General features: G+C 72.3%; 44 protein-coding genes and 1 pseudogene. 20 read left to right on the forward strand and 25 right to left on the reverse strand.

Features of this window, described 5'->3' with window-relative positions; translation table 11 throughout:
* Positions 1-137: 137 nt before the first annotated feature.
* The 7 genes from KHC27_RS19080 to KHC27_RS19110 form a co-directional block, all read right to left on the reverse strand.
* Positions 138-1808: an FAD-dependent oxidoreductase gene (locus KHC27_RS19080; protein ID WP_213341189.1), complete on the reverse strand. Its 1671-nt coding sequence runs from the start codon at positions 1806-1808 to the stop codon at positions 138-140.
* A 121-nt stretch (positions 1809-1929) separates the two neighbouring features.
* On the reverse strand, positions 1930-2622 hold the full coding sequence (locus KHC27_RS19085) for an ABC transporter permease (RefSeq protein ID WP_343210944.1): 693 nt from the start codon (positions 2620-2622) through the stop codon (positions 1930-1932).
* Between the two features lie 35 nt (positions 2623-2657).
* A complete protein-coding gene (locus KHC27_RS19090; protein WP_213341191.1) occupies positions 2658-3578 on the reverse strand; it encodes an ABC transporter ATP-binding protein in 921 nt (306 codons plus the stop codon).
* On the reverse strand, positions 3575-4873 hold the full coding sequence (locus KHC27_RS19095; protein ID WP_213341193.1) for an ABC transporter permease subunit: 1299 nt from the start codon (positions 4871-4873) through the stop codon (positions 3575-3577). The genes KHC27_RS19090 and KHC27_RS19095 overlap by 4 nt, the downstream gene beginning before the upstream one ends.
* A 20-nt stretch (positions 4874-4893) precedes the next feature.
* The gene (gene osmF / locus KHC27_RS19100; protein ID WP_246520097.1) at positions 4894-5742 is read right to left on the reverse strand and encodes a glycine betaine ABC transporter substrate-binding protein OsmF; all 849 of its coding nucleotides are present in this window, start codon (positions 5740-5742) and stop codon (positions 4894-4896) included.
* Between the two features lie 161 nt (positions 5743-5903).
* Positions 5904-7223 (reverse strand): flavodoxin-dependent (E)-4-hydroxy-3-methylbut-2-enyl-diphosphate synthase, encoded by a 1320-nt coding sequence (gene ispG, locus KHC27_RS19105; protein WP_213341197.1) that lies wholly within the window; start codon positions 7221-7223, stop codon positions 5904-5906.
* A 58-nt stretch (positions 7224-7281) separates the two neighbouring features.
* Positions 7282-7911 carry a Fur family transcriptional regulator gene (locus KHC27_RS19110; RefSeq protein ID WP_213341199.1) on the reverse strand — a complete coding sequence of 210 codons (630 nt, stop codon included), beginning with the start codon at positions 7909-7911 and terminating at the stop codon, positions 7282-7284.
* A 202-nt stretch (positions 7912-8113) separates the two neighbouring features.
* Between KHC27_RS19110 and KHC27_RS19115 the strand changes: the two genes are divergently transcribed.
* On the forward strand, positions 8114-8896 hold the full coding sequence (locus KHC27_RS19115; protein WP_213341201.1) for a 3-hydroxybutyrate dehydrogenase: 783 nt from the start codon (positions 8114-8116) through the stop codon (positions 8894-8896).
* Between the two features lie 24 nt (positions 8897-8920).
* Positions 8921-10291: a patatin-like phospholipase family protein gene (locus tag KHC27_RS19120; RefSeq protein ID WP_246520091.1), complete on the forward strand. Its 1371-nt coding sequence runs from the start codon at positions 8921-8923 to the stop codon at positions 10289-10291.
* A gap of 126 nt (positions 10292-10417) precedes the next feature.
* Here KHC27_RS19120 and KHC27_RS19125 read toward each other — a convergent pair whose 3' ends face one another.
* Entirely contained in the window at positions 10418-11731 is a 1314-nt protein-coding gene (locus tag KHC27_RS19125) for a calcium-binding protein (protein WP_213341203.1), read from the reverse strand.
* A 127-nt stretch (positions 11732-11858) separates the two neighbouring features.
* Complete coding sequence (locus KHC27_RS19130; RefSeq protein ID WP_213341205.1) at positions 11859-13178, reverse strand: calcium-binding protein; 1320 nt, start codon at positions 13176-13178, stop codon at positions 11859-11861.
* 275 nt (positions 13179-13453) lie between these two features.
* Between KHC27_RS19130 and KHC27_RS19135 the strand changes: the two genes are divergently transcribed.
* Positions 13454-14236, forward strand: a complete 783-nt coding sequence (locus tag KHC27_RS19135) for an RluA family pseudouridine synthase (protein ID WP_213341208.1) — start codon at positions 13454-13456, stop codon at positions 14234-14236.
* Positions 14237-14369: 133 nt separating this feature from the next.
* Here KHC27_RS19135 and KHC27_RS19140 read toward each other — a convergent pair whose 3' ends face one another.
* Both KHC27_RS19140 and KHC27_RS19145 read right to left on the reverse strand, forming a co-directional pair.
* A complete protein-coding gene (locus KHC27_RS19140; RefSeq protein WP_213341210.1) occupies positions 14370-14768 on the reverse strand; it encodes a (R)-mandelonitrile lyase in 399 nt (132 codons plus the stop codon).
* A gap of 117 nt (positions 14769-14885) precedes the next feature.
* Complete coding sequence (locus tag KHC27_RS19145; protein ID WP_213341212.1) at positions 14886-15845, reverse strand: glucokinase; 960 nt, start codon at positions 15843-15845, stop codon at positions 14886-14888.
* 146 nt (positions 15846-15991) lie between these two features.
* Here KHC27_RS19145 and KHC27_RS19150 point away from each other — a divergent pair, with 146 nt between their 5' ends.
* From KHC27_RS19150 to purH, 3 genes are all read left to right on the forward strand, one after another.
* Positions 15992-17455, forward strand: a complete 1464-nt coding sequence (locus KHC27_RS19150) for an RsmB/NOP family class I SAM-dependent RNA methyltransferase (RefSeq protein ID WP_213341214.1) — start codon at positions 15992-15994, stop codon at positions 17453-17455.
* 181 nt (positions 17456-17636) lie between these two features.
* Positions 17637-19370 carry a heparinase II/III family protein gene (locus KHC27_RS19155; protein WP_213341216.1) on the forward strand — a complete coding sequence of 578 codons (1734 nt, stop codon included), beginning with the start codon at positions 17637-17639 and terminating at the stop codon, positions 19368-19370.
* Positions 19371-19460: 90 nt separating this feature from the next.
* A complete protein-coding gene (gene purH / locus KHC27_RS19160) occupies positions 19461-21050 on the forward strand; it encodes a bifunctional phosphoribosylaminoimidazolecarboxamide formyltransferase/IMP cyclohydrolase (RefSeq protein ID WP_213341218.1) in 1590 nt (529 codons plus the stop codon).
* 122 nt (positions 21051-21172) lie between these two features.
* On the opposite strand, the gene KHC27_RS19165 is transcribed toward purH, so the two are convergent.
* The gene (locus tag KHC27_RS19165) at positions 21173-21868 is read right to left on the reverse strand and encodes an OmpW/AlkL family protein (RefSeq protein ID WP_213341220.1); all 696 of its coding nucleotides are present in this window, start codon (positions 21866-21868) and stop codon (positions 21173-21175) included.
* A gap of 201 nt (positions 21869-22069) precedes the next feature.
* Here KHC27_RS19165 and KHC27_RS19170 point away from each other — a divergent pair, with 201 nt between their 5' ends.
* Positions 22070-26914, forward strand: coding sequence for an NAD-glutamate dehydrogenase (locus KHC27_RS19170; RefSeq protein WP_213341222.1), 4845 nt, complete (start codon positions 22070-22072; stop codon positions 26912-26914).
* A 4-nt stretch (positions 26915-26918) separates the two neighbouring features.
* On the opposite strand, the gene KHC27_RS19175 is transcribed toward KHC27_RS19170, so the two are convergent.
* From KHC27_RS19175 to tsaD, 6 genes are all read right to left on the reverse strand, one after another.
* The gene (locus tag KHC27_RS19175; protein WP_213341224.1) at positions 26919-27668 is read right to left on the reverse strand and encodes an EAL domain-containing protein; all 750 of its coding nucleotides are present in this window, start codon (positions 27666-27668) and stop codon (positions 26919-26921) included.
* 99 nt (positions 27669-27767) lie between these two features.
* Positions 27768-29729, reverse strand: coding sequence for an acetate--CoA ligase (gene acs / locus KHC27_RS19180; RefSeq protein WP_213341226.1), 1962 nt, complete (start codon positions 29727-29729; stop codon positions 27768-27770).
* A 159-nt stretch (positions 29730-29888) separates the two neighbouring features.
* Positions 29889-30485, reverse strand: a complete 597-nt coding sequence (locus KHC27_RS19185) for a class I SAM-dependent methyltransferase (protein ID WP_213341419.1) — start codon at positions 30483-30485, stop codon at positions 29889-29891.
* A gap of 109 nt (positions 30486-30594) precedes the next feature.
* Complete coding sequence (locus tag KHC27_RS19190; protein ID WP_213341228.1) at positions 30595-31008, reverse strand: EVE domain-containing protein; 414 nt, start codon at positions 31006-31008, stop codon at positions 30595-30597.
* 48 nt (positions 31009-31056) lie between these two features.
* Positions 31057-32034: an NAD(P)H-dependent glycerol-3-phosphate dehydrogenase gene (locus tag KHC27_RS19195; RefSeq protein WP_213341230.1), complete on the reverse strand. Its 978-nt coding sequence runs from the start codon at positions 32032-32034 to the stop codon at positions 31057-31059.
* Complete coding sequence (tsaD, locus tag KHC27_RS19200) at positions 32031-33170, reverse strand: tRNA (adenosine(37)-N6)-threonylcarbamoyltransferase complex transferase subunit TsaD (protein WP_213341232.1); 1140 nt, start codon at positions 33168-33170, stop codon at positions 32031-32033. Before tsaD ends, KHC27_RS19195 begins: the two co-directional genes overlap by 4 nt.
* 115 nt (positions 33171-33285) lie before the next feature.
* On the opposite strand from tsaD, the gene hemC reads away from it, so the two are divergent.
* The 4 genes from hemC (at position 33286) to KHC27_RS19220 (ending at position 38309) form a co-directional block, all read left to right on the forward strand.
* Positions 33286-34227, forward strand: coding sequence for a hydroxymethylbilane synthase (hemC, locus tag KHC27_RS19205; protein ID WP_213341235.1), 942 nt, complete (start codon positions 33286-33288; stop codon positions 34225-34227).
* Positions 34228-34230: 3 nt separating this feature from the next.
* On the forward strand, positions 34231-34932 hold the full coding sequence (locus KHC27_RS19210) for a uroporphyrinogen-III synthase (protein WP_213341237.1): 702 nt from the start codon (positions 34231-34233) through the stop codon (positions 34930-34932).
* Positions 34933-35022: 90 nt separating this feature from the next.
* Positions 35023-36657: a hypothetical protein gene (locus KHC27_RS19215; protein WP_213341239.1), complete on the forward strand. Its 1635-nt coding sequence runs from the start codon at positions 35023-35025 to the stop codon at positions 36655-36657.
* Positions 36654-38309 (forward strand): heme biosynthesis protein HemY, encoded by a 1656-nt coding sequence (locus KHC27_RS19220; protein WP_213341241.1) that lies wholly within the window; start codon positions 36654-36656, stop codon positions 38307-38309. The genes KHC27_RS19215 and KHC27_RS19220 overlap by 4 nt, the downstream gene beginning before the upstream one ends.
* A 365-nt stretch (positions 38310-38674) precedes the next feature.
* Here KHC27_RS19220 and cobT read toward each other — a convergent pair whose 3' ends face one another.
* From cobT to KHC27_RS19235, 3 genes are all read right to left on the reverse strand, one after another.
* A complete protein-coding gene (gene cobT / locus KHC27_RS19225; protein ID WP_213341242.1) occupies positions 38675-40576 on the reverse strand; it encodes a cobaltochelatase subunit CobT in 1902 nt (633 codons plus the stop codon).
* A gap of 122 nt (positions 40577-40698) precedes the next feature.
* The gene (gene cobS / locus KHC27_RS19230) at positions 40699-41685 is read right to left on the reverse strand and encodes a cobaltochelatase subunit CobS (protein WP_213341244.1); all 987 of its coding nucleotides are present in this window, start codon (positions 41683-41685) and stop codon (positions 40699-40701) included.
* Between the two features lie 53 nt (positions 41686-41738).
* Entirely contained in the window at positions 41739-42365 is a 627-nt protein-coding gene (locus KHC27_RS19235; RefSeq protein WP_213341246.1) for a J domain-containing protein, read from the reverse strand.
* 121 nt (positions 42366-42486) lie between these two features.
* On the opposite strand from KHC27_RS19235, the gene KHC27_RS19240 reads away from it, so the two are divergent.
* Entirely contained in the window at positions 42487-42804 is a 318-nt protein-coding gene (locus KHC27_RS19240) for a BolA family protein (RefSeq protein ID WP_213341248.1), read from the forward strand.
* A gap of 49 nt (positions 42805-42853) precedes the next feature.
* Here the strand turns inward: KHC27_RS19240 and KHC27_RS19245 are convergent.
* The 3 genes and pseudogenes from KHC27_RS19245 to KHC27_RS19255 all read right to left on the reverse strand — a co-directional run.
* Positions 42854-43636: pseudogene (locus tag KHC27_RS19245) on the reverse strand (transporter associated domain-containing protein); the annotation flags it as partial.
* 86 nt (positions 43637-43722) lie between these two features.
* Positions 43723-44847 (reverse strand): 3-dehydroquinate synthase, encoded by a 1125-nt coding sequence (gene aroB, locus KHC27_RS19250; protein WP_213341252.1) that lies wholly within the window; start codon positions 44845-44847, stop codon positions 43723-43725.
* Entirely contained in the window at positions 44837-45442 is a 606-nt protein-coding gene (locus tag KHC27_RS19255; RefSeq protein WP_213341254.1) for a shikimate kinase, read from the reverse strand. Before KHC27_RS19255 ends, aroB begins: the two co-directional genes overlap by 11 nt.
* A 229-nt stretch (positions 45443-45671) precedes the next feature.
* Here KHC27_RS19255 and KHC27_RS19260 point away from each other — a divergent pair, with 229 nt between their 5' ends.
* The 7 genes from KHC27_RS19260 (at position 45672) to KHC27_RS19290 (ending at position 52937) form a co-directional block, all read left to right on the forward strand.
* Positions 45672-45815: a hypothetical protein gene (locus KHC27_RS19260; RefSeq protein ID WP_213341256.1), complete on the forward strand. Its 144-nt coding sequence runs from the start codon at positions 45672-45674 to the stop codon at positions 45813-45815.
* Entirely contained in the window at positions 45812-47008 is a 1197-nt protein-coding gene (locus KHC27_RS19265) for a tyrosine-type recombinase/integrase (protein ID WP_213341258.1), read from the forward strand. Before KHC27_RS19260 ends, KHC27_RS19265 begins: the two co-directional genes overlap by 4 nt.
* 345 nt (positions 47009-47353) lie before the next feature.
* The gene (locus KHC27_RS19270) at positions 47354-47920 is read left to right on the forward strand and encodes a helix-turn-helix domain-containing protein (RefSeq protein WP_213341261.1); all 567 of its coding nucleotides are present in this window, start codon (positions 47354-47356) and stop codon (positions 47918-47920) included.
* A gap of 98 nt (positions 47921-48018) precedes the next feature.
* Complete coding sequence (locus KHC27_RS19275; protein WP_213341421.1) at positions 48019-48513, forward strand: GNAT family N-acetyltransferase; 495 nt, start codon at positions 48019-48021, stop codon at positions 48511-48513.
* A gap of 253 nt (positions 48514-48766) precedes the next feature.
* Positions 48767-49720 carry an acetyl-CoA carboxylase carboxyltransferase subunit alpha gene (locus KHC27_RS19280; RefSeq protein ID WP_213341263.1) on the forward strand — a complete coding sequence of 318 codons (954 nt, stop codon included), beginning with the start codon at positions 48767-48769 and terminating at the stop codon, positions 49718-49720.
* Positions 49721-49965: 245 nt separating this feature from the next.
* Positions 49966-51465, forward strand: coding sequence for a L,D-transpeptidase family protein (locus KHC27_RS19285; RefSeq protein ID WP_213341265.1), 1500 nt, complete (start codon positions 49966-49968; stop codon positions 51463-51465).
* Positions 51466-51707: 242 nt separating this feature from the next.
* Positions 51708-52937 (forward strand): MFS transporter, encoded by a 1230-nt coding sequence (locus KHC27_RS19290; protein WP_213341267.1) that lies wholly within the window; start codon positions 51708-51710, stop codon positions 52935-52937.
* A 475-nt stretch (positions 52938-53412) separates the two neighbouring features.
* Here KHC27_RS19290 and secA read toward each other — a convergent pair whose 3' ends face one another.
* Positions 53413-56208 (reverse strand): preprotein translocase subunit SecA, encoded by a 2796-nt coding sequence (gene secA, locus KHC27_RS19295; protein ID WP_213341269.1) that lies wholly within the window; start codon positions 56206-56208, stop codon positions 53413-53415.
* A 417-nt stretch (positions 56209-56625) separates the two neighbouring features.
* On the opposite strand from secA, the gene KHC27_RS19300 reads away from it, so the two are divergent.
* Positions 56626-57660, forward strand: coding sequence for a peptidylprolyl isomerase (locus KHC27_RS19300; protein ID WP_213341271.1), 1035 nt, complete (start codon positions 56626-56628; stop codon positions 57658-57660).
* The last annotated feature ends 11 nt before the right edge of the window (positions 57661-57671 follow it).

A 57671-nucleotide genomic window follows, 5' to 3' on the forward strand; every position in this document is an offset into this window, starting at 1 on the left:
GCCACCGCACCCGTCCCACGCCCCGGTCGCTCCGGAACGTCCCTTCGGCGGGGACGGATGAGCCAAGAATCCCAGATGATAGGATTTTTGTCTAGGATTATTTTCTGATAACTGCGTCGAACCGCGGCGCGCCCGCCTCAGGCGGCCGGCGTCGCCGCCGCGTCGCGGGCGAGGGCGGCGTGGATCTGCGCCACCACGGCGGCGCCTTCGCCCACCGCCGCCGCCACCCGCTTGGTCGAGCCGGCCCGCACATCGCCGATGGCGAACACCCCGCGCCGGCTGGTCTCCAGCGGCAGGTTGCCGGGCCGCACCCCGTCGCCGGTCAGCACGAAGCCCTGCCGGTCCACCGTCACCGTGCCGCCGAGCCAGTCCGCATTGGGGTCGGCGCCGATGAACAGGAAGAGATGGCGCACCGCGAGCCGCTGCGTCGCCCCGTCCTGCCGCGCCCGCAGGGTGACGGCCTCGAGCCCCTGCGCAGGGTCGCCCTCCAGTGCGGCGATCTCGGTGCGGGTGTGCAGCTCCACATTGGGCAGCGCGGCGATGCGGTCGATGAGGTAGCGCGACATCGAGGCCTCCAGCCCCTCGCCGCGGATGACGAGGTGCAGCCGGCTCACCTTCGGCGCGAGGAAGGACACCGCCTGCCCCGCCGAATTGCCGCCGCCCACCAGCACCACGTCTTCCCCCGCGCAGAGCCGCGCTTCCACCGGCGAGGCCCAGTAGGCGATGCCGCTGCCCTCGAAATCGGCGAGGTTGGGGATGTCGGGCCGGCGGTAGCGCGCCCCGGTGGCGACCACCACGGTGCGGGCCTGCACGCTGGTGCCGTCGGACAGTCGCAGCCGCTGCGGCGCGCCGTCCGTCTCCTCGGCCTCGAGGCGCATCGCTGCCAGCGGGATCGCCAGCTCGGCCCCGAATTTCTGCGCCTGGTTGTAGGCCCGGCCGGCCAGCGCCTGGCCGGAAATGCCGGTGGGAAAGCCGAGATAGTTCTCGATCCGCGCCGAGGCGCCGGCCTGTCCGCCAATGGCGTGGCGGTCCAGCACCAGCACCGCGAGCCCCTCCGAGGCGGCATAGACCGCGGTGGCGAGCCCGGCCGGGCCGGCGCCGACCACCGCGACGTCATAGACCCGCGCCGGGTCGAGCGTCGGCAGCATGCCGAGGCAGGTCGCCGCCTCCGCGAGGCCGGGGCGCTTCAGCACCCGGCCGGTCGGGCAGATCAGCAGCGGCAGCTCCTCCGGGCCGATGCCGAGCCGCTGCACCAGCTCGCGCCCCTCCTCGTCGCCGGCGGCGTCGAGCATGGCGTAGGGATAGCCGTTGCGGCTCAGCAGCCCCTCGATGGCGACGAGGCTCGCCTCGCCCGGCCGCCCGACCAGCACCGAGCCGGCGGCGCCGCCCTCGATCAGCCCCACCCGCCGCAGGATCAGCGCCCGCATCAGCACCTCGCCCACCTCGGCCGAGCCGATGGCGAGCGCGCGCAGATGCGCCGCGTCCAGCGGCACCGCGGTGCAGCCCTCCGGCCCGGCGGTGGCGGCGGCGAGCGAGGGCCGCCCGGCGAGCTGGCTGACCTCGCCGGTGAACTGGCCGGCGCCCTGCTCGGTGATCGGCTTCTCGCGGCCGAGCCCGTCGCGCCGCACGATCCGCAGGCTGCCGGCGAGGATGAGCCAGGTCGGGGCGCCGACATCGCCGACGTCGAACACATGGGCACCGGGCTCGAACCGCCGCTCCGGGCCGCTGGCGAAACGGCGCATGGTGGCGATCTGCGCCGGGGCGAGCACCGGGAACATCTGGTGGCGGCGTTCGTCGATCAGGCTCATCGCAGGCTCCGCGCTGTGGGCCGGGCTGGCCGGGCGTGCCGGCACAGTGCTCCGCTTTTCCGGCAAGGGCTTGCCGGAACGAATGTTCCCGTGCCCCGGCATTTTGCGCGGCCCGCCGGCCTCACACCGCCAGCCGGCGGGCCAGCTCGGCGAAGGCGAGGTCGACGGTGATGGCCAGGAGCGCCACCAGCACGGTGCCCTGCAGCACGAAGGCGGGGTTCTCCCCGGCCAGCCCGTCGAGGATCGGCGAGCCCAGCGTCAGCGCCCCCACGGTCGAGCCGATGGTCGCGGTGCCGATGCCGATGATGGTGGAGGTGCGCAGCCCGGTGAGGATCAGCGGCGCCGCCAGCGGCAGTTCCACCTGCCACAGCCGCGCCAGCGGGGAGAAGCCGCTGCCCTCCGCCGCCTCGATGGCGCCCGCCGGCACCGCGCGCAGCCCGGCCAGCGTCGCGGCGATGACCGGCATCAGCCCGTAGAGCACCAGCGCCAGCAGGGTCGGCGCCGCGCCATAGCCCAGCGCCGGCACCGCCAGCGCCAGCACCGCCACCGGCGGGAAGGTCTGGGCGATGGAGGCGGCGGTTTCCAGCGCCGGGGCGAAGCCGCGCCCGGCCGGCCGCGTCGCGAACACCGCCGCGCCGATGCCGGCGACCGCCGCGACGAGGCTCGCCCCGCCCGCGAGCGCGGCATGGGACAGCGCCAGTTCGGGGAAGCCGGCACGGCTGTAGACTGGCCGGTCGAGCCGGGGAAACAGCCAGTGGAACAGCGGCCCCAGCCGGTCCATGGTGAGGGTGAGCAGCACAAAAAGCCCGCCCACCCACACCACCGGCCGCCGCGCCAGCCGCCACGGCCTCACCGCGCCACCACGTCGGCGAGGGTGATGACGCCCGCCCGTCCGGCGCGGTCGCGCACCGGCAGCGCGGTGACGCCGGCCGCCACCATGCGGGCGACGACCTCGTCCAGCGGCGTATCGGCGTCGAGCGGCTCGCCGGCGGCGGTGCGGCTGAAATCCGTCCGGGCCCCGGCGGTGGCGGTCTGCAGCAGCCGCAGGCCAAGACGCGGCCCGCCGAGGAAGGCGGCGATCTCCGGGCTCGCCGGTGCTGCCAGCATGGCGTGGGGCGTCGCGGCCTGCACCAGCCGGCCGCCGGTGAGGAAGGCGAGGGTGGTGGCGAGGCGCAGCGCTTCGTCGATGTCGTGGGTGACGAGGACGATGGTGGTGCCGGTGCGGGCCTGGATGTCCTTCAGCGCGTCCTGCAGGCTGCGGCGGGTGAGGGGGTCCACCGCGCCGAACGGCTCGTCCATCAGCAGCACCTCCGGCTCGGCGGCGAGCGCGCGGGCGACGCCGACGCGCTGCTGCTGACCGCCGGAAAGCTGGTGGGGGTAGCGCCCGCCATGCGCCGGCTCCAGCCCGACCAGAGCCAGAAGCTCCTCCACCCGCCGGGCGATCCGCCGCCGCTCCCAGCCGAGCAGCCGCGGCACGGTGGCGATGTTGCGCGCCACGGTCCAGTGCGGAAACAGCCCGACCGACTGGATGACGTAGCCGAGCCGCCGACGCAGCGCGACGACGGGCAGCCGGGCGGCATCCTCGCCGCCGATCAGCACCCGCCCGCCATCCGGCTCGATCAGCCGGTTGATCAGCCGCAGCGCAGTCGACTTGCCGGCGCCGGACGGGCCGATGAGCGCGCAGATATCCCCCCGCGGGATGGTGAGGGAGAGGTCGTCCACCGCCGACGTCGCGCCGAAGCGGCGGGAAAGGTGTTCCAGCTCGATCATCGCGCCGGCTCCGGGTCCAGCAGCGCGATCAGCGCGCCGATGAGGAGATGCGCGGCGACCGCGAGCAGGATGGTGGAGAGCGCGCCCAGCAGAACCAGGTCGGCGGCGGTCTGGCCGAGGCCGCGGAAGATGAAGCCGCCGAGCCCGCCCGCGCCGATGAGCGCGCCGAGCACGGCGAGGCCGACGAGCTGCACCACCACCACCCGCAGCATCCGCAGCAGCGTCGGCAGGGCCAGCGGCAGCACCACGCCGGCCAGCAGCTGCAGCCGGGTCATCCCCATGCCCCGGCCGGCCGCGACGGCGGCGGCGGGCACCGCGCGCAGCGCCGCCTCCACCCCCCGCGCCACCGGCAGCAGGGCGTAGAGCGCGAGGGCGATGATCGCCGGAAACGCGCCGATGCCGCCGAAGCCGAGCCCGCGCAGCGCCGGCACCGCGTTCGCCAGCGCGGTCAGCGGGCCGATGAGCAGCGCGAACAGCGCGATGGAGGGAATGGTCTGCAGCAGGTTCAGCACCGCGAAGGCCCCCGTGCCGCGCCCCGGCCGCACCTGCGCCCAGCCGCCGAGCGCGCCGCCGATGGGCAGCGCGACCAGCAGGCCGCCGCCGACCAGCAGCAGATGGCGCCCGGCCGCGTCGACCCAGCCCGCCCGGTTCACCGCGAATTCCCGCGCCAGCGACAGGTCGGTGATTGCCCCGGCGCCGGCGAGCAGCAGCAGGGCCGCCGCCAGCGCCGCGATGAGCGCCGCCCGTGCCGGCAGCGGCGGGACGCGGCGCAGGGCACCGGCGAAGACCAGCAGCGCCAGCGACAGCCAGACCCAGAAGGCGGCGCCGAGCGAGACCCGGGTCCGCCCGCCGCCCCCGCTGTCGGCCGCGACCGCCGCGTGGGCCGCCGCGCCCGCCAGCGCGACCAGCAGCACCACGATGCCGGCGGCCAGCGCCGCGATCAGGCCGGCGCGGAGGGTGGCCTGCCGCCGGCACGGGGTGGTGTCGGAGGCGGCCGCCGCGCCGGTGAGCGCCAGCCCGGCCAGCGCCGCCGCCAGCATCGCGAGCGCGAGGCACCCGCCTGGCCCGGCGGCTTCCCACAGCCCGCGCGGCACGCCCGAGACCAGCCGGTTCGGCGCGACCCCGACGAAGCCGGCCGGGAGCGCGGCCAGCGCCAGCGCCGCCGCCGCGACGATTGGCGCGACCCCCGCCGGGTCCCACGCCCGCCGGTCCGCTCGCGGCGCGGCATGGGCGCGGCCCGCCGTGGCGGCGTCGGCGCGGTTGCCGCGCCGTGGCGGGGTGGCGGTCGCGTTCATGAGGGCGGAGGGCGGCGGCGCTATTTCAGCAGCCCCGCGCCTTCGAGATAGGCCCGCGCCACCGCGCCGGCGTCCTGCCCGTCGAGCTGGACCTGCGCGTTCAGCTTCTGGAGCGTGTCCAGCGACAGCCCGGAGAAGGCGGCGGCGAGCAGGCCGGCCATGGCGGGGTTGGCCTCCAGCACCGGGGCGCGGACCACCGGCGCCGGCTGGTAGACCGGCTGGACGTGCCGGGTGTCCGCCAGCACCTTGAGATCGAGCGCGGCGATGGCGCCATCCGTGCCATAGACCATGGCGGTGTTGACGCCGGAGGTGCCCTCGGCGGCGGCCTTGATGGTGGCCGTGGTGTCCCCGCCCGAGAGCACGAGCAACTGGTCGCCCTTCAGCGTGAAGCCATAGGCCTGCTGGAACGCCGGCAGCGCCGCCGGGCTCTCGACGAATTCGGCCGAGCCAGCCAGCTTCACCGTGCCGCCGTCCTTCACCCAGCGGGCGAAATCCTCCAGCGTGGCGAGCTTCTGCGCCGCCGCCACGTCGCCGCGCACGGCGATGCCCCAGGTGTTGTCGGCGGGGGCGGGGGCGAGCCAGACCAGCCCGTTGGCGGCGTCGAGCGCCCGGGCCTTCTCATAGGCGGCGGCGGCGTTCTTCCACACCGGGTCGGCGTCCATCGAAAAGAAGAAGCCGGCATTGCCGGTATATTCGGGGTAGATGTCGATCTCGCCGGCGAGAAGCGCGGTGCGGCAGATCTTGGTGGGGCCGAGCTGGATCTTGCGGGTGACCTCGATGCCGGCATGTTCCAGCGTCAGCGCGATGATGTTGCCGAGCACCGCGCCCTCGGTGTCGATCTTGGACGCCACGACCACCGGCCGGGCCATGGCGGCCCCCGCCGTCGACAGCAGGCCGAAGCCAAGGAAAAGCACGGCGAGGAGGCGGGACGCGGGGCGGGACATGGGGCTCTCCGGTGGGCGGCGCAGCACAGGCTAGCGCATGACGCAGCGACGGAGCTATTGTTCCCGCACGGCGGCGGGCGCCAGCGCTATTCCGCGGCGTCGATCCCGGGCGAGGCGGGCCGCGCGGTGCCGACGCCGAAGCGGCGGGCGACATAGTCCTCCACGATCTTCTTGAAGTCCTCGCGCAGGGTGGGGCCGCGCAGGGTCACCGCCTTCTTGCCGTCGATATAGACCGGCGCGGTGGGGAATTCGCCGGTGCCGGGCAGCGAGATGCCGATGTCGGCGTGCTTGCTCTCGCCGGGCCCGTTCACGATGCAGCCCATCACCGCGACGTTCAGGGTCTCGACGCCGGGATAGTGCTTCTTCCACTCCGGCATCGAGCTGCGGATGAAGTCCTGCACCTCGAAGGCGAGCTCCTGGAAGGTGGTGGAGGTGGTGCGCCCGCAGCCCGGGCACGCCGCCACCAGCGGCACGAAGGTGCGCAGCCCCATGGTCTGGAGCATTTCCTGCGCCACCGTGACCTCGCGGGTGCGGTCGCCGCCGGGCTCCGGGGTGAGCGAGACGCGGATGGTGTCGCCGATGCCCTGCTGCAGCAGCACCCCCATCGCGGTGGAGGAGGCGACGATGCCCTTGGAGCCCATGCCGGCCTCGGTGAGGCCGAGATGCAGCGCATAGTTCGCGCGGCGGGCGAGTTCGCCATAGACGGTGATGAGGTCCTGCACCGCCGAGACCTTGGCGGAGAGGATGATCTTGTCGCGCGGCAGGCCGATCTCCTCCGCCAGCGCGGCGGAGAGCAGCGCCGAGCGCACCAGCGCCTCGCGCGTCACCGCCCGGGCGTCGGCCGGGCGCGGCAGCCGGGCGTTTTCGTCCATCAGCCGGGTGAGCAGGTCGTCGTCGAGCGAGCCCCAGTTGGCGCCGATGCGCACCGGCTTGCCGTGGCGGATCGCCATTTCGACGATGGTCGCGAAATGCCGGTCGCGCTTCTCGCCGAAGCCGACATTGCCGGGGTTGATGCGGTATTTGTCGAGCGCGGCGGCGCAGGCCGGGTGCTCGGCCAGCAGGATGTGGCCGTTGTAGTGGAAGTCGCCGACGAGGGGGGTGGTGAGGCCCCGGCGCAGCAGCTTCTCCTTGATGTGCGGCACGGCGGCAGCGGATTCGCTGCGGTCCACCGTGATGCGCACGATCTCCGACCCCGCCAGCGCCAGCGCCGCGACCTGCGCCACGGTGGCGTCGACATCGGCGGTGTCGGTGTTGGTCATCGACTGCACCACCACCGGGGCGCCGCCGCCGACGGTGATGGAGCCCACCTTCACCGCCACGGTGCGGCGCCGGGCGGCGGGCCCGGCCGCTTCGAGCTCGGGCGCGACGATGGCGGCGGGGGACAGGGTGTCGGTCGCGCTGGTCATGGAGAGGGTTCCGGCGGCGCAGGATCGCTGATCGGGTTAGGCCGCGCCGCGCCCGCCGTCAACCGGCGGCGGCGCCGGCCGCCTCCGGCCCGGGCGCTTCGGCGGCGGACTGGCACTTCGCGCAGGTGCCGGCGATTTCGATGACCGGGTTGCGCGGGGTGAAGCCGGCGGCCCGCGTCGCCCAGGCGAGGTCGCGGCCGATGGCGTGGGAGGCGACCTCGGCGGTGGCGCCGCAGCTCTCGCAGATGAGGAAAACCACCACGTCGTCGGCGCCGTGCTCGCGGCCGCAGACGATGAAGGCGTTGCGGCTCTCGATGCGGTGGGCGAGGCCCTCGGCGACGAGGAAATCCAGCGCGCGGTAGACCGACATCGGCGGCGGCCGGTCGCCCGAGGCGCCGAGCCGGCCGACCAGCTCATAGGCGCCGAGCGGGACATGGCTGTCCGCCAGCGATTCCAGCACCCGGCGGCGCAGCGGGGTGAGCCGCATGCCGCGCGCGGCGCAGCAGGCCTGCGCCCGCGCCAGCGCCCCGGAGACGCAGGAGCCATGGTCGTGGTCGTGGTCGTGGTCGTGGCCGGCGGCCGCGTCACCGGCGGCCACGTCACCATCCGCCGCGCCCGGGCGGTCCCGGTCGAGCGTGTCGAGGCGGCCGGGGCCGTCCGCGGGCGGGGTAGGGTCGGGCGATGTCATCGGCTTATCGTAAACCACTTCCATTCATCACGAAAACGAAACGGCCCGGTTTCGCCCGGGTTTGATCTGCCGCATCGCACACGGGGCCTTTCCGCTGCAGGAGAGCGTGATACCGTGCGCGAGAACCCGGTCCGCGGCGGGCGTTGGCCCGCTTGACGGATATGAGTGCGCCCGCCGCGCGGCGCAACCACAGGAGATGTGCATGCTGAAGGGTAAGACCGCCGTCGTCACCGGCTCCACGAGCGGCATCGGCCTCGCCATCGCCCGCGGCCTCGCCGCCGAGGGCGCCAATGTCGTGCTGAACGGCTTCGGCGACGCCGCCGCGATCGAGGCCCTGCGTGCGGGCATCGAGACCGAGTTCGGCGTCAAGGCGGCCTATTCCGCCGCCGACCTCACCAAGGCCGCCGAATGCGCCGCCCTGATCGGCTTCGCGGAAGAGACCTTCGGCTCGGTCGACGTGCTGGTGAACAATGCCGGCGTGCAGCATGTCGCCCCGATCGAGGAATTCCCGGACGACAAGTGGGACCTCATCATCGCGCTGAACCTCTCCGCCGCGTTCCACGCCATCAAGGCCGCGGTGCCGGGCATGAAGGCGCGCAAATGGGGCCGCATCATCAACACCGCCTCCGCCCATGCGCTGGTCGCCTCGCCCTTCAAGGCGGCCTATGTCTCGGCCAAGCACGGCATTGCCGGCCTCACCAAGACGGTGGCGCTGGAGACCGCCACCTTCGGCATCACCTGCAACGCCATCTGCCCCGGCTATGTCTGGACCCCGCTGGTGGAGAAGCAGATTCCCGACACCGCCAAGGCCCGTGGCCTGACCGAGGAGCAGGTGAAGCGGGACGTGCTGCTCGCCGCCCAGCCCACCAAGGAGTTCGTCACGGTCGAGGAAGTGGCCGCGCTCGCGGTGTTCCTCGCCTCGGACGCCGCGCGCTCCATCACCGGTTCGCTGCAGCAGATCGACGGCGGCTGGGTGGCGGAATAGCCGGCAGCAGGGGGAGCACGGGCGATGACGGAGAGCGAGAAGCCGGCCGGCGCGCCGGCACGGGCCCGGCGCGGCAAGGCCCCCGGCGGCATGCCGCCGAAGCCCGCCGGCGGTGCGGCGGAGACGGCGCAGGCTGACGCGGCGCAGGCTGACGCGGCGCAGGCTGACGCGGCGCAGGCTGATGCGGCCCAACCGGAAGCGGCGCAGCAGGCTGCGGCCACCGCGGTCTCGCCCGGTCCCGAAGGGGAGACCGCCCGCAACGCGGCCTCCGCCCTCTCGGTGCACGGCCCGGTGGGCGCGGCGGCGGTGAAGGCCGACGCGTCCCCCGACTCCGGGGCGGCACGGCCGGCCGGGCACGGCTCCCGCATCAAGGCGGTCAATCTCGCGCTGCAGGGCGGCGGGGCCCATGGCGCCTTCACCTGGGGCGTGCTGGACCGGCTGCTGGAGGATGGCCGCATCCGCATCGAGGGCGTCTCCGGCACCAGCGCCGGGGCGATGAACGCCGCCGTCCTCACCTCCGGCCTCGCCAAGGGCGGGGAGGAAGGCGGCCGCGAGGCGCTGACCCGCTACTGGCGCGCGGTTTCCAAGGACGGGCGCACCAGCCCGATCCAGCGCACCCTGCTGGACCGGCTTATGGGCAACTGGTCGCTCAACATGAACCCGGCCTATGTCGTCATGGATCTGATGAGCCGGCTGGTGTCGCCCTACGACTTCAACCCGATGAACATCAACCCGCTGCTCGACCTCGTGAACGAGCACGTCGATTTCGAGGCCGTGCAGTCCTGCGACCATGTCCACGTCTTCGTCAGCGCGACCAACGTCCACACTGGCAAGGTGCGGGTCTTCTCCAAGACCGAGCTGACCGCCGAGGCGATCATGGCCTCGGCCTGCCTGCCCAACATGTTCCAGGCGGTTGAGATCGACGGCGTGCCCTATTGGGACGGCGGCTTCATGGGCAACCCCGCGCTGTTTCCGTTCTACGACGCGGTGAAGACCGACGACATCCTGCTCATCCAGATCAACCCGATCATCCGCCGCGAGACGCCGAAGACGGCGCGCGACATCCAGAACCGGATCAACGAGATCACCTTCAACGCCTCGCTGCTGGCCCAGCTCCGCGCCGCCGACTTCGTGACCCGCCTGCTCCGGCAGGGCAGCCTGAGCCACCGCGGCGACGGGATCGACGGCTATCGCGACCTGCGCCTGCACCGCATCGACGGCGCGGAGAAGCTGGTCGCGCTCGATGCCTCCACCAAGCTGAACGCGGAGTGGGAATTCCTGACCTATCTCCGCGATATCGGGCGGGACGCGGCCGCGCGGTTTCTGGACCAGCACTTCGACGATATCGGCGTGCGCTCCACGCTCGACATCCAGGACGAGCTGCGGAAGAACTGAGCCCGGCGCAGGCCGGGGCCCCGCGTTGGCCCGGCGCGCCGGGGCTTCCGCGCCGCCGTCGCTCACGCCCGCCTGGCGCCCCCGGCGCCGGCGCGGGAGGAGCCCGGCGCGGCGGGCCGGCGGCGTTCAGGCGAAGGTGAAGTCGGCCGCGGTGAGGGTGAGGGCGGAGCCGTCGAACGCCTTCACCGTGATGTTGTTGCCGCCGTTCAGGTCGATCACCGGGGCGGCGGTGCCGTTGCCGGAGATGTCGAGGTCGCCGAAGGCGTGGATGCCATAGGCCGAGAGGTCGATGGTGTCGCGGCCCTGCGGCCCGCCGGGCTGCTGGCCGAAATCCTCGATGGTGTCGTGGCCGCTGCCGGGGGTGAACACGAACCGGTCGTTGCCGCCGCCCAGCAGGGTCACCTCGTTCGATGCCGACCGATAATCGCCCCACAGCTCGTCGTCTCCGGCCCCGCCGTCGATGACGTCGTCGCCAAGCTGGCCGATGGTCGACGGGCCGGAGCCGCCCAGAGTGCCGGCATCGCCATAGATCGTGTCGGCGCCTGCGTCGCCAAAGATCACGTCGCTGCCGCAGCCGACGAGGGAGCCGACGCCGAAGGCCACCGAATGGCCGTCGCCATAGAGGGTGTCGTCATCTGCGCCGCCATGCAGGATGTCGTTGCCGCAGAGAACCTGGCTCGCATCGTTGTGGGCGACTTCGACGCCGTCGCCATAAACGGTGTCGGCGCCGTCGTCGCCGAACAGCAGGTCGTTGCCGCCATAGGCCCGGGAGTTGAAGGCGGAGTCGTCGTCCGAACTGGCGAGCTGGAACCCGTCGCCGTAGATGACATCGCCGCCGCCGCCTCCGAGCACCGTGTCGTTGCCGCCATAGCTGTTGATGAGCACGGAGCCGTCGCCGCTGATGACGTCGGCCAGAGCGCTGCCGGTGAGGGTGTCCGCGCCGCCCACCGCATAGGTCATCGCGCTCCCGTCGCCATACAGGTTGTAGGCCTCCTGTGTGAGAAGGCTGGCATTGATGATGTCGTCGCCGCCGCGGATCGAGGCACTATCGGTGCCGGCGAGGGTTTCGGCATCGCCATAGGCCGTGGTCAGGTTTCCCGCCAGCCACAGCCGGTCATTGCCGCTGCCGCCGGAGACGCTGTACGGGGTGGAATAGGGGCTGCCGGCATTGCCGGCGCGCACGGTCATGTCGAAGAAATCGTCGCCGGCGCCAAGATCGAAGGCGGAGAAGCCGGAAAAGCGCAGCCTGTTCACCCCGTTCAGGGTGAAATCATAGATGAAGGCGTCGTTGTTGGCGGTGCCGGTCAGGGTCGTGTCGCCGCCGGACGCGGTGTAGACCGTCGAGCTGGCATAGAAGCCGGCGATCGAGATGGTGGTGGGGGTGGTGCCCAGCGTCGCCGTGCTGCGGCTGCTGAGCTTGCCCTGATAGACGAACCGCATGGCAAAGGCTCCCCCGCCGGCCGAATGGCCGGTCTCCCCACTACCATGATACAGGGCCCGCCTCGTGGTGCCACATCCCCGGTGCGGATTTCTGCACCGGTGGCAAGGGGCGGCGCGGTGGGCCGGCTCAGGCGAAGGTGAAATCGGCGCTGGTGAGGGTGAGGGCGGAGCCGTCGAACGCCTTCACCGTGATGGTGTTGCCGCCGTGCAGGTCGATCACCGGGGCGGCGGTGCCGTTACCCGAGATGTCGAGGTCGCCGAAGGCGTGGATGCCATAGGCGGCGAGGTCGATGGTGTCGCGGCCCTGCGGCCCGCCGAGCTGCTGGCCGAAATCGTTGATGGTGTCGTGGTCGCTGCCGGGCTCGAACACGAACTGGTCGTTGCCGCCGCCCACCGCCAGGCTCACGCTGCTCGATTTCGACCCGTAGTCACCCCAGAGCTGGTCGTTGCCGGCACCGCCGTCGATGATGTCGTAGCCGAGCTGGCCGATGGACGAGGGGTCGTTGCCGCCGATGGACTGGGCGTCGCCATAGATGGTGTCCGCGCCGTCATCGCCATAGAGCGTGTCGTTGCCGCCGTCGGCGCCGGAATTGAGCCCGGAGGCGAGCGAGTAGCCGTCACCATAGAGGAGGTCGTCGCCGGTGCCGCCATGGAGGGTGTCGCTGCCTCCTATGGCGTTGGCGCTCTGGCTGTTGGCGAGGTAGTAGCCGTCGCCGATCAGGATATCGGCCCCCTCGTCGCCGAACAGGATGTCGTTGCCGCCATAGGCGACGGTGTTGTCGCCGGTCGCGTCGCTGGAACCGGCGAGGTAGGAGGCGTCGCCGGCGATCGCGTCGTTTCCGGCGCCGCCCGCCAGCGTGTCGTTGCCGCCATAGCTGTTGAGGAGATACATGCCGTCGCCGTAGATGCCGACGTCGTCCTGGGCGCTGCCGGTGATCAGGTCGTCGCCGCCCCGGGCGTAGGTCAGGGTGAAGGCGTCGCCGATAAGCCAGTCGTTCGTCTGCGTGACCTGGGAGGCGTCGATGATGTCGTCGCCGCCGCGCGCCTGCGCGCTGGAGGTGCCGGTCATCGTCTCGACATCGCCATAGGCCGTGGCGATGGTGCCGGCCAGCCACAGCCGGTCATTGCCGCTGCCGCCGGAGACGCTGTACGGGGTGGAATAGGGGCTGCCGGCATTGCTGGCGCGCACGGTCATGTCGAAGAAATCGTCGCCGGCGCCGAGATCGAAGGCCGAGAAGCCGGAAAACCGCAGCTTGTTCACCCCGTTCAGGGTGAAATCATAGATGAAGGCGTCGTTATTGGCGGTGCCGGTCAGGGTCTTGTCGGTGGCCGTGGCGGTGTAGACCGTCGAGCTGGCATAGAAGCCGGCGATCGAGATGGTGGTGGAGGTGGTGCCCAGCGTCGCCGTGCTGCGGCTGTTGAGCTTGCCCTGGTAAACGAACTGCATTGGCGCTTCCCTCCCGCTGGAACCCGTCGGCTCTCATCGTCGTGACGATACCGCGCCCCGGTGCCGCCGCCTACCGTTCCCGCACCCTTGCGAAAGGCCGTGCCGCAGCCGGCGGGGGTGCCCGCCCTTCCCGCCAGATGATAGAGACGGGCGCAGCGGACGCCGCGCGGCAGGGGAGGCCGGAATGACCGAACAGACAGGAAGCGCCGACGGCCGACGCCGCCGCCCGGCGTGGCGCGCCGGGCGCGCGGTCCCGGCCGGGTTGGGAGCGGGCCATGGGTGAGGCCACCCCCGCGCCGCCCCGCGCCTTCTCCCTCGACGACCGCCTCCTCCACCGCGACGGGCTGATGCTTGTCATCGACAAGCCCGCGGGCCTGCCGGTGCACAAGGGGCCGAAGGGCGGGGAGACGCTGGCGGACCATCTCGATTCGCTGCGCTTCGGCCTGCCGAACCCGCCGGAGCTGGCGCACCGGCTCGACAAGGACACCTCGGGCTGCCTCGTGCTCGGCCGCCACCGCAAGGCGCTGGCCGAGCTCGGGCGGGCCTTCGCGCAGGGGCTGGTCGGCAAGACCTATATGGCGGTGGTGCGGGGCGTGCCGGCCGAGGCCGGCGGGCGGATCGAGCTCAACCTCGCCAAGCGCTCGCCCCATCGCGGCTGGTGGATGGCGGTCGATCCGCGCGGCCAGCCCGCCGTCACCGAGTGGCGGCTGCTGGCGGCGGGGGAGGGGCTCAGCGTGGTCGCGCTCTCCCCGCTCACCGGGCGCACCCACCAGCTCCGCGTCCACATGGACGCGATCGGCCACCCGATCTTCGGCGACAGCATCTATGGCGGGGCGCCGCGGCTGCCGGGCAGCCCGGCGCTGCACCTGCACGCCCGCCGTCTCGTGCTGCCGCAGGGGCGGGGCAAGCCGCCGCTCGACGTGCGGGCGCCGCTGCCCGCGCACATGCTCGCCACCCTCGCCGCGCTCGGGCTCGATGCCGCCGCGCTGGCGGCGGCGGCCGATGGCTGCGCCTTCAGCAAGCTCGCCGCCGGGGTCACGGCCGGGGTGGAGGAGTAGCGCGGCTGGCCATGCCGGGCGGGAGCTGGCCGTGCGGACGCCGCCATGCCCGCACCGCCGCCCGCGCCGCCGCGCGGTGAGGGGCTCAGTGAGGTCCCGCGGGACGGCAGGGCCGCCGGGTCCGCGCCGGGGCTCAGCCGCCGTGGTAGTCGGCGTCGGAGACGTGCTCCAGCCAGTCCACCGCCTTGCCGTCGAGCCGTTCCTGAATGGCGATGTGGCTCATGGCGGTGTCCGGGGCGGCGCCGTGCCAGTGCTTCTCCCCGGGCGGGAACCACACCACGTCGCCGGGGCGGATCTCCTCCACCGGCCCGCCCTCGCGCTGCGCCCGGCCGAGGCCGGAGGTGACGATGATGGTCTGCCCCAGCGGGTGGGTGTGCCAGGCGGTGCGGGCCCCCGGCTCGAAGGTGACGAGCGCGCCCGCCACCCGCGCTGGCGCCTCCGCCTGGAACAGCGGGTCGACCCGCACCCTGCCGGTGAACCAGTCCGCCGGCCCGGCGGCCGACGGCTGGGAGCCATTTCGCGTGATCTGCATGGCGGTTCTCCTGCGCCGGCGCCGGGCTGGCGCCGATCCGCTTCATCTGGGGAGGACGCCGCCACCGGCGAGACGGCCGGGCCGGCCGTCCCTCGCCGCGGGCGCCCGATCTTCGCGTCAGTCCAGCAGCGCCGCCAGCCGGGCGGCGACCTGGCCGGCGCCGAGCAGGCCGGGGGTCGGCTCGGTGGAGGTGACGACATGGACCGTGGTGCCCACCAGCCGCGCCTCGTGGGGAGGGTGTTCCTCGAACGCCTCGCGGAACGGCGAGTGCGCCATCAGCGGCGCGAGGCCGGCGGCGACGCCGCCGGCGAGGAATACCCCGCCGCGCGCATTGAAGATGAGGGCGAGGTCGCCGGCGATCCGCCCGAACAGGCGCAGGAAGATGTGGCAGGTCTCCACCGCGTCGCGCTCGCCCGCCAGCGCGGCGGCGATCACGAGCTCCGGCGCCAGCTTGTCGCCGGTGAAGACCTGATGGATGAGGGCGAGCCCGCTGCCGGACAGGGCGTGCTCCACCACCACCGGGCCGAAGATGCGCACCAGATGCGCCAGCAGCCGGGCCTCGGTGGCGTTGGTGGCGCCGAGCCGGGCGCGGCCGCCCTCGCCGGTGATGACGACGGGGTGGCCGTCCCCGCCCCGGATCAGCCCGGCCACGCCGAAGCCGGTGCCCGGCCCGCAGACCAGAACCGGCGCGCCGGGCAGGGCCTTGCCGCCCCCCACCGCGACCAGATCGGCCGGCGCGACCACCTGAACGCCATGGGCCAGCGCCTCGAAATCGTTCAGCACCGCCAGCCGGCTCCAGCCGAAGCGCTCGCGCAGCCCGGCCTTGGTGAAGGCCCAGTCGCGGTTGGTCAGCCGCACCTGCTCGTCATCGGCCGGGCCGGCCACCGCCAGCACCGCGCCGCGCACCCGCCGCCCGGCCTCGGCGCGGGCGGAAAGGTCGGTCTCGATCATCGCCTCGATGGTCGGGAAGGAATCGTTGCGGTGGATGCGGATGTCGGTCGGCCGGCCGTCGAGACCGATCAGCGCGAGGCGGGACGAGGTGCCGCCTATGTCGGCGGCGAGGACGGGGTGCGACATGAACCTGCTGCAGGTTGGAGGCGATGGGGGGATAGGACCCAATCCGGCGGCGTTCCACAAGCCCTGCCGCAGCGGCGGGGCGGCGAGTCCGATCAAAGCGCGGCGGAGCGGTTGCGTTCCCGCCGCACTCGGCCTAGGTCCGGCCCATGAACGACTCACGCAAGGATGGCCCGAGGCGGCCCCCGCACACCCGCGGCCCCGGAAAGGGTCCGGCGGGCCGCGCTGGCGGCCCGGCCGGCCCGAGGAAGAAGCCCGCCCCGGCCCGCGCGGCGGCGCCGGGCGACGACGCCGGCGGCCCTGATGGCAATGGGCCCGATACCAACGGGCTTGCCGCCCGCCGCGCCGCCGCCGACGCCATCGAGGCGGTGCTGCTGAACGGGCGCCCGCTGGAGGAGGCGCTGGATCGGCTCTGCCGCGGCCTGCCGGACCGTGATCGCGGCTTCGCCCGTATGCTGGCGGCCAGCGTGCTGCGCCGGCTCGGCTCGCTGAAGGCGGTGCTCGCCGCAATGATGGAGAGCCCGCTGGCCGAGCGCGGCCGCCGCGCCGAGACGCTGCTGCTGATCGGCGCGGCGCAGGTGCTGCTGATGGACGTGCCGGACCATGCCGCCGTCGCCACCACGGTGGACCTCGCCGGCGAACAGCCCGCCACCGCCGGCTACAAGGGCCTGATCAACGCCGTGCTGCGCCGGGTGGCGCGCGAGGGCGCCGCGCCGTTCCGGTCTGCGGAAGCCGCGGGCGCCGACCTGCCGGAGTGGCTGCTCGCCGGCTGGACCCGGACCTATGGCGCCGGGCCCGCCGCCGAAGCCGCGCGGATGCTGCGGCAGGAAGCCCCGCTCGACATCAGCGTGAAGGCGGACGCCGCCGGCTGGGCCGAACGGCTCGGCGGGCGTGTGCTCCCGACCGGTTCGATCCGGCTGGTAGAGGCCGGCAGCATCACCGCGCTGCCCGGTTTCGACGAGGGCGCGTGGTGGGTGCAGGACGCCGCCGCCGCCATTCCCGCCCGGCTGCTGCACGCCGCGCCGGGCCTGCGCGTCGCCGATCTGTGCGCCGCGCCGGGCGGCAAGACCGCCCAGCTCGCCGCCGCCGGCGCCGAGGTGGTGGCGCTGGACCGCTCCGGCCCGCGGCTGAAGCGCCTCGCCCAGAATCTCGCCCGGCTGAACCTCGCCGCCACCGTGGTGGAGGCCGACGCCACCCGCTGGGAAGGCGGGCCGTTCGACGCGGTGCTGATCGACGCCCCCTGCTCGGCCACCGGCACGCTGCGCCGCCACCCCGACGTCGCCTGGACCAAGGGGCCGCAGGACGTGGCGAGCCTCGCCGCGCTGCAGGCCCGGCTGCTCGACCACGCCGCCGGCCTGCTGCGGCCCGGCGGGGTTCTGGTCTATTCCACCTGCTCGCTGGAGCCGGACGAGGGCGAGCGGCAGATCGAGCGGCTGCTGGCGCAATCCGACGCCTTCCGCCGCGCGCCGGTGGTGCCGGGAGAATGCGGCCTGCCGGCGGAGTGGCTGAACCCGGCCGGCGAGGTGCGTACCCTGCCTTACCACCTGCCAGACCCGGACATGCGCTATGCCGGGCTCGACGGCTTCTTCGCCGCGCGGCTGCGGCGGGTCTGAGGGCATCGCGGTCCCCTCCGCGCCGGCTGGCGCGAAGGGCCCGGAGCGACGCCGGCGCCGGTATTGCGACGCCGGCCGGCCCGCGCCGCCACTCTCCCGCTGGTCCTGGGACCGGCGCACGTTTAATCTTGCCGGATGGGGCGGGGAGGTCCGCAACCGGAAGGCCCAGGGAACGGCACTCATGCCTCGCGATGCCTATTCGGATCGTGCGCGCCTGGCGTTGTTCGTCACCGAGGCCGGGTGGCGGACGGTGCGCACGCACGCCATGGCGCAGCCGGCCCGGCCGTGGCGCATGGCGACCATTCCCGTGCCCGGCCGCCTCGTGCTGGCGCCGCAGGACCTGCGCACCGGCGACGCCACCCGCGCCGGCGACATCTATTCCGGCCGCTTCGCCTTCGCCGGCAAGGTGGTGAACACCGGCGGCCTCTCCCCCTTCGAGGTGGAGCCGCCGTCGCGGGAATGGGCGGAGGAGCTGATGGGCTTCGGCTGGCTGCGCCACCTGCGCGCCGCCGAGACCGCGATCGCCCGCGCCAATGCCCGCGCGCTGGTAAGCGACTGGATGACGCTGCGGGCCCATCGCCAGCCCGGGGCGCGGACGCCGGAGGTCTGTGCCCGCCGCATCATCAGCTGGCTCAGCCAGGCCCAGCTCATCCTGCAGGAGGCCGACCAGGCCTTCTTCCGCCGGGTGGTGCAGTCGCTCACCGCCCAGGTGCGCCACCTGCGCAGCCTGGAGTTCAGCATACGCGACGGCTATCCCCGGCTGCTGGCGGCGATGGCGCTGTGCTTCGCCGGGCTGTGCATGGCCGATCAGTCGCGCCTGCTGCGCATCGCCCAGCGCCGGGTGGTGGAGGAGCTGGAGCGGCAGATCCTGCCCGATGGCGGCCATGTCAGCCGCAATCCCGGCCTGCTGGTGGAGATCCTGCTGGACCTGCTGCCGCTCCGGCAGGCCTTCCACGCCCGCAACCTGCCGCCGCCGGCGCCGCTGATGAACGCCATCGACCGCATGATGCCGATGCTGCGCTTCTTCCGCCATGGCGACGGCGCCTTCGCCCTGTTCAACGGCATGGGCCCGACGCCGGGCGATTCGCTCGCCACCGTGCTCGCCTATGACGACGCCCGCGGCGTGCCGGTGGCCAATGCCCCGCACTCCGGCTACCAGCGCATCGAGGCGGGCGGCACGGTGGTGATCGCCGACACCGGCACCCCGCCGCCCATGGCGATGAGCCATGAGGCCCATGCCGGGTGCCTGTCCTTCGAGCTGTCCTCGGGCCGCAGCCGCATCGTGCTGAACTGCGGGGTGCCCGCCGTCAGCCGGGACGCGTGGCGGCCGATGGCCCGGCGCACCGCGGCCCATTCCACCGTCACGGTCGAGGAGGTCTCCTCCTGCCGCTTCATCGCCGATGGCATGATGATGCGCCTGTGCGGCACGCCGGTGGTGGAGGGGCCGGGCGAGGTGAAGGTGGAGCGCTTCGAGCATGACGGCGCCCACATCGTGCGGGCGAGCCATGACGGCTATGTCCGGCGCTTCGGCATCCTGCACCAGCGCAGCTGGCGCCTCTCCCGCGACGGGCGCCGGCTCGACGGCGAGGACGTGCTGCGCCCGGTCGGCGGCGCGACCTTCGAGGGCGACCAGCCCGACCGCTTCGCCGTGCGCTTCCACCTGCACCACGCGGTGGCGCCGAGCCGGCTCGCCGACGGCCACACCGTGCTGCTCGCCATGCCCGGCGGGGAGAACTGGATTTTCGCCGCGCCCAACCTGCGCATCGACATCGAGGAAAGCCTGATGCTGGCGGCCAGCGGCGGCGCGCGGCGCTGCGACCAGCTGGTGATCAGCGGCCGGGTGCGGCACCTGCCCCGGCTGGTCTGGACCTTCATGCGGGCGGACGGCGGCGGGATGCCGCGCGAGAAGCGTTGACGGCGCAAGGCTGCCCCGGGGCCGGCGCGGTTCACCTCCGGCTCCCTACGTGGTAGGGCGGAGCCTCTCGCCACCAGCCAGCGTGCCGCCATGAGCTCCGACGTCCGTTCCATCTCCCGCGCCCTGATCTCCGTCTCGGACAAGACCGGGCTGGTGCCCTTCGCCACCCGGCTCGCCGCCCGCGGGGTCGAGCTGGTTTCCACCGGCGGCACCCGCAAGGCGCTGGCCGAGGCCGGGCTGCCGGTGCTCGACGTCGCCGACGTCACCGGCTTTCCCGAGATGATGGACGGCCGGGTGAAGACGCTGCACCCGGCGGTGCATGGCGGCATCCTGGCGGTCCGCTCGGACGGCGCCCATCAGGCGGCGATGGCCGAGCACGGCATCGCGCCGATCGATCTGGTGGTGGTCAGCCTCTACCCGTTCGAGGCCACCGTGGCGGCCGGCGCCGATTTCGACGCCTGCATCGAGAACATCGACATTGGCGGCCCGGCGATGATCCGCGCCGCCGCCAAGAACCATGGCGATGTCGCCATCGTGGTCGATCCGGCCGATTACGCCGCGGTGCTGGAGGAGTTCGAGACGAAAGGCGGCACCACGCTCGCCACCCGCCGCCGGCTGGCGCAGGCGGCCTATGCCCGCACCGCGGCCTATGACGCGGCGATCTCCACCTGGTTCGCGGGCGTCAACGGCCAGTTCGCGCCGCCGCGGCGGGCCTTTGCCGGCGCGCTGGCCGAGACCCTGCGCTATGGCGAGAATCCCCACCAGCACGCCGCCTTCTATGTCGGCGGCGCGGCCCGGCCCGGCGTCGCCACGGCGCGGCAGCTCCAGGGCAAGGCGCTGTCCTACAACAACCTCAACGACACCGACGCCGCCTTCGAGGCGGTGGCCGAGTTCGACCCGACCCGCACCGCGGCGGTGGTGATCGTGAAGCACGCCAACCCCTGCGGCGTCGCCGAGGGGGCTTCGCTGGAAGAGGCCTACCGCAAGGCGCTGGCCTGTGACCCGACCTCGGCCTTCGGCGGCATCGTCGCCCTGAACCGCACCCTCGACGCCGAGGCCGCGCGGGCCATCGTCGAGATCTTCACCGAGGTGATCGTCGCCCCGGCCGCCACCGAGGAGGCGATCGCCCTCGTCGGCGCCAAGAAGAACCTGCGCCTGCTGGTCACCGGCGCCCTGCCGGACCCGCGCGCCGGCGGACTCACCGTGAAGTCGCTGGCCGGCGGCCTGCTGGTGCAGGGCCGCGACAATGCGGTGGTCGACGACATGGAGCTGAAGGTCGTGACCCGCCGCGCCCCCAGCGCCGCCGAGCTCGCCGACCTCGCCTTCGCCTTCCGCGTCGCCAAGCACGTGAAGTCGAACGCCATCGTCTACGCCCGGGACCTCGCCACGGTCGGCATCGGCGCGGGCCAGATGAGCCGGGTCGATTCGGCCCGCATCGCGGCGCTGAAGGCCGGCGAGGCGGCGGCCGCCGCCGGCCTCGCCGAGCCGCTGACGCGCGGCTGCGTGGTCGCCTCCGATGCCTTCTTCCCCTTCGCCGACGGGCTGCTGACGGCGATCGAGGCCGGCGCGACCGCGGTGATCCAGCCGGGCGGCTCGATCCGCGACGCCGATGTCATCGCCGCCGCCGACGAGGCCGGGGTCGCCATGGTGTTCACCGGCATCCGCCACTTCCGCCACTGAGGCGGCCGATACACAAAAGGCGGGCCGGAGCCCGCCTCATCTGCCTTCGGAAAAAGTGACGGGAGCCGCGCCCCCCGCGCAGGCTCCCGTCCGCCCCGCCCCAGGGGAGCTCTGAACCGGTCTCAGAACCGGTAGGTGATGCCGAGGCCGACGATCCACGGGTTGAGGTCGGCGGTGCCGGTGAGCGGCGAGCCGGCGACGGTGACGTCGAAACTGGGCTGGAGGAAGAGCTTCTTCACATCCACGTTGAGGCCCCAGTGGGCGTCGAACATGTAGTCGAAGCCGGCCTGCAGCGCGAAGCCCCAGGCGTCCTTCACGTCGAGCGAATCGGCCGAATCCGCCTTGGTGTCGAAGAAGACGGTGTAGTTGACGCCCGCGCCGACATAGGGCTTGAACGCGCCGAAATCGGTGAAATGGTACTGCAGCGTCAGGGTCGGCGGCAGCAGCCAGGTCGAGCCGATGGTGCCGAGGCCGGCGATGCTGCCAGAGCCGTCGATGTCGTGCTTGGTGACGCCGAGGATCAGTTCGGCCGCCCAGTTCTGGGTGAAGTAGTAGGTGATGTCGAGTTCCGGCACGATGGAGTCGGAATACTTCAGGTCCGAGCCGGGCACCCCGTTCACCGAACCCTTGTCCTCGGGCAGCACGCCGAGCACGCGCACGCGGATCTGCCACGGGCTCGGCTCGATGACGGGGGCTTCCGGCGCCTTCACCACCTTCGGAGCCGGGGCGGAGACATCCGCCGCCAGCGCCGGGCCTGCCCCGTAAAGACCCGCCAGCACCAGGGCGACCGCCCCCATTCCCGCCTTCAACGTCGACATTGGCCCCAATCCCTTGATATGCCCCAAGACCGCCCGGTTTCCGCGGTCGTTGGTGCATTGGTGCAAGGCCGGCACCAGCATGTACTTGATTGTAATCAAGGCCGGCATCGTTACGTCACGGATGTGGCGTAGAGGCAACAGCCCAAAAGCCGGCTCCAGGCCGGCAGCAGCCGGGGCGATCATCCCGGCGGGAGGAATCACATGGGCCTCGAAGGTTTCCTCGCGATCGAGGACGAACGGGCGGCGCGCGCGCTGATCGACCAGGCCGACCTCATCCTGTCGGCGGCCGATCCCGAGATGCCGGCGAAGTTCGCCGCCCGGCTGTTCGGCCGCGCCGCCGCGGAGGACCTGCGGCTCTATGCGCCGCACGAGCTTGCGGCGCTCGCCCGCGCCGCCTGGGCGCATCTGCGTCACCGCCCCGGTCCCGGCCCGGACATCCGGCTGGAGCTGCCGGAGCGGGCGGAAAGCGGCACCCGGCTCGCCGAGGTGATGGTCGTCGAGATCCTGAACGACGACATGCCCTTCCTGCTCGATTCGGTGATGGCCGCGCTCACCGCGCTCGGCCTGTCCGCGAGCCTCGTGGTCCATCCCATCCTCGCCCTGGAGCGCAGCCCCGGCGGCGCCCTGCTGGGCCTTGCCGAGGGTCCGGCCGGCGATCCCCGCATCACCCGCGAAAGCCTCATCCATGTCCATGTCCCCCGGGTCGGCGAACCGGAGCGGCGCGCGGCGGTGGTGGCGGAGCTCGTCGCCGTCCTCGCCGAGGTGCGCGCCGCGGTGCAGGGCTGGCGGCCGATGCAGGCCGCGGTCGGCGCGGCGCTGGAAAACCTGCGCGGCGCCCCCGCCTCGGTTCCGCCGGACGAGCTGAAGGAGGCGACGGCCTTCCTCGAATGGCTGCTTTCGGGCAATTTCACCTTTCTCGGCTGCCGCGCCTATGACGTCGACCCCGAAGCGGCGGCCGGCTCGCCGCTTTTCGTGCGCCGGATGGGCGATGCGCTCGGCCTGCTCGCCAACCCCGAGCTGAGGCTGTTCCGCCGCCCGGCCGATCCGGTGGCGGTGAGCGCCGACCTCGCCCAGGTGCTGGCCGATCCCGCGCCGCTCTTCGTCACCAAGTCGCAGGCGGTCTCGCGGGTGCACCGCCGGGCCGCGATGGATGTGGTGGTGGTGAAGCGCTACGACGCCGCCGGCCGCCCGGTGGGCGGGCTCGCCATCGCCGGCCTGTTCACCGTCACCGCCTATGCCGGCTCGGTGCGGCTGATGCCGCTGCTGCGGCGCAAGGTGGCGGCGGTGCTCGCCCGCGCCGGCTTCGCGCCGGAAAGCCATTCGGGCCGGGCGCTGGTGAAGGTGCTGGAGAGCTACCCGCGCGACGACCTGTTCCAGATCGATGTCGAGCTGCTCTACCGCTTCGCCATCGCCACGCTGCAGCTCGACGAGCATCCCCGGGTGCGGGTGCTGGCCTGGCGCGAGCGGTTCGACCGCTTCGTCTCGGTGCTGGTCTATGTCCCGCGCGACCGCTACGACAGCGATGTGCGCGAGCGCATCGGCGCCTTCCTGGCGGAAAGCTTCGGCGGCGCGGTGCTGAGCTCTCGTCCGCTCTTCATGGACGGGCCGCTGACCCGGGTGCATTTCATCGTCGAGCGGCAGCTCGGCGAGATTCCGCGGGTCGACCAGCCGGCCCTCGAGGCCCGGGTCTCCGCCATCATCCGCACCTGGGACGACGGGCTGGTGAGCGCCATCGGCCTCGTCCATGCTCCCGAGCCGGCGGCACGGCTGGTCGCGCGCTACGGCGCCGCCTTTCCGGCCGGCTATCAGGCCGCCTATGCGCCCGAGGATGCGCTGGCCGATCTCGGCATGATGGAGCGGCTCGGCGAGGACCGCCCCGTCGCGGTCGACTTCCGGCCGTGGCTCGACCCGACGCGGGTGGCGCTGAAGGTGCTGAGCTTCGGCGCCCCGCGCCCGCTCTCCGAGCGGGTCCCCCAGCTCGAGGCGATGGGCTTCGTGGTGGTGGACGAGCGCACCTTCACCATCAGCCCGCACGAGCGCACCCCGGTCTATGTCCACGACATGGTGCTGGCGCGCCGCGGCGGCGGCGAGATTCCGCTCGACGTGCTGAAGTCGCGGCTGGTGGCGTGCCTCATGGCGGTGCTGCGCGGCGCGGCGGAGAGCGACGGCTTCAACGCGCTGGTGCTGAACGCCCGGCTCGGCTGGCGCGACATCGCGCTGGTGCGCACGCTGGCGCGCTACCTCCGGCAGGTCGGCGTGCCGTTCAGCCAGGACTATCTGTGGGCGACGCTGAACGCCCACCCCCACCTCGCCGAGCGGCTGGTGGCGCTGTTCCACGCCCGCTTCGACATCGGCGCCGATGGCGGGCGCGAGGACCGGGAGCGGGCGATCCGCGCCGAAATCGAGACCGCGCTGGCCGATGTGCAGAGCCTCGACGAGGACCGCATCCTGCGCCGCTTCGCCAATCTCCTGGAAGCGGCGGTGCGGACGAATTTCTACCAGGTCGGCCGCGACGGCCAGCCCAAGACGGCCATCGCGGTGAAGTTCGACAGCCACCGGGTGGACGAGCTGCCGCTGCCCCGCCCGCTGTTCGAGATCTTCGTCTATGCCCCCCGGGTGGAGGGCATCCATCTGCGCTTCGGCCGGGTGGCGCGCGGCGGGCTGCGCTGGTCGGACCGGCCGCAGGATTTCCGCACCGAGGTGCTGGGCCTCGTCAAGGCGCAGCAGGTGAAGAACGCCGTCATCGTGCCGGTGGGCGCCAAGGGCGGCTTCGTGCCCAAGCAGCTTCCCGCCGGGCCGCGCGACGCGATCCAGGCCGAGGGGGTGGAAGCCTACAAGCTGTTCGTCTCCAGCCTGCTCGACCTCACCGACACGCTGGATGCCGGCACGGTGGTGCATCCCGACAATGTGGTGCGCCACGACGCCGACGATCCCTATCTCGTCGTCGCCGCCGACAAGGGCACCGCCACCTTCTCCGACATCGCCAACGGGCTGTCGATCGAGCGCGGCTTCTGGCTGGGCGACGCCTTCGCCTCCGGCGGCTCGGTCGGCTACGACCACAAGGCCATGGGCATCACCGCCCGCGGCGCGTGGGAGGCGGTGCGGCGGCACTTCCGCGAGATGAATGTCGACATCCGCACCACGCCCTTCACCGTGGCCGGCGTCGGCGACATGTCCGGCGACGTGTTCGGCAACGGCATGATGCTGGAGAACACCATCCGTCTGGTCGCCGCCTTCGACCACCGCGACATCTTCCTCGACCCGACGCCCGATCCGGTCGCCTCGCTGGCGGAGCGGCGCCGCCTCTTCGCCCTGCCGCGCTCGAGCTGGCAGGACTACGACAAGGCCCTGATCTCCGCCGGCGGCGGGGTGTTCTCCCGCAGCGCCAAGAGCATTCCGCTCTCCCCGCAGGTGCGGGCGGCGCTGGGGCTCGACCGGCCGGCGGCGTCTCCCGCCGAGGTGATGAGCGCCATCCTGCGGGCGCCGGTGGACCTGCTCTGGTTCGGCGGCATCGGCACCTATATCCGGGCCTCGGCGGAGACCGACGCCCAGGCCGGCGATCGCGCCAATGACGCCATCCGCGTCACCGCCGCCGAGCTGCGCGCCAGGGTGGTGGGGGAGGGCGCCAATCTCGGCGTCACCCAGCGCGCCCGCATCGAGGCGGCGAAGCGCGGCGTGCGGCTGAACTCGGACGCCATCGACAATTCCGCCGGGGTGAACACCTCCGACGTCGAGGTCAACATCAAGATCGCCATCGGTCCGGCCTATCGCGACGGCCGGCTGGACGACCCCTCCCGGCGCAGCCTGCTGGCGGGCATGACCGACGACGTCGCTCGCCTCGTGCTTCGCAACAACTACCTGCAGACCCTCGCGCTCTCGCTGGCCGAGCGGCGGGCGCTGGAGGATCTCGGCTTCCACCAGCGGCTGATGCAGTGGCTGGAGGGCCGCGGCCTGCTCGACCGCGCGGTGGAATATCTGCCCGGCGACGCCGAGATCGCCGAGCGGCGGGGCCGCGGCGAGGGGCTCACCCGGCCGGAGCTGGCGGTGCTGCTGGCCTATGCCAAGCTCACCGCCCATGCCGACCTGCTGGAAACCGGCGTGCCGGACGACCCCTATCTCTCGCGCGAGCTGACGGCCTATTTCCCGGCCGAGCTGCGCGAGCGCTTCGCCGACGACATCGAGCAGCACCGGCTGCGGCGCGACATCATCGCGACCCAGCTCTCCAACGCCATGATCAACCATGGCGGCCCGGCCTTCATGACCCGCCTCGCCGACGAGACCGGCGCCGATGCCGCCGCCATCGCCAAGGCCTTCGCCGCCACCCATGACGGCTTCGAGGTCGCCGCGCTGAATCGCGCCATCGACGCGCTCGACGGGCGCGTGCCCGGCGCGGTCCAGCTCGATCTCTACGCCACGGTGCAGGGCGTGCTGCTCGACCGCACCGTGTGGTTCCTGCGCAATGTCGACCTCACCGGCAGCCTCGGCGATCTCGTGGCCCACTACGCCGCCGGCGTCGCGCCGGTGGTGGAGGTGCTGCACGGGGTGGTGCGCGACCTGCTGCCGGAGGAGACCCGCACCCGCTACGACGCCCGCATCGCCAACTGGACCGCCGCCGGGGTGCCGGAGGAGCTGGCCCGCCGCGTCGCCCAGCTCCCGGCGGCGGAGAACTCGACCGACATCGTGATGATCGCCGACCGCACCGGGGCGGCCATCGCCGATGTCGCCGCGACCTTCTTCGCGGTGGCGCTGCATTTCCGGCTCGACCGCATCCTCGAGCCGGCGCGCACCCTGCCGGTGCCGGATTATTACGACCGGCTGGCGCTGGAGCGGGCGCTGGCGGCGTTCGAGATCGCGGTGCGGCGGCTGACGGGCGAGGTGCTGGCGACCCATGGCCCCGGCGCCGCGGGCGTCGCCGCCTGGGCGCAGAGCCGGCGCCACGAGGTGGAGCGCACCCGCGCCGCCGTTCACGACATTGCCGGGCTCGGCCTCTCCGTCTCCAAGCTCTCGGTGGCGGCGAGCCTGATCGGCGATCTGGTGAAGGGGTAAGGGCTCAGGCCTGCGGCGGCACGGTCACCGCGTGGGGTGGCCGCGCCTGCGGCCGGCCGAAGAGATAGCCCTGCATGAGATCGACCCCCGCCTGCGCGAGGAAGCCGCACTCGCCGGCCTCCTCGACGCCTTCCGCCAGCACCCGTATGTCGAGTTCCCGCGCGAGGCCGAGGATGGCGCGCAGCACCGCCTGCCGCCGGGGCGCCGAATCGATGCCGCGGATGATCGACATGTCCACCTTCACCATGTCCGGGCTCAGCGCGCAGAGCAGGCCGAGCCCGGCATGGCCCGCGCCGAAATCGTCGATGGCGGTGGTGAAGCCGAGCTGCCGGTAGGTGGCGATGATGCGCTCGACATGGCCGACATCGCGCATCGGCTCGTTTTCGGTGAACTCGAACACGATGCGTCGTGGGTCGAAATCCACCCGGGCGGCCGTCTCCAGCGTGGTGCGGATGCAGGCGAGGGGCTCATAGACCGCGCCGGGCTGGAAATTGAGCGTGAGGCGCGCCGGGCCGGGCGGCAGCCGCTCGACGGCGAGCTCGATCGCCTTCACCCGGCAGGCCTGATCGAAGCGATAGCGGTTCGTCTCGTCCACCCTGGCGAGCACGCTGGCCGCCGATTGGCCGTCGGTGCCGCGCACCAGCGCCTCATAGCCCCACACCCGGTCGTGACGGGTGTCGACGATCGGCTGGAAGAACATGGTGAAGTCGAAATCGAGCGGCGCTGTTTCGCAGCCCGCGCATGCCCGCCCCATGTCCGCTCCCTCGTGCGTCGGCCGGTCCTCCCCCGACATCTGGCGGGGGAGAACGCCGTTGCCGGTCCGGCTGTTCCGAGGCGGGAAAGTGGGGGCGGCTCAGGCCGCTCCCGCCTCCTTCTTGTTCTGGCGATGGCTGACGAGGTCGTCGACCACGCTCGGGTCGGCCAGGGTGGAGGTGTCGCCGAGATTACCGAACTCGTTCTCGGCGATCTTGCGCAGGATGCGGCGCATGATCTTGCCCGAGCGGGTCTTGGGCAGGCCGGGCGCGAACTGGATGAGGTCGGGCGAGGCGATCGGTCCGATCTCCTTGCGCACCCACACCACCAGCTCCTTGCGCAGCTCCTCGCTGGCCTCCACCCCGGCCATCAGCGTGACATAGGCATAGATGCCCTGACCCTTGATGTCGTGGGGATAGCCGACCACGGCGGCCTCGGAGACCTTCGGGTGGGCGACGAGGGCGCTTTCCACCTCGGCGGTGCCCATGCGGTGGCCGGAGACGTTGATGACGTCGTCGACCCGCCCGGTGATCCAGTAATAGCCGTCGGCGTCGCGGCGGCAGCCGTCGCCGGTGAAGTACTTGTTGGGGTAGGTGGAGAAGTAGGTCTGCATGAAGCGCTCATGGTCGCCATAGACCGTGCGCATCTGGCCGGGCCAGGAATCGGCGATGACGAGGTTGCCCTCGCAGGCGCCGTCCAGCACGTGGCCCTCCGCGTCGACGATCTGCGGCACCACGCCGAAGAACGGCCGCGTCGCCGAGCCGGGCTTCAGCGCGGTCGCGCCGGGCAGCGGGGTGATGAGGATGCCGCCGGTCTCGGTCTGCCACCAGGTATCGACGATCGGGCAGCGCCCTTCGCCGACCACCCGATGGTACCACTCCCAGGCCTCCGGGTTGATCGGCTCGCCCACCGAGCCGAGCAGCCGCAGCGAGGCGCGCGAGGTCTTCGTCACCGGGCCGTCGCCAGCCTGCATCAGCGCCCGGATGGCGGTCGGGGCGGTGTAGAAGATGTTGACCTTGTGCTTGTCGATCACGTCCCAGAAGCGGGACGGCGAGGGATAGTTCGGCACGCCCTCGAACATGAGCGTGGTGGCGCCGTTGGCGAGCGGGCCATAGACGATGTAGCTGTGCCCGGTGACCCAGCCGACATCGGCGGTGCACCAGTAGACGTCGCCCTCGTGGTAGTCGAACACGTACTGGTGCGTCATCGAGGCGTAGACGAGATAGCCGCCGGTGGTGTGCAGCACGCCCTTGGGCAGCCCGGTCGAGCCCGAGGTGTAGAGGATGAACAGCGGGTCCTCGGCGTTCATGGGGGCGGCGGGGCAGTCGCTGGTCACCAGATCCGCAGCCTCGTGGTACCAGACGTCGCGGCCCGGCGTCATGTCCACCGCGCCGCCGGTGCGGCGCACCACCACGACATGCTCCACCTCGAAGCCCGTCACCTTGGCGATGGCGGCGTCCACATTGGCCTTCAGCGGCACCTTGCGGCCGCCGCGCAGCCCCTCGTCGGTGGTGATGACCACCTTCGATTCGCAGTCGCGGATGCGGCCGGCGAGGCTGTCGGGCGAGAAGCCGCCGAACACCACCGAATGGATGGCGCCGAGCCGGGCGCAGGCCAGCATGGCGAAGGCCGCCTCCGGCACCATCGGCATGTAGATGGTGACGCGGTCGCCGCGCTCGACATTGCGGTTGCGCAGCACGTTGGCGAAGCGGCAGACCTCGTCGTGCAGCTCCTGATAGGTGATGTGGCGCGACTCCGAGGGGTCGTCGCCCTCCCAGATGATGGCGGTCTGGTTGGCCCGCTGCGGCAGGTGGCGGTCGATGCAGTTCCAGGCGACGTTGGTGACGCCATCCTCGAACCACCTGATCGAGACCGCCCCGGGGGCGAAGGAGGTGTTCTTCACCGTGCTGTAGGGCGTGAACCACTCGATCCGCCGGCCTTCCTCGCGCCAGAAGGCCTCCGGGTCCCGCACGGACGCGGCGTAGCGCTCGCGATAGGCGGCATCGTCGACATAGGCCCGGCTGGCCCAGGACGACGGCACGTCATACAGCGTTTCGGACATGGCGTTCTCCCTATTCGTGACCGCGGCGATCTCGTTCGTGCGGCGCCGCATCATTGTTATTCCCCGCGATTATGGGCAGCGCCTTGATGCGGGACAAGTTCGCGGCGCCCCGAACTTTGGCAGGGGGTCTTTGCTGCACCGCGGCGCCGGCCCTTGGTGTCAGCCCGCGCGCGGTCGCCACACGCTGGTGTGCTTGATCTCGCTGTCCTCCAGCTCGCGGGAGACCGGCACGGCGTAATCGGCGATCTTCACCAGCCGCTCGCGCGGCAGGTAGGACCGGCCGGGATCGCCGATCCACACCGCGGCGCCCCGCGCGGCGAGCGCGAACAGCCAGGCGAACACCCGCTCCGCCGTATCGCGCTCATAGGCGATGTCGCCGGCGAGCACGACATCCCAGCCCCGGTCCTGGCCGACGAGGTCGGCGGGCAGGACGGCGATGCCTGCCGCCCCGTTCGCCGCGGCGTTCAGGGCAATGGCATGGGCGGCGAAGGGATCGATGTCGGCGGCCTCGACGCTGGCCGCCCCCGCCCGCGCGGCGGCGATGGCGACGAGGCCGGAGCCGGAGGCGAAGTCCAGCACCCGGGCCCCGGCGACGATGCCGGGATGGTCGAGGATGTGGCGCGCCAGCGCCTGCCCTCCGGCCCAGGCGAAGGCCCAGAAGGGCGGCGGCAGCCCCATGGCGCCGAGTTCCTCCTCGGTGCGCTGCCAGATCGGCACCGCCTCGTCGGCGAGGTGAAGCACGATCTCCGGCACCATCGGCACCGCCCGCAGCCGGGTTTCGGCGCGGATGAAGCCGGCGGGGTCGTCGATGGGGCGCGGCGTGCCGGTCACGGCCGGGCCGCCGTCGGGCCGGCGGCGGGCGTCCTCATGCCCCCGCCATCTCCAGCACGATGGCCCATTCCGCGTCGGTCACCGGTTGCACCGAGAGCCGGGAGAACCGCATCAGCGCCATCTCGGCGAGGCGCGGCTCGTTCTTGATGGCGGCCAGACTCACCGGGCGCGGCAGCGGTTCCACCGCCTTGAGGTCGACCATCACGAATTTGCCGGAGGGGTCGGAGGGGTCGGGATAGGCTTCCCGTATCACCTCCACGATGCCGACGATCTCCTTGCCCTCGTTGGAATGGTAGAAGAAGCCGCGGTCGCCGTTCCGCATGGCGAGAAGCTGCTGCTTGGCGAGGTGGTTGCGCACGCCGTCCCAGTGGGTGCCGGCCGCGCCGGCGGCGACCTGCTGGTCCCACGACCATTTGAAGGGTTCGGATTTGTAGAGCCAGTGCGCCATGGTCGTGCCGTGTCTCGGGCGGTTCGGGTTCGGAAGGCGGGGGTCGTCTCAGGTCTCGGCCTTCTGCGGGCGGGCCAGCAGGGAGCCGATGGCGGCGTCGATGTCGAGCCGGCCGCTCACCACCTCGTCGACCGCGTGGGCGATGGGCATGTCGATGCCGCGCTCGCGGGCGAGCCGCACCAGCACCGGCGCCGTCTGCGCGCCTTCGGCGAGCTTGCCGTCCGGGGCCGCGCCGCGGCCGAGCGCCACGCCGAGCGCGTGGTTGCGCGACTGTTCGGACGAGGCGGTGAGGATGAGGTCGCCGAGCCCGGACAGCCCGGTGAGGGTCTCGGTGCGGGCGCCATAGGCCTTGCCGAAGCGCATCAGCTCGGCGAAGCCGCGGGCGATGAGGGCCGCGCTCGCGCTGGCGCCGAGCGCCCGCCCCGCCACGATGCCGGCGGCGATGGCCAGCACGTTCTTGGCGGCGCCGCCGATCTCGACGCCGCGCACGTCCTCGCTGTGGTAGAGCCGGAAGGCGCCGGAGCCGAGGGCATGGGCGAGGGCGCGGGCGAGCGCGGGGTCGTGGGCCGCCAGCGTCACCGCCGTCGGCAGGCCGGCGGCGACGTCCACCGCGAAACTGGGGCCGGAGAGGATCGCGGGCACCGCGCGGGGGCAGGCCTCTTCCAGCACCTGGGTCATGAACAGCGTGCTGGAACGCTCGATGCCCTTGGCGCAGGTCACCACCGGCGTGCCGCGGGCGATATGGCCCTCCAGCTCCAGCGCGGCGGCGCGGCTGGCCTGGGCCGGCACCGCCAGCAGCACGGCGTCGACGGCGGCGGCCTCCGCGAGATCGGCGGTGGGCCGCACCGCGGGATCGAGCCGCACCCCCGGCAGCCGGGGGCTGGCGCCGCTGCGCGCCATCGCGGCCACCTGTTCGGGATCGCGGGCCCACAGCCGCACCGTCCGGCCGGCCCGGGCCGCGGCATTGGCGAGCGCGGTGCCCCAGGCGCCGGCGCCGATCACCCCGATGACGGGATACGCGCTCATCCGCCGGCGTGTCCGAGAGGAGGTTGCCCGAGAGGAGGTTGCCCTAGCGGCGCGGGCGCCGTCGCGACCTTGGCGACAGCGGCGGGCACCTCCAGCGTCGCCTCGTCCAGCGGCCAGCGGGCCCGTGGCGGCACCTCCAGCGTGTCGCGGCTGCCGAGGGCGAGGCGCTCGGCCCCGGCCCAGGCGATCATCGCCCCGTTGTCGGTGCAGAGCGCCGGCGGCGGCACGGCGAGGCGGGTGCCACCTTCGGCGGCGACCTTGTGCAGCATCTTGCGCACCGCCTGATTGGCGCCGACCCCGCCGGCGAGCACCAGCGCGCTCGGCTTCTCCCCCCGCTCGCGCATCACCCGCTGGGCGGCGCGGACCCGGTCGGCGATCACGTCGACGATGGCCGCCTGGAACGAGGCGCAGAGGTCGCAGACGTCCTGCTCGGACAGCGGGGCGATACGGGTGGCCTCGATCCGCACCGCGGTCTTGAGGCCGGACAGCGAGAAGTCGGGCTCCGCCCGGCCGGACAGCGGGCGCGGCAGGGCGAAGCGGGCGGGATCGCCCCGTTCGGCGGCGCGCTCCACCGCCGGCCCGCCGGGATAGGGCAGTCCGAGCATCTTGGCGGTCTTGTCGAAGGCTTCCCCGATGGCGTCGTCGATGGTGCCGCCGAGCTTGGTGTAGCGGCCCACGCCGGAGACGCAGACAAGCTGGGTATGCCCGCCCGAAACCAGCAGCAGCAGGTAGGGAAAGGTCACCCCGTCGGTCAGCCGCGCGGTGAGGGCGTGCGCCTCGAGGTGGTTCACCGCGATCAGCGGCTTGCCGCTGGCCAGCGCCATCGCCTTCGCGGTGGTGAGCCCGACGATCACGCCGCCGATCAGCCCCGGCCCGGAGGCCGCGGCGATGCCGCTGAGGTGGCGGAGGCCGATGCCGGCCTCCTTCAGCGCCTGGGCGACCACGTGGTCGGTCACTTCGACGTGAGCCCGCGCCGCGATCTCGGGGACGACACCGCCATAGATCGCGTGCTCGTCCACCTGCGAGAGCACGACGTTGGACCGGATCTCGCCGCTGCCGTCCGCCCGGCGCAGCACCACGGCTGCGGCGGTCTCGTCGCAGGTCGTCTCGATGCCCAGCAGGAGCAGGTCGTCCATCGGAACTGTGGCCTTTCGCCGTCTCTCGCGGCGCCGATGCCGGGCGCAGCGTTGACTTTGGGGTGTCGAAGGGTGTTCTGGACCCTTCCGTGAACCGCTAGCACCGCACGATGTCATGACGCAATCGCTTCCCCATCCGCGCCCCCGGCTCAAGCTTGGCACGCGCGGCAGCCCGCTCGCGCTGTGGCAGGCCCATGCCGTGCGCGACGCGCTGGTGGCGGCCCATGACTGGGCGCCGGAGGCGGTGGTGATCGAGATCATCCGCACCACCGGCGACGCCATCACCGACCGGGCGCTGGCGGAGGCCGGCGGCAAGGGGTTGTTCACCAAGGAGATCGAGGAGGCGCTGCTGGACGGGCGCATCGACCTCGCGGTGCATTCGGCCAAGGACATGGCCACCCGGCTGCCGGACGGGCTGCATATCGGCGGCTATCTCCCCCGTGCCGATGTGCGCGATGCGCTGATCCTGCGGGCGGGCGGCGCGCTCGACGACCTGCCGCAGGGCGCCCGCGTCGGCACCGCCTCGCTGCGGCGCGAGGCGCAGCTCCGCCGCCTGCGGCCGGACCTGCGGGTGTCGCTGCTGCGCGGCAATGTCCAGACCCGGCTCGGCAAGGTCGACCATGGCGAGTTCGACGGCACGCTGCTGGCGCTGGCGGGCCTCTCCCGGCTCGGCATGGCGGAGCGGGCCAGCGCCGTGCTGTCCACCGACGCCTTCCTGCCGGCGGTTGGCCAGGGCGCGGTCGCGATCGAAAGCCGGGTCGGCGATGCCGCCACCGAGGAACTGCTGGCCGCGATCGTCGATACCGCCACCGGCATCGCCGTTGCCACCGAGCGGGCCTTCCTGACCGAACTGGACGGGTCCTGCCGCACCCCGATCGCCGGGCTGGCGCAGGTGGAGGGCGACCGCGTGGCCTTCCGTGGCCTGCTGCTGGCGCCGGACGGGAGCGAAGTGGTCGAGGTGACCTGCGCCGGTCCCGTCGGCGAGGCGGTCCGGCTCGGCGCCGAGGCCGGCCGCGACGTGAAGGCCCGCGCGCCGCGCCGGCTGCTGGCCGGCTGAACCATGCGCCTGCTGGTCACCCGACCCCAGCCGGACGCCGCCGCCACGGCCGGGCGCCTTCGGGCGGACGGACACGAAGTCGTGATCGACCCGATGCTCACCGTGGAGCCGCGCCCCGCCACCCTGCCGGAGGGTCGTTTCGACGCGGTGGCGCTCACCAGCGTGAACGGCGCCCGTCTGCTGCGGGCCCGGCCGGAAGCCCCGGCGCTGTCGCGGCTGCCGCTCTATGCGGTGGGAAAGCGCACCGCGGCGGCAGCCGAGGGACTCTTTCCCGCGACGTCGATCGCGGGGGGCGACGGCGCCGCCCTCGCGGCCCTGCTGCGGGATCGGCTGCCGCGCGGCAGCCGGCTGCTGCACGTGGCGGGGGAGGACCGCGCGGCGGATCTCGCCGAGGCGCTGGCGCCGGCGGGCATCGCGGTGGACCTCTTCGTGATCTACCGCACCTGCCCCGCCTCGACCCTCGGCGAGGCCGCGCGCGCGGCGCTGGCAGAGGGGCGGATTGACGCGGCCCTGCATTTCTCGCCGAAGACGGCGGCGACGCTGGTCGCCTGCTGCGCGGCGGCCGGCCTGACCCCGGCGCTGGCCCGGTGCCGGCATCTCTGCCTGTCCCGTGGCGTCGCCGCGCCCCTCGCGGCCATCGGCGCGCCCACGCAGATCGCTGCGGAACCCACCGAAGAGGCGCTGCTTGGCCTTGTTGGCGCCTGAACCACAACCGACCTAGGCTGTTGCAGCCGGAGGTGCGGCGGTCTATCCCGCTAGGGAGAAGATCGACGGATGTGATCGTGAGGTGAGCACGTGGCGAAGGACGATCCGGCGGGAGACTCCGGCACTCCGGAGACGAATCCCCAGACCATTCCCGCGGGCGTGAGCACGCCTGCCGACGACGCGACCCCGTCGGCGGCCGAGCCCGTGACCGACGAGCCGGCCAGTGCGCTGGGCGGCCGCAAGGGCCGTCGCCGGGCCCCGCCGACGATCGACCTCGCGGCGACCGACGTGACCCCCGCCGCGCCCGCCGCATCCAGTGCCGCGCCCGCCGCGGAGACCGTGGCCGGCGAGAGCGTGCCGCCCGCCGCCGAAAGCGTGGAGAGCGCGCCGTCCACCGCGCCGGACGCCCCGCCGGCCGGGGACGTTCCTGCCGAAGGCACCGACGCTGCCGGACCCGTCGAGGCCGCCGTGTCTCCCGACGCCGGGCCTGGCGCCGAGGCGCCGGGCGACAGCGCGCCGGCCACGCCGCCGGCGCGGCGTTCGCCCGGCCCGCTGGCGCTGGCCGGTCTTGCCCTCGTCTGCGGCCTGATCGGCGGGGCGGTGGCGTTCACCGTCGCCGGCACGGTCTATGACGCTGCGGAAAACGCCGAATCCATTACCGATGTCGAGGCCCGCGTGGTCGATCTGCGCCAGCGGGTCGAGGCGGTCGAGGCCCGGCCTTCCGGCTCGGCCACGGCGCCGGCCGGCGCGCCCGCGGCTGCCGCCGCCGATCCGCGCGTGGATGAGATCGCCGGTACGCTCGCCGCCCTCGACAAGCGCATCGCCGCGCTCGAAGCGCTCGGCCCGCGCGTCGCCGCGCTGGAATCCGCTCCGGCACCGCCGCCGCCGCCGGCCGAGCCGTCGCCGGAGCTTCTTTCCCGGCTCTCGGCGGTCGAAGCCGCGACGAAGCAGGCCGCGGAGGCCGCCGACAGCGCCGGCCAGACCGCGCGCAGCGCCGCCGAAAACGCCGCCCGCGCCGGCGATTCCGCGCAGCAGGCGGTGAACGAGGCTGCCCGTGCCACCGGCGCCGTGGGTGCCGTGAGCGGCATCGGCGACCGCGTGGCCGCGCTCGATTCCCGCATCGAAACCCTCGGCAAGGCTTCCGAGCAGGGCGCGAGCGAGGCCGTGACGCAGGCGCGGCAGTCCCATGTCGCGGCGAATGGCGCGGCCCAGCTCGCCGCCCTGGTGGCGCTGCGGGCCTCGGTGCGGGCCGGTCGCCCGTTCGCGGACGACCTTTCGGCGCTCGACACGCTGGCCGGCGGGCCTGTGCCCGAGCTGGAAGGCCTGCGGCCCTATGCGGGGGAAGGCCTGCCGACCCCGCCCATGCTGGCGGCCCGGCTGGTGGCGCCCGCGCCGGAGCCTGCCGCCGCTGCGGCGGACGCCGCCCCGTCGGGCGAGGGCTTCATCGCCCGGCTGCAGCGCAGCGCCGAAAACCTGGTGTCGGTGAAGCGCGCGGACCAGGCAGCCCCGGCCGCCTCGGTCGACGAGAGCCTGGCGAGCGCGCGCAACGCGCTGCGCCGCGGCGATGTCGCCCGCGCCACCGAGCTGCTGCGGGCGGTGCCCGCGCCGCAGCCGGCGAGCGTCACCGCCACGCTCGCCGCGCTTGAGGCCCGCAGCGCGGCGCTGGCCAGCCTCGACACTGTCAACCGGCGTATTCTCGCCACTCTCGCGGGGAGGACGCCGTGATCCGTCTCGTCATTTATCTCCTCGTTCTCGCCGCCGTCGCCTTCGGCGTCGCCTGGCTGGCGGATCGGCCGGGCGAGGTCGCGATCGTCTGGCAGGGCTGGCAGGTGCAGACCAGCGTCATGGTGGCCGCCAGCGCGCTGCTGGTGGTCATCGCGCTCGCCATCGTGCTCTGGAGCCTGATCCGCTTCCTGTTCCGCTCGCCCGACCTGTTCCTGCTGGCCATGCGGAACCGCCGCCGCAGCAAGGGCTGGGCCGCGATCTCGCGCGGGCTGGTCGCGGTGGGGGCGGGCGATGCCGCCGGCGCCCGGCGGGCCGCCTCCGATGCGGAGCGGCTGATGGGCTCGGAGCCGCTGGCGCGGCTGCTGGCGGCGCAGGCGGCGCAGCTCTCAGGCGATGCCGCGGCTGCCGAAGCGGCCTTCCGGGCCATGGCGGAAACGCCGGCCACCCGGGTGCTCGGCCTGCGCGGCCTGCATGTCGAGGCGCGGCGACGCGGCGACGCAGTCGCCGCGCTGGCCGCCGCCGAGGAAGCCTCGCGTCACGAGCCGGGGCTGATCTGGGCCTCCGACGCGGTGATCGAGGCGCGCTGCCTCGCCGGCGACTTCAAGGCCGCCCTCGGCATTCTCGAACGCGAGGTGGCGCACGGCGCGCTCGACCGCGCCGCCCATCGCCGCCGCCGCGCCGTGCTGCTGGCGGCGCAGGCGCAGGCGCTGGAGCTCTCCGAGCCCACCGCCGCCCGCGAGCGGGCGGTGGAGGCGGTGCGCCTCGCCCCGGGGCTGGTGCCGGCCGCCGACATCGCCGGCCGCCTGCTGGCGGCCGCCGGCGACCACCGCAAGGCCGCGAAGATCCTCGAACACGCCTATGCCGCGACGCCGCACCCCGATCTCGGCGAGACCTATCTCCATCTGAGGCCGGCGGATTCCGCGCGCGACCGGCTGCGCCGCGTGCGCAACCTGACCGCCCGCGCCCCGGAACATGCCGAGAGCGCGATGATCCTCGCCCGCGCCGCCATCGACGCGCAGGACTTCGCCGCCGCCCGCGCCGCGCTGGCGCCGCGGCTGGAGGCGCCGACCCAGCGGGTGTGCCTGCTGATGGCGGAGCTCGAGGCCTCGGATGCCGGCGACATCGGCAAGGCGCGGGAGTGGACCGCCCGCGCGGTGCGCGCCGCGCGCGATCCCGCCTGGGTGGCCGACGGCGTGGTGTCCGAGCATTGGGGGCCGGTGTCCCCGGTCACGGGCAAGCTCGACGCCTATGAGTGGATCGTGCCCCCCGGCGTTCCCTCGACCCCTGTGCTGGAGCACGAAGCCGAGCGCGTGCGGGCCGCCATCGCCGCCGTGGTGGAATCCCGCGAGGCGGAGGAGGCCCGGATCGCGCTGGAGGCGGAAGCCGCGGCGCCGATCGCCCCGACCGAGCTGGCCGGTACGGCCGAGGCTGCGGCGCCGGCGGCCGAGGCCGCCAGGGAGCCCAGCGCCCCGGAGCCTCAGAAGGACGCGGCACGCGAACCCGCGCCCGCCGCCCCGCTCAAGACCCCGCTGGCCCCGGCCACGGCCGGCCCGGTGGTCGCCGCCCCGCATCTGCCGGACGATCCCGGCCCCGGCGGGGTGCTGGACGAGGTGCCCGCCCCGACCCGCCAGCGCCCGCCCTTCGGGGTGTGACGGCCGCCTCAGGCGCTGCCCGCCCTGCGGGCGGTGTCGCTGTTCCGGCGGGGACATGCCGGCGGCTACGTTGACCGACGCACGAAAAAGCCGCCCTGGCTCGATGCCGGGGCGGCTTTTTCGCATCCTGAGATGCGGTTCACATTCGGGAATATCGTGGTCTCCCGCCAGAGAACCCGGTCGCTCGTCAGGCGACCGGAGGGACGGAAAGGGTCGGAGTACATCCGTCCTAACCCCTCCCACATCCGGCGCGACGCTGACGAGGCGCCGACGTGCCGGAAGCCCTGCTCTGGCTGGGATAACGTCTATATGGGTGGCCCCGGCCGCCTTTCAAGGGCTGCCGGTCCCACATTACGATGCGGAGCTCAGTGGAGGCGCCCGCGCTTCCCGCCGGTTCCCCGTCCGCCGGCCTCGCGCTCGTCGAACAGCTCCGCCAGCTTGTCGATCATGGCGCCGCCGAGTTCCTCGGCATCGACGATGGTGACGGCGCGCTTGTAGTAGCGGGTGACGTCGTGGCCGATGCCGATGGCGATCAGCTCCACCGGCGACTTGTCCTCGATCTGCTGGATGATCCAGCGCAGATGGCGCTCGAGATAATTGCCGGCGTTCACCGAAAGGGTGGAGTCGTCGACCGGCGCGCCGTCGGAGATCATCATCAGGATGCGGCGCGATTCCGGCCGTGCCAGCAGACGGTTATGCGCCCAGTCCAGCGCCTCGCCGTCGATGTTCTCTTTCAGCAGGCCCTCGCGCATCATCAGGCCGAGATTCTTCCGCGCCCGGCGCCACGGCGCGTCGGCGGACTTGTAGATGATGTGGCGCAGGTCGTTCAGCCGCCCCGGAGCCCCGGGCTTGCCGGAGGCCAGCCATGCCTCGCGGGCCTGCCCGCCCTTCCACGCCTTGGTGGTGAAGCCGAGAATCTCCACCTTCACCCCGCACCGCTCCAGCGTGCGGGCGAGAATGTCGGCGCAGGCGGCGGCAACCGTGATCGGGCGGCCGCGCATCGAGCCGGAATTGTCGAGCAGCAGCGTCACCACCGTGTCGCGGAAATCGGTGTCGCGCTCGCGCTTGAAGGAGAGCGGCTGCATCGGGTCGATGATGACGCGGTGCAGCCGCGCCGGATCGAGCATGCCTTCCTCGAGATCGAACTCCCAGCCGCGGCTCTGCTGCGCCATCAGCTTGCGCTGCAGCCGGTTGGCGAGGCGGGCGACGATGCCCTGCAGATGCACGAGCTGCTTGTCGAGATAGGAGCGCAGCCGGGCCAGCTCGTCGGGGTCGCACAGCTCGTCCGCCTCGATCGTCTCGTCGAAGCGCGGGGTATAGGGGTGGTATTCCGGCGGCTTCGGCTCGGCCGGGGTCATGGTCTGGGGACGCCACGGCTCGGTCGAATCGTCGGATTCGCCAAGCTCGGTGTCTTCCGAGAGGTCGGACTGCTGCTGTTCCTGCTTCTCCTCGGATTCCTCCGGGGTCTGGTCGGAGGACAGGTCGGTGTCGATCTCGGTGGTGCCCTCGTTGCTCTCGTCCTCGTCCGCGTCGCCACCCTTGCCGGCGTCGTCCTCGCGGCGGTCCTCAGTGTCGGTGGAGGGGTCGTTGTTCTCGTCGAACGGGGCGATATCCTCGCCCATGCCGAGCGAGGACAGCAGGTCGCGCATCGCCTCGGCGAAACGCTTCTGGTCGGCGGCGCTGTCGGCCAGCTCGGCGAGCGCGTCGGCGCCGCGCTCCTCGACGAAGCCGCGCCACAGATTGACCAGCTCGCGCGCGGAGGCGGGGGGCGCCATCCCGGTGAGCTTCTCGCGCAGGATCAGCGACAGCGCGTCCTCGATGGGCGCGTCGGAGCGGTCGGCCAGATTGGCGAAGTTGGCCCGCTGGTAGCGGTCCTCCAGCATGGCCGAAAGGTTCTGCGCCACGCCATCCATGCGCAGCGCGCCGATCGCCTCGCAGCGCGCCTGCTCGGCCGCCTCGAAGGCGGCGCGGGCGGTCTGTCCGGCGGGGGTGAGGCGCTTGTGCACCTTGGGGTCGTGGCAGGCCAGCCGCAGCGCCATGGAATCGGCGTGGCCGCGCAGCACCGCGACGTCCTGCTTGCTCATGCGGCGGCCCGGCTCCGGCAGGCGGGCGCGGCCATCGGCATAGCCGGGCCGCTCGCTGCCGAAGCTGATCTCGATCTCCCGCTCGCCGGCAATGGCCCGCAGGCAGCCGGAAACGGCGCGCTTGAGCGGCTCGGTCGGCGATTCCTTCGGGGGGGTGCGCGGGTTGCGGTTCGACGGGTTCATGGCGGTCCGTTCATGGCCGGGAGATGCCTCCCGCCGTTCAGTGTCGCGGAGGGTCCCTCCCGGCGTGCCGGAAGGGAGGACGGCGTGGCGGCGCAGGCCCGCGCGGGCCCGGCCGGCTCAGCTCAGCTCAGCGCCACGTTCACCGCGGATTCGCTGAGCTCCTTGCCGAAGCAGCGCTGATAGAACTCGGCCACCAGCGCCCGCTCCAGCTCGTCGCACTTGTTCAGGAAGGTGACCCGGAAGGCGAAGGCGAGCTCCCTGAAGATCTCGGCGTTCTCCGCCCAGGTGATCACGGTGCGCGGGCTCATCACCGTCGACAGGTCGCCATTGATGAAGGCCTGGCGGGTGAGGTCGGCGAGGCGCACCATCCGCGCCACCGTGTCCCGGCCTTCCGTGGTCTGGAAGTGCTTGGCCTTGGCGACGACGATGTCGACTTCCTTGTCGTGCGGCAGGTAGTTCAGCGAGGTGACGATGGACCAGCGGTCCATCTGCGCCTGGTTGATCTGCTGGGTGCCGTGGTAGAGGCCGGTGGTGTCGCCGAGGCCGATGGTGTTGGCGGTGGCGAACAGCCGGAAGGCCGCGTGGGGCCGGATGACGCGGTTCTGGTCCAGCAGGGTGAGGCGGCCGGAGGATTCCAGCACGCGCTGGATGACGAACATCACGTCCGGGCGGCCGGCGTCGTACTCGTCGAACACCAGCGCCACGTTGTTCTGGTAGGCCCAGGGCAGGATGCCATCGCGGAACTCCGTGACCTGCTTGCCGTCCTTCACCACGATCGCGTCCTTGCCGATCAGGTCGATGCGGCTGATGTGGCTGTCGAGGTTGACGCGCACGCAGGGCCAGTTGAGGCGGGCCGCGACCTGCTCGATATGGGTCGACTTGCCGGTGCCGTGATAGCCCGTCACCATCACGCGGCGGTTATGGGCGAAGCCGGCCAGGATCGCGAGCGTGGTCGCGCGGTCGAACAGATAGTCCGGGTCGAGGTCCGGCACATAGGCGTCCGGTTCGGAAAAGGCGGGAACCTCGAGGTCGAGGTCGATGCCGAACACCTGCCGGACCGAAACCTTCATGTCGGGGGTGGGGGCGGCCTCGGTAAGCGTCGCAGTCATTCGTCCTCCGTTGCCGCGTTCTGCCGCGGGCTGATGCTGCAGGCACGGGCCTCTTAGCAGAAGCCGGCACTCTTCAGATAGTTATAGGCCTCGATCACGCCGCGCAGGCGATCCTCGGTCGATATGTCGCCGCCATTGGCGTCGGGGTGGTATTTCTTCACCAGACTCTTGAACCGCGCCTTGATCTCCTCGGCGCTGGCGCTGATCTCGACCCCAAGGGTCTCCAGCGCCTTGCGTTCGGCGTTGCGGATCATCCGGCCCTCGCGCGGCGGCTCGGGGTCGGGCCGGGCCCGCCCGCCCATGTCGCCGAACATGCCGAAGGGGTCGGCGACGCCCTCGCGCGGGTCCTGCCGGCGGAAATGCTCGCCGGCCCGGCTGGCGGCGCCGTTGGCCCCCATCTTCCAGGTCGGCCGGTGGCCGGTCATCGCGTCCTTCTGGTAGGCCGCGACGGCGTCGTCCTTCATGCCGGCGAAATAATTATACGACTGGTTGTACTCGCGCACATGGGCGAAGCAGTAGCGCCAGAATTCACCCTCGCGGTTGCGCCCCTTGGGCGCGCGATGGGTCGCAGGCTCGTCGCAGCCCGCCCATTCGCAGGACGGCGCGCTCGCCTGGAACCGCCGCCGGTCCTTGTCCGGCTTGACGCGGATACGATCGAACAATGGAGAGTCGAGCTTCATGGAACCGATTATGCTGGGCGCGATGCAGGTATACAAGAAACCGCAGGCACGTCACGGCCAACCGTGACGGGATATTGACGCAGTGTGTCCCCCCGGATACCGCAGCCCACGAGTTCCGCACATGCCGACCTTACCCCCTTCGTCCGATCCGTCCACCGCCGCGCCGGCCGCGGTGGTCGAGGCGCTCGCCCGCGTCCGCGCCGCCCTGGCCGAGCTCTCCCCCTCCGTCCTCGAACTGGAGGACGAAAGCCACCGGCACGAGGGCCATGGCGGCTACCGCGCCGGACAGCTCACGCATCTGCGGGTGCGGATCGTGGCGGAGGCGTTTCGCGGGCAGAACCGGCTGGCCCGGCATCGGCTGGTGAACGGCTTGCTGGCGCAGGAGATCGCCGGCGGCCTGCACGCCCTCGCCATCGAAGCCAGGGCACCCGGCGAATAGCTTCCCCGATATGGTGCGGCGGGTGCGAAATTCCAGATCGCGCCCCCGCTCAGGCCGCAGGGCGGGGCGGCGGCAGCGGCATGACGCGCAGCAGGGTGATGCGGTTGCGCTGGCGGCGCATCACATGGAAGCGGAAGCCGTGGAAGATGAAGCTCTGCCCCGGCTCGGGGATGATGCGGGCTTCATGGATCACCAGCCCGGCGACGGTGGTGGCTTCCTCGTCCGGCAGGTGCCAGCCCATGGCGCGGTTGAGGTCGCGAATGGCGACGCTGCCCTCCACGCTCACCGAGCCGTCGGGGTGGCGGCGGGCGCTGGCGAAGGCCTTGTCGTGCTCGTCCGAGATGTCGCCGACGATCTCCTCGAGGATGTCCTCCAGCGTGACGAGGCCCATCACCTCGCCATATTCGTCGACCACCAGCGCGAAATGCTGCTTGCGTCGGCGGAAGGCCTTGAGCTGGTCGGAAACCGAGGTGCTGTCCGGCACGAACCACGGCCGCAGCGCGATCTTCTCCACGTTCAGCGCGTCCAGCCGGTCGCCGATCGCCTGAAGCTCGCGCAGCAGGTCCTTGGCGTGCAGCACGCCGACGATGTTCTCGGGCGTGTCGCGCCACAGCGGCAGGCGGGTGAACGGCGAGGCCATGACCTGGCCGACGATCTCGCCCGGCGAGTCCGACACGTCGATCGTCTCCATCTTGGTCCGGTGGACCATGATGTCGGAGACTTCCAGCTCCCGCAGGTTGAGCAGCCCGGCGACCATGTCGCGGTCGTCATTGCCGAGGCCGGCGGCGTTCTGCAGCAGCGTCATCGCCTGCTGCAGCATGTCCTCGCGGGAGGGGCCGGCCGCCGTCGCCGCGGCCGTCTCGGCCCGGCGCTGGCGCGCCAGCCGGGCCCTCAGCCGGGCGATCAGCGGATGCGAGATCATCCGCGCTCGGCGTCCAGGAAGGCCCGCACCGTGGCCGGGTCGACATCGCGGGCAATGAAGGAGGCGCCGATGCCGCGGGCGAGGATGAAGGTCAGCGCGCCGCGCGAGACCTTCTTGTCCTGCGCGATCAGCGCCATCAGGCCCTCGGTGTCGGGCAGTTCGCCCGGAATGTCGGGGATGCGGGTCGGCAGCCCCACCGCCTTCAGGTGGGCGGCGACCCGCTCGGCGTCCTGCGGCGCGCACAGGCCCTGCGCCGCGGAGAAGCGGAAGGCCTGCGCCATGCCGATCGCCACCGCCTCGCCATGGAGCAGCCGCTGCGAGAAACCGGCGCCCGCCTCCAGCGCGTGGCCGAAGGTGTGGCCGAGATTGAGCAGGGCGCGGTCGCCGGTCTCGAACTCGTCGCGCGCCACCACGTCGGCCTTGGCCGAGCAGCTGGTGGCGATCGCCTCGATGCGGGAGGCCCCGCCCCGGAACACCTCCTGCCAGTGCCGCTCCAGCCAGCCGAAGAAGGCGGCGTTGTCGATGAGGCCGTATTTCGCCACCTCGGCATAGCCGGAGCGGAACTCGCGCAGCGGCAGGGTGTCGAGCACGTCGGTGTCGGCCAGCACCAGGATCGGCTGATGGAAGGCGCCGATCAGGTTCTTGCCGTGGCGGGAATTGATGCCGGTCTTGCCGCCGACCGAGGAATCCACCTGCGCCAGCAGGCTGGTCGGCACCTGCACGAAGTCCACCCCGCGCCGCAGCACCGAGGCGGCGAAGCCGGCGAGATCGCCGACAACCCCGCCGCCCAGCGCCAGCACCAGGTCGCGCCGCTCGATCCGGGCGGCGAGCAGGCCGTCCAGCACCTGCTGGAGCGTGTCGAAGCTCTTGGAGGCCTCACCGGGGCTGACGGTGACGGTGGTCGGCGCGAGCCCGGCCTCGCGCAGCGAAGCCTCGACCGTGGCCAGATGCCGTTCGGCGACATGGGAGTCGGTCACGATGCCGACCCGGGCGCCGGGGCGAAGCCGGGCGAGGCGGGGGCCGATCTCGCGCAGCAGGCCGGGGCCGATCGCGATCTGGTAGGCCCGCGCGCCGAGGCCGACGGGGACGAGGGTGGGGGCGGGCAGGGCGTCAGCCAGCATCGGTTGGGTTTCCGTCGATGTCGTCGAGATGGCGCTGGATCGCGGCCATCACCTCTTCCGCCATGACCTCATGGGGAACGTCGTGGGAGACGACCGTCACCGCCGCGCCGGCGTAGACGGGGTAGCGCTCGTCGATCAGCCGGGCGAGGATCGCGGCAGGGTCGCCGGTGCGCAGAAGCGGGCGGTCGTCGCGCCGCTTCACCCGCCGCAGCAGCACGTCCAGCTCGGCCTTGAGCCATACCGAAAGGCCATGTTCGGCAATGGCCTGGCGGGTTTCCGCGTTCATGAAGGCGCCGCCGCCGGTGGCCAGCACCATCGGCCCGCTCTCCAGCAGCCGCGAGATGACGCGCTTCTCGCCGTCACGGAAGGCCGGTTCGCCATGGGCGGCGAAGATCTCCGGGATCGTCATGCCGGCGGCCTGCTCGATCTCGGTGTCGGCGTCGGCGAAATGCATGCCGAGCCGCCGCGACAGGCGCTTGCCGACCGAGGACTTGCCGGCGCCCATCATGCCGACCAGCACGATGGAGCGGGAGCCGAGCCGGTCCCGCAGCCGCGCGGCCTGTTCGCTTTCCGGTTCGATGGCGAGGGAGCCCATGGCGGTCGTCTCGGGTCGGGATCACCGCGCCTCGGCCGGCGCGTTTCCCAGCCGGACTAGCATCGCGCGCGGGGCGAGGCAATTCGCGGGTTCCAGCGGCGGGTTTCGCGGTGCGGCGGAAACCGCCTAGCATGGGGATCCTGTCCGCCCCGCGATTCGGCTGAACGCCCATGCCTCCGTCCATGCCGCACAGCGTGCTGCCCCATCCCGAGCCCGCGCGCGCCGCCCCATGCCGAGCCTGATCCGCCTTCTCGCCGTTCTCGCGCTGCTCGGCGGCCTCGGCTATGGCGCGATGTGGGCGCTGGCGACCTATGTGCAGCCGCATGAACGCGAAATGAGCGTCACCGTGCCGCCGGAGCGCTTCGCCAAATGACCGGGCCGGGGCGCCCGCGCAGCACGGTGCGGCCGACCCAGGGGCCGGTCGCGCTGTTTCTCGACATGCTCGCTGCCGAGCGCGGCGCCAGCGCCAACACGCTGGAAGCCTATGCCCGCGACCTCGCCGATTACGAGGATTTCCTCGTGACCGATGGGTGCGGTGTGGTGGACAGTGAGACCGACAACATCCGCGCCTATCTCGCCGCGCTCACCGCGCGCGGCTTCAAGGCGACCAGCGTCGCCCGCCGGCTCTCCGCGCTCCGCCAGTTCCACCGCTTCCTCTATCTCGAGGGGTTGAGGGGAGAGGACCCCGCCGCGGTTCTGGAGGGGCCGAAGCGGGGGCGGCCGCTGCCCAAGGTGCTCTCGCTGGAGGAGGTGACCCGGCTCATCGACACCGCCCATGCCCGCGCCGCCGAGCCCGGGCTCGCGCCGGGGGAGCGGGCGCGGCGGGTGCGCACGGCCTGCTTCGTCGAACTGCTCTACGCCACCGGGCTGCGCGTTTCCGAGCTCGCCGCTTTGCCGGCCGCGGCGGCGCGGGCCCAGGGCGACGCCATCATCGTGCGCGGCAAGGGCAACAAGGAGCGGCTGGTGCCGCTCGGCGCCCCGGCCCGCGCCGCGATGACCGCCTGGCGCGAGGCGCTGGCGGCGGCGCGGGCCGCGCAGGAAACCGCGCCCCCGGCCGTCGCCGGGAGGGGCGCGACGCCGGAGCGCGCGGCAAAGGCCGGCAGCGCAAAGGCCGCTACCTCAAAGGCCGGTACCGCAAGGCGCGACAGTGTGCAGCCGGGCGAAACCGGAGGCGGGGCAGGGGCCGGCATGGAAACCGGGGGCACGGCGGAAACCGGCGCCGCGGCTGCGGGCGGCACGGCGGCGCCCCGCCGCAAGGTCGCGGCAGCGCCGGCCGGGCGCTTCCTGTTTCCCTCGGCCGCCGCCGCCGGCCACATCACCCGCCAGCAGGTGGGGCTGGACCTGAAGGACCTCGCGCTCGCGGCCGGCCTCGACCCGGCGAAACTCTCGCCCCATGTGCTGCGCCACGCCTTCGCCAGCCACCTGCTGGCCCATGGCGCCGATCTGCGCGCGGTGCAGACCCTGCTCGGCCATGCCGACGTCTCGACCACGCAGATCTACACCCACATCCTCGACGAGCGTCTGAAGAGCCTGGTGCGCGACCTCCATCCCCTCGCGGGCGATTGAGCCCGCGCGGGCAGGGGTGTGCCCCCGAGGGCGGGGACGCCCGCGTGGGCCGACCCGGGCAGGGCGCGCCTCTGCCGCCGCGCAGAGCCCGGATGGCCGCGCCCGGCAGGGGCGGCGGCCTGATCCCATTGTTCATCCGTCAGCGGCGCCCTGTCCTGCGCTGCCCGCCCGACGGGCGGTGGCCCATCCTGCGCCCTGAGGCCCTCAGCGCGGTTCTGCCGTCCGCGCCGGTGCCTGTCGGCGCCATCGCGTGTCCTGGCGCTGGCCGCGGGCAGCGGCTTGCGCGCCGCTGCCCGCGCGCTGCGCCGGCTTGTGCCGTACAGGCTCGTCCATTATAAGAGACGTATGTCTGATATAATGGACGACACCCCCGCCCGCCTCGCCCGCCGCATCCGGCTGGAGCGCGAGGCGCGCGGCTGGTCGCTGGCCGAGCTGGCGGAACGTTCCGGCGTCGCCAAGGCCTCGCTGAGCCGGATCGAGCGGGAGGAGATGAGCCCCACCGCGGTTCTGCTCGTCCGCATCGCCGCCGCCTTCGAGCTGACCCTTGCCGGGCTGCTGCTGCGGGCGGAGGGCGGCGGCAGCCGGCTGGTGCGCGCGGCGGCGCAGCCGGAATGGACCGATCCCGGCTCCGGCTATGTCCGCCGGCAGATCTTCGCCCGCCCCGACCATCCGCTGGAGCTGGCGCGGATCGAGCTGCCGCCGGGCCGGGAGGTGACGCTGCCGGCGGCGTCCTATGCCCATATCCGGCAGATGCTCTGGGTGATGCAGGGCCGCCTCGTGCTGCGCGAGGGCCGGGAGCGCCATGAGCTGGAGGCCGGCGACGGCTTCGGCTTCGGCCCGCCGGTGGACGTCACGCTGGCCAATGAATCGACGATGCCCTGCATCTATCTCGTCGCCCTGACCCGGAGCTGATGGTCATGACCGCCTCCCCGCCGTGCTCGCCGACATTCTCCCCGACGTCGCCCGAGGCGGCCTCCGCCGGGCCGCGCGTGCGGCCGCTGGCCCCCGACATGGCGACGGTGGAGGCGCTGGCCGCCCTGCTGGTGGCGACGGTGGCGGGGGGCGGCTCGGTCGGCTTCATGCACCCGCTCGCCTCCGAGGCGGCCCGCCGCTTCTGGGAAGGCGCGCTGGCCGCCGCCGGCCGCGGCGAGCGGACCGTGCTCGGGGCTTTCGTGGGCGAGGAGCTCGCCGCCACGGTGACGCTGGTCACCGGCCTGCCGGAAAACCAGCCCCACCGCGCCGAGATCGCCAAGATGATGACCGCCCCGGCCCATCGCGGAAGGGGGCTGGCCAGCGCCCTGCTGGTCGAGGCGGAGCGCCGCGCGGTGGCGCAGGGCCGCAGCCTGCTGGTGCTCGACACCGCGGAGGAGGGCGGCGCGTCCCGCCTCTATGAGCGCCACGGCTTCGTCCATGGCGGCACCATCCCCGACTACGCGCTGAAGCCGCAGGGCGGCCTGACCGCCACCCGGCTCTACTGGAAGCGGATCGGCGGGGGAGGGGCCTGAGCGCCGCCGCGTCGCCCGCCGGTGTCTGCCCGGCGTCAGGCCATCCGCCGGGCCGCTTTGCCGTTTGCGCGCGCGGCAGCGGGTTCCGGCGCGGCGCCGTAGGCGGCTTCTGCGCGCCTTTCTCATCGCTGCCTTGACGTCGCCACCCTCGCAAGGCAGCTTCCGCGCGCATTTCGGGCGCGTCCGGCCGGGCCGCCCGCAGCCGAGCCCTACCCGGGGTTCGGGACCGCTCTCGAAGGATCGCCCACCACCGATGCGCAGCTATCTCGATTTCGAAAAGCCCGTGGCCGAACTCGAAGCCAAGCTTGAGGAGCTTCGCGAGCTCTCCGCGAAGGGCGATGCGGTGGCGATCGGCGACGACATCACCCGGCTGGAGACGAAGGCCGCCGAGGCGCTGGCCCAGCTCTACGCCAATCTCACGCCGTGGCAGAAGACGCAGGTGGCCCGCCACCCGCTGCGGCCGCATTTCTCCGACTTCGCCGCCGCGCTGTTCGAGGAGTTCACCCCGCTCGCCGGCGACCGCAAGTTCGGCGACGACATGGCCATTCTCGGCGGGCTCGCCCGGTTCCGCGGCCGCGCCGTGTGCCTGCTCGGGCAGGAGAAGGGCTCCACCACCGAAACCCGCATCAAGCACAATTTCGGCATGGCCCGGCCCGAAGGCTACCGCAAGGCGGCCCGGCTGATGGAGCTGGCCGACCGCTTCCAGCTTCCGGTGATCTCGCTCGTCGACACCGCCGGCGCCTTTCCCGGCCTCGACGCCGAGGAGCGCGGGCAGGCCGAGGCGATCGCCCGCTCCACCGACGCCTGCCTCGCGCTGGGCGTCCCCAATGTCGCCGTGATCATCGGCGAGGGTGGCTCGGGTGGCGCCATCGCCCTGGCGACGGCCAACCGCGTGCTGATGCTGGAGCATTCGATCTACAGCGTGATCTCGCCGGAAGGCGCGGCCTCCATCCTCTGGCGCGACACCGCCAAGGCCCAGGAGGCGGCGACCAGCATGCGGATCACCGCGCAGGATCTGGCGCGATTCGGCATCGTTGACACCATCATCGCGGAGCCGCCGGGGGGCGCGCACCGCGACCCCGCCGCCGCCATGTCGGCGACGGGCGATGCCATCGAGGCCGCGCTGAACGGGCTCGAAGGGCTGGATGCCGCCGGGCTGCGCAAGGCCCGGCGCGAGAAGTTCCTGGCCATCGGCCGGGGGCTCTGAGGCCGGACCCGCCGCCGCGAGGCGGCGGAGAGAAGGACCACACCACGGCAGGGGGTGCCGTGCGCGGTGGGGTGCGTGCGTCACGGTTCGGGTACGTCGCCGCCGCGGGAGGCGGATGACGCGATTGTGAGGGGGTGGCGGCCGCCGGGCCGCGCTTGCGGTAACCGGTCCGCAAGGGTAACGCTCTTAGCCGTGATACTCGTCGACGCCGTCGGGAACGGGGAGTGTTGGGTTTGAAGGCTGTGGTGACATCGGGGCTTGGGGCTTTCCTGCGGCATCGCGGCCGCGCGGTGCTCTTCGCCTCGGTCGCGGCGCTGGCGCTGGCGGGCTGCAACGGCAGCAGCGGGCCCGGCCCCAACGCACGCTCGATGAAGCGTCTTTCCCCCGAGACGGTGGCGCTGATCCAGAGCAAGGGCATGTCGCAGGACAGCCCGCTGGTGGTGCGCATCTTCAAGGAAGAATCCGAGCTCGAGGTCTGGAAGCAGAAATCCGACGGCGAATACGCCCTGCTGAAGACCTATCCCATCTGCCGCTGGTCCGGCGAGCTGGGGCCGAAGGTGAAGGAAGGCGACCGCCAGGCGCCGGAAGGCTTCTACACCATCACGCCCGGGCAGATGAACCCGAACTCGAACTACTATCTCGCCTTCAACATGGGCTTTCCCAATGCCTATGACCGCGCCTGGGGCCGCACCGGCGCGAACCTGATGGTGCATGGCGACTGTTCGTCCTCGGGCTGCTACGCCATGACCGACGAGCAGATCCAGGAAATCTTCGCGCTCGGCCGCGACAGCTTCATGGGCGGGCAGCGCTCCTTCCAGGTGCAGGCCTATCCCTTCCGCATGACGCCCAAGAACATGGCGCGCCACCGCGACAACCCGAACATGCCGTTCTGGCGGATGATCAAGGAAGGCTACGACACCTTCGAGATCACCAAGCTGCCGCCCAAGGTGGATGTCTGCAACAAGCGCTACGTGTTCAACGCCACCCCGGCCGACCCGACCCAGCGTTTCGAGCCGAGCGCGGCCTGCCCGCCCTATTCGGTGCCGCCGGATCTCGAGCAGCAGATCGCTGAAAAGCGCGCCGCCGACGACCGCGCCATGGCGATGATCGCGCCGCTCACCCCGGTCGAGCCGGTGAAGACCGGGAAGGACGGCGGCATGAACGAGGTGTTCCTCGCCAAGCTGCGCAACCCCTCCGCCGCCGCGCCGGGCTCGCTGCCGCCGGTGGTGAAGCCGCCCGGGCTGGATTACGGCGTCGCCACCAACGCGCCCGCCGACATTCCGCTGCCCGGCGTGACCCCGCCCGGCGAGAGCGGGCCGAGCGCGGCCGCTTCGGTGGCGCTGGCGACCGCCGACGTGCCGGTGCCGATGGCCCGCCCGGCGGACGCGCCGGTCGGCACGCCCTCCGAGACCCAGCTCTTCGCCCGCGGCCTGCCCGCCACCCCGACCACCCAGGTCGCGGCGGTGGCGCCGGAGGGCGACAATTCCTCGCTGCTGAGCACCGTGGCCCGCCTGCTCGGGCGCAGCGACAGCGCCGAGCCCACCGTGCAGGGCTCGCCGGCGGTGAACGCCGCCAACGCCGCCTCCTCGGGCTTCTCGCTCGGCCGGCTGTTCGGCCAGGAGGAGGCGCCGCCCGCGCTGACGCCGGCGCAGGCGACCCTCCCGGCCGAGGTGCCGGCGGCGCCGGTGCGCCCGGCCAGCGCGACCGAGACCCTCTCCGCCGAGGTCGCCCCGCCGGCGCAATAGCCCCGCGCTTCCCGCCCGCCGCGCCGCGCGCGCCGCTCGTGTCCTGATGCGCCTCTTGGCGCCGGGATGCCGGCGCGAAGCCGCCGTCCGCTCCTCGCTGGCGCGGCGCATCGCCCGCGCCCCGGGGGTGGATCGTCACAAAGCGATGTTCTCGCGCGGGGACGGCCCCTAGGATCGGGGCACCCGATCCGGGGCGGTTGTGCCCTCTGGATCGGGGTACCCGAGCCGGAGCCGTTCTGCCCATGTCGTCGCCCTCCCTGACGTCGCCGCCGTCCCTGGCGCCCGCCGCCCTCGACAGCCGCGCCGGCTGGCCGGTGGTGGCCGGCACCCATGTGCTGACGGCGGTGATCTTCGGCTCGTCCTATGCGTTCGCCGCGCTGTTTCCGGGCCTCGCCGCGGAATTCCAGGCCTCGCGCGGCGCGACCGCGCTGGTGTTCTCGCTCTCGGCGGCGATCTACTGCTCGATGGGCGCCTTCGCCGGGCCGCTGGGCGACCGGTTTCCCCCGCGCGTGCTGGTGCTGGCCGGGCTGGCGGTGATCATCGCCGGCTATGTCGCCGCCGCCTTCGCGCCGACGCTGGCGCTGCTCTACGTGTTCTACGCGCTGGGCGCCGGAATCGGCATCGGGCTGTGCTACGTGCCGGCGCTGGGGGCGGTGCAGTCCTGGTTCCTGCGGCAGCGGGCGCGGGCTTCCGGCATCGCGCTGGCGGGCCTCGGCGTCGGCACGCTGGTGCTGCCGGCGCTGACGGCGCGGCTGATGCCGGAGCTCGGCTGGCGCGGCGGGCTGCTGATGCTGGCGGGGGTCTGCGCGGTGCTGGGCGTGCCGGCGGCGCTGCTCATCCGCCGCCGCGGCTTCGCGGTGAACACCGCGCGGGCGACCCGCTCGCCCGGCATGGCGGTGCTGTGGCGCGACGGCCGCTTCCGCCAGCTCTACCTCTCGATGATGCTGGCCTCGTTCTCCATCTACATTGCCTATGTCCATCTGGTGCCGGCGACCCAGGATATCGGCCTGCCGCTGGAGACCGGGACGCTGCTGGTGGGGCTTATCGGGGTCGGCAGCGTCGGCGGGCGCTTCGTGCTCACCGGCTTCGGCGACCGGCTGGGCCCGCACCGGCTGCTGATGCTGCTGACCTTCGCGCTCGCCGGCTGCTTCGTGCTGTGGGCGGCGGCGACCAGCTTCACGCTGCTGGCGGCCTTCGCCGTGCTGTTCGGCCTCAGCTATGGCGGCTGCGTCGGGCTCTACCCGGCGGTGGCGGCGGAACTGTTCGGCGCCCGCCACATCGGCGCGGTGCTCGGGCTGCTCTACACCGGCGTCGGCGTCGCCGCGCTGCTGGGGCCGACGCTGGCCGGGGTGGTGTTCGATCTCACCGGCAGCTACGCCATGCCGATCCTCGTCAGCGCCGCGGCGGCGGCGGTCTCCGGCCTGCTCATCATCGGCCTCGGCCCCCGCGACGAAAGCGAGCACCTCACCTGAGGGCGGGTGCCGCCGGGGCGGCGTTCCACAAGGACGTGTGCCAGACGTCCGCGACCCTCATGTCTGCCGGGTCCGCGGAGCTGCCATCATGAAGCCCCTTCCGCCCCTCATCGTCTGAACCCAGCCAGACGAACATACCAGCGCGGGCTTTCCAGCGTCTGGCGCACCATCTCGCGATCGAACGCCGCGAGGGCGGTCTTGCCGTGGGAAAAGACGTTTTCAAAACGTCTCGATGGTTGCCTTCAGGCCGTCATCTTGCGGGGCCGTGCCCGGATCCGGCGCCCAGAAGCGGCCGCAGCGCGAAGGCGGCCACGGGGTAGACGAGATGCCGGTAGCGCGCCGGGTCCGGCATGGCACGGCCTCCATCCCTCATCCCGGGGTGGCGGGACAATGGATGGAGGCCGTGCAGCTCAAGGTTGCGCGTCGGCCGGGCCGGCGCGCCAGCGCCTCGGGACGAAACCGGCGCGCCGGCGCCTCAGGCGAAGCGGCCGTGGCAGTGCTTGAACTTCTTGCCCGAGCCGCAGGGGCAGGGCTCGTTGCGGCCGACCCGGCCCCAGGTGGAGGGATCGTCGGGGTCGCGGTTGGCGGCGGCGTCGGCATCCTCTGCCGGGGCCAGCGTCACCGCGAGGTCGGCCTCGGCAATCGCCAGCTCGTCATTGCCGGTGAGCGGGTCGAGGTGGTGGGCCACCATCTGGGGCAGCGGCTCCGGCTCCGGCGGCTGGGTCATGATCTCCACCCGCATGAGCTGGGAGGTCACCGCCTCGCGCAGGCTGGCGAGCATCGCCTCGAACAGCTGGAACGCCTCGGACTTGTACTCGTTCAGCGGGTCGCGCTGGGCGTAGCCGCGCAGGCCCACCACCTGGCGCAGATGGTCCAGCGTGACCAGATGCTCGCGCCAGAGGTGATCCAGCGTCTGCAGCAGGATCGACTTCTCGACATAGCGCATCAGGTCCGGGCCGTACTGGGCGGCCTTGGCGGCCATCACCTCGTCGGCCCGGGCGCGGATGCGCTCGCGCATCTCCTCGTCGGCGATGCCTTCTTCCTTTGCCCAGTCGGCGACCGGCAGGTCGAGGCCGAGCCGCTGGCGCAGCGTCTCCGCGAGGCCCTCGGTGTCCCACTGCTCGGGATAGGCGTTGGGCGGCACGAATTTGGCGACCATGTCGTCGACCACGCCGTGGCGCATCTCGGCGACGGTCTCGGCGACGTCCTCGTCCTGCATCAGCTCGACGCGCTGCTCGAACACCACCTTGCGCTGGTCGTTCATCACGTCGTCGTATTTCAGCAGGTTCTTGCGGATGTCGTAGTTGCGGGCCTCGACCTTGCTCTGGGCCTTCTCCAGCGCCTTGTTGATCCAGGGGTGGACGATGGCCTCGCCCTCCTTCAGGCCGAGCCGCTGGAGCATGCCGTCCAGCCGGTCGGAACCGAAGATGCGCATCAGGTCGTCTTCCAGCGACAGGAAGAACTTGGAGTGGCCGGGGTCGCCCTGGCGGCCGGAGCGGCCGCGGAGCTGGTTGTCGATGCGGCGGCTCTCGTGGCGCTCGGTGCCGAGCACGAACAGGCCGCCGGCTTCCAGCGCCTTCTTCTTGAGGCGGGCGATCTCGTCGCGGATGGCCTGTTCGGCGGCGGCGCGCTCGGGGCCTTCCGGCAGGTGGTTCAGCTCGTGCGAGATGCGCATGTCGGCATTGCCGCCGAGCTGGATGTCGGTGCCGCGGCCGGCCATGTTGGTGGCGATGGTGATCGCGCCCGGCACGCCGGCCTGCGCGACGATGTAGGATTCCTGGGCGTGGTGGCGGGCATTCAGCACCGCGAACACCTTGTCCTCGGTGTGGCCGCTGTCGCCGTCATAGAGCGGGCGGAAGGCGTCGGGGTCGGTGAAGTCCTTCTGGCGGAAGCCGCGCGCCTTCAGCATCTCGGCCAGCAGCTCGGACTTCTCGATCGAGGTGGTGCCCACCAGAACCGGCTGGCCGCGCGACTTGCAGTCGGTGATCAGGTCGATGATGGCGTTGTATTTCTCGCCGGCGGTCCGGTAGACCTCGTCGTCGTCGTCGACGCGCTTGACCGGCAGGTTGGTCGGGATCTCCACAACCTCGAGGTTGTAGATGTCCTGGAATTCCGCCGCCTCGGTGTTCGCCGTGCCGGTCATGCCGGCCAGCTTCTCGTACATGCGGAAATAGTTCTGGAAGGTGATGGAGGCCAGCGTCTGGTTCTCCGGCTGGACCTTGACGCGCTCCTTGGCCTCGAGCGCCTGGTGCAGGCCTTCCGAATAGCGCCGGCCGGGCATCATGCGGCCGGTGAACTCGTCGATGATCACCACTTCGTCGTTGCGGACGATGTAGTCCTTGTCGCGCTGGAACAGGGTGTGGGCCCGCAGCGCCTGATTGACGTGGTGGACCACCGAGACGTTCTCGATGTCGTACAGGCTGTCGGACTTCAGCAGCCCGGCACTGAGCATGAGCTGCTCCATCTTCTCCATGCCGGCTTCGGTCATGGTGACGGAGCGCTGCTTCTCGTCGACCTCGTAATCCTCCTTGGAGAGGCGGGGAATGTACTGGTCGATGGTGTTGTAGAAATCGGAGCGGTCGTCGAGCGGGCCGGAGATGATGAGCGGCGTGCGCGCCTCGTCGATGAGGATGGAGTCGACCTCGTCCACCACGGCGTAGTGGTGCGGACGCTGCACCATCTGCGCGAGGTCGTACTTCATGTTGTCGCGCAGATAGTCGAAGCCGAGTTCGTTGTTGGTGGCGTAGGTGACGTCGCAGGCATAGGCCTCGCGCCGCTCATTGTCGTCCATGCCGTGGACGATGATGCCGGTGGTGAGGCCGAGGAAGCGGTAGACCCGGCTCATCCACTCGGCGTCGCGCTTGGCGAGGTAGTCGTTGACGGTGACGACGTGGACGCCCTTGCCGGTGAGGGCGTTGAGGTAGACCGGCGCGGTGGCGACCAGGGTCTTGCCTTCGCCGGTGCGCATCTCGGCGATGCCGCGCTCGTGCAGCACCATGCCGCCGATGAGCTGCACGTCGAAATGCCGCTGCCCCAGCGCGCGCTTGGCCGCCTCGCGCACGGTGGCGAAGGCGGGCACCAGCAGGTCGTCCAGCGTCCGGCCCTCGGCGAGCTGCTTGCGGAACAGGTCGGTGCGCGCCCGCAGCTCCTCGTCCGAGAGCTTGACCATCTCGGGTTCGAGCGCATTGATGGCGGCGACATTCGGCTGGTAACCGCGCACGCGGCGGTCATTGGCCGATCCGAAAAGCTTTCGCGCGAGGGCGCCGAACATCGTGTCTTCCAATCCGTCCCGCCAGGGCAGGTGACGGGCACGGCGGTGGCGGGCCGCCGGGCCCTGTATGTGCGACGCAGGGTCGCCGCTCCGAACCAGCCGCGCTTTACGGCCGAAATGGGTCGCCGGAGGCGTGCGGTGCGGATGACGCGGGGCCGGCACGTCACATATATGCGAGCGTGGCGGTGGGACCGCGCCGCGTGCCACACTTATGAACGGGTTTGGGGGTTGTCAATTGGCGGCGGCCGCGGCTTCCGCGGCTTCCGCACCGTCCGCCGATCCTTCAACGGGGCCGCGGGCGTTATCCCCTTCTCCGCCTGCGCGCCCCCCATCGACGGACCTTGCAAGCCTGCGCCGACTGAGCGAGCTTTCGCCGCCCGAAGAGCGGACAACCGCAAAACCCCCAAGGACAGTTCTATGCACCCTCACCTCCTGCGCGCCGCTCTGCCGAACCCGGCGGCCCACCGCTCCGGCCTGCTGCGGGCGAGCCTCGCGGCCCTGCTGATCGCGGCGGTGGCCTCGCCGGCTCTCGCCCAGACCGCCGCGCCCGCCACCCCGGCGCCGGCCGCGACCACCGCCGCCCCCGCGGCGACCGGCGACGACCCGGTGCTGGCGACGGTCAACGGCGTCGCCCTGCGCAAGAGCGACCTCGCCGTTGCCGAGGACGAGCTGGGCGCCAGCCTGCCGCCTCAGCTCACCGGCCCGGCGCGCGATGAATATGTGCTCGGCTTCCTCATCGACATGACCGCGCTGGCCCAGGCCGCCGAGGCCGAGAAGCTGGCCGAGGGCGCCGAGTTCCAGCGCCAGCTCGACTTCGCCAAGAAGCGCATCCTCATGCAGGCCGCGCTCAACCAGGCGACCAAGGCCGCCATCACCGACGAGGTGATGAAGAAGACCTATGAGGACGCCCTGAAGCAGCAGAAGCCGGAAGAGGAAGTGCACGCCCGCCACATCCTGTTCCGCGCCGACCCCAAGGACGAGAAGGCTTCCGCCGCCGCCAAGGCGAAGGCCGAGGAGGTCGAGGCCAAGCTGAAGAAGGGCGACGACTTCGCCACCCTCGCCAAGCAGCTCACCGAGGACCCCTCGGGCAAGGAGACCGGCGGCGATCTCGGCTTCTTCACCCAGGACCAGATGGTGCCGGAATTCGCCACCGTCGCCTTCAAGCTGAAGCCGGGCGAGGTTTCCGAGCCGGTGAAGACCCAGTTCGGCTGGCACGTCATCAAGGTCGAGGAGAAGCGCCAGAAGCCGCTCCCGACCTTTGACGAGGTGAAGCCGCAGATCCAGCAGTTCCTCGTCCAGAAGGCGCAGGCCGAGCTGGTGCAGAAGACCCGCGACGCCGCCAAGGTCGAGAAGACCGCCGCCGCGCCCTCGCCGAGCGACCTGCGCACCAACGCGCCGGCCGCCCCGGCCGATGCCGACAACACCAAGACCGACCAGCCGAAGGCGCCCTGATCGCGCCCCCA

The organism is Ancylobacter lacus, from assembly GCF_018390635.1.
GTDB lineage: Bacteria > Pseudomonadota > Alphaproteobacteria > Rhizobiales > Xanthobacteraceae > Ancylobacter > Ancylobacter lacus.

Excerpts from the sequence above, each read along its gene's own strand:
- KHC27_RS19150 (WP_213341214.1), top strand. The coding sequence starts at position 15,992 with ATGAACGACTCACGCAAGGATGGCCCGAGGCGGCCCCCGCACACCCGC.
- KHC27_RS19265 (WP_213341258.1), top strand. The coding sequence starts at position 45,812 with ATGACCGGGCCGGGGCGCCCGCGCAGCACGGTGCGGCCGACCCAGGGG.
- tsaD (WP_213341232.1), bottom strand. The coding sequence starts at position 33,170 with ATGGACGACCTGCTCCTGCTGGGCATCGAGACGACCTGCGACGAGACC.
- cobS (WP_213341244.1), bottom strand. The coding sequence starts at position 41,685 with ATGACTGCGACGCTTACCGAGGCCGCCCCCACCCCCGACATGAAGGTT.
- KHC27_RS19165 (WP_213341220.1), bottom strand. The coding sequence starts at position 21,868 with ATGTCGACGTTGAAGGCGGGAATGGGGGCGGTCGCCCTGGTGCTGGCG.
- KHC27_RS19170 (WP_213341222.1), top strand. The coding sequence starts at position 22,070 with ATGGGCCTCGAAGGTTTCCTCGCGATCGAGGACGAACGGGCGGCGCGC.
- osmF (WP_246520097.1), bottom strand. The coding sequence starts at position 5,742 with ATGGCCCGGCCGGTGGTCGTGGCGTCCAAGATCGACACCGAGGGCGCG.
- KHC27_RS19175 (WP_213341224.1), bottom strand. The coding sequence starts at position 27,668 with ATGGGGCGGGCATGCGCGGGCTGCGAAACAGCGCCGCTCGATTTCGAC.
- purH (WP_213341218.1), top strand. The coding sequence starts at position 19,461 with ATGAGCTCCGACGTCCGTTCCATCTCCCGCGCCCTGATCTCCGTCTCG.
- KHC27_RS19095 (WP_213341193.1), bottom strand. The coding sequence starts at position 4,873 with ATGAACGCGACCGCCACCCCGCCACGGCGCGGCAACCGCGCCGACGCC.
- ispG (WP_213341197.1), bottom strand. The coding sequence starts at position 7,223 with ATGACCAGCGCGACCGACACCCTGTCCCCCGCCGCCATCGTCGCGCCC.
- KHC27_RS19110 (WP_213341199.1), bottom strand. The coding sequence starts at position 7,911 with ATGACATCGCCCGACCCTACCCCGCCCGCGGACGGCCCCGGCCGCCTC.
- KHC27_RS19080 (WP_213341189.1), bottom strand. The coding sequence starts at position 1,808 with ATGAGCCTGATCGACGAACGCCGCCACCAGATGTTCCCGGTGCTCGCC.
- KHC27_RS19255 (WP_213341254.1), bottom strand. The coding sequence starts at position 45,442 with ATGGGCTCCCTCGCCATCGAACCGGAAAGCGAACAGGCCGCGCGGCTG.
- KHC27_RS19290 (WP_213341267.1), top strand. The coding sequence starts at position 51,708 with ATGTCGTCGCCCTCCCTGACGTCGCCGCCGTCCCTGGCGCCCGCCGCC.
- KHC27_RS19270 (WP_213341261.1), top strand. The coding sequence starts at position 47,354 with ATGTCTGATATAATGGACGACACCCCCGCCCGCCTCGCCCGCCGCATC.
- KHC27_RS19090 (WP_213341191.1), bottom strand. The coding sequence starts at position 3,578 with ATGATCGAGCTGGAACACCTTTCCCGCCGCTTCGGCGCGACGTCGGCG.
- KHC27_RS19155 (WP_213341216.1), top strand. The coding sequence starts at position 17,637 with ATGCCTCGCGATGCCTATTCGGATCGTGCGCGCCTGGCGTTGTTCGTC.
- KHC27_RS19140 (WP_213341210.1), bottom strand. The coding sequence starts at position 14,768 with ATGCAGATCACGCGAAATGGCTCCCAGCCGTCGGCCGCCGGGCCGGCG.
- KHC27_RS19125 (WP_213341203.1), bottom strand. The coding sequence starts at position 11,731 with ATGCGGTTCGTCTATCAGGGCAAGCTCAGCAGCCGCAGCACGGCGACG.
- KHC27_RS19260 (WP_213341256.1), top strand. The coding sequence starts at position 45,672 with ATGCCGAGCCTGATCCGCCTTCTCGCCGTTCTCGCGCTGCTCGGCGGC.
- KHC27_RS19235 (WP_213341246.1), bottom strand. The coding sequence starts at position 42,365 with ATGAAGCTCGACTCTCCATTGTTCGATCGTATCCGCGTCAAGCCGGAC.
- KHC27_RS19130 (WP_213341205.1), bottom strand. The coding sequence starts at position 13,178 with ATGCAGTTCGTTTACCAGGGCAAGCTCAACAGCCGCAGCACGGCGACG.
- hemC (WP_213341235.1), top strand. The coding sequence starts at position 33,286 with ATGACGCAATCGCTTCCCCATCCGCGCCCCCGGCTCAAGCTTGGCACG.
- KHC27_RS19145 (WP_213341212.1), bottom strand. The coding sequence starts at position 15,845 with ATGTCGCACCCCGTCCTCGCCGCCGACATAGGCGGCACCTCGTCCCGC.
- KHC27_RS19185 (WP_213341419.1), bottom strand. The coding sequence starts at position 30,485 with ATGGTGCCGGAGATCGTGCTTCACCTCGCCGACGAGGCGGTGCCGATC.
- KHC27_RS19190 (WP_213341228.1), bottom strand. The coding sequence starts at position 31,008 with ATGGCGCACTGGCTCTACAAATCCGAACCCTTCAAATGGTCGTGGGAC.
- KHC27_RS19120 (WP_246520091.1), top strand. The coding sequence starts at position 8,921 with ATGACGGAGAGCGAGAAGCCGGCCGGCGCGCCGGCACGGGCCCGGCGC.
- KHC27_RS19275 (WP_213341421.1), top strand. The coding sequence starts at position 48,019 with ATGGCGACGGTGGAGGCGCTGGCCGCCCTGCTGGTGGCGACGGTGGCG.
- KHC27_RS19210 (WP_213341237.1), top strand. The coding sequence starts at position 34,231 with ATGCGCCTGCTGGTCACCCGACCCCAGCCGGACGCCGCCGCCACGGCC.
- KHC27_RS19240 (WP_213341248.1), top strand. The coding sequence starts at position 42,487 with ATGCCGACCTTACCCCCTTCGTCCGATCCGTCCACCGCCGCGCCGGCC.
- KHC27_RS19280 (WP_213341263.1), top strand. The coding sequence starts at position 48,767 with ATGCGCAGCTATCTCGATTTCGAAAAGCCCGTGGCCGAACTCGAAGCC.
- KHC27_RS19115 (WP_213341201.1), top strand. The coding sequence starts at position 8,114 with ATGCTGAAGGGTAAGACCGCCGTCGTCACCGGCTCCACGAGCGGCATC.
- aroB (WP_213341252.1), bottom strand. The coding sequence starts at position 44,847 with ATGCTGGCTGACGCCCTGCCCGCCCCCACCCTCGTCCCCGTCGGCCTC.
- acs (WP_213341226.1), bottom strand. The coding sequence starts at position 29,729 with ATGTCCGAAACGCTGTATGACGTGCCGTCGTCCTGGGCCAGCCGGGCC.
- KHC27_RS19135 (WP_213341208.1), top strand. The coding sequence starts at position 13,454 with ATGGGTGAGGCCACCCCCGCGCCGCCCCGCGCCTTCTCCCTCGACGAC.
- KHC27_RS19195 (WP_213341230.1), bottom strand. The coding sequence starts at position 32,034 with ATGAGCGCGTATCCCGTCATCGGGGTGATCGGCGCCGGCGCCTGGGGC.
- secA (WP_213341269.1), bottom strand. The coding sequence starts at position 56,208 with ATGTTCGGCGCCCTCGCGCGAAAGCTTTTCGGATCGGCCAATGACCGC.
- KHC27_RS19300 (WP_213341271.1), top strand. The coding sequence starts at position 56,626 with ATGCACCCTCACCTCCTGCGCGCCGCTCTGCCGAACCCGGCGGCCCAC.
- cobT (WP_213341242.1), bottom strand. The coding sequence starts at position 40,576 with ATGAACCCGTCGAACCGCAACCCGCGCACCCCCCCGAAGGAATCGCCG.